The organism is Aquibium sp. ELW1220 (genome assembly GCF_030398385.1).
GTDB lineage: Bacteria > Pseudomonadota > Alphaproteobacteria > Rhizobiales > Rhizobiaceae > Aquibium.
The window spans coordinates 1-57,671 of sequence record NZ_JAOAOQ010000032.1 but is presented as its reverse complement, the minus strand read 5'-3'; the positions used below and the strand labels follow the sequence as shown (position 1 = coordinate 57,671).

51 protein-coding genes, 1 tRNA gene and 2 pseudogenes (1 of these 54 running past the window's edge) are annotated in these 57,671 nt (G+C 66.8%); 29 read left to right on the top strand and 25 right to left on the bottom strand.

Annotated elements, in window-relative coordinates; all coding sequences use genetic code 11:
* Window positions 1-782: the 3' portion of a M20/M25/M40 family metallo-hydrolase gene (locus N1F91_RS23045; RefSeq protein ID WP_289995703.1), read on the top strand. It extends 622 nt beyond the left edge of the window; the window shows 782 of its 1,404 coding nt (coding positions 623-1,404); its start codon lies beyond the left edge, outside the window; the stop codon is at window positions 780-782.
* A complete protein-coding gene (locus N1F91_RS23040) occupies window positions 779-1,696 on the top strand; it encodes a nucleoside hydrolase (protein WP_289995701.1) in 918 nt (305 codons plus the stop codon). Before N1F91_RS23045 ends, N1F91_RS23040 begins: the two co-directional genes overlap by 4 nt.
* Here the strand turns inward: N1F91_RS23040 and N1F91_RS23035 are convergent.
* On the bottom strand, window positions 1,667-2,878 hold the full coding sequence (locus N1F91_RS23035) for an amidohydrolase (protein WP_289995699.1): 1,212 nt from the start codon (window positions 2,876-2,878) through the stop codon (window positions 1,667-1,669). The genes N1F91_RS23040 and N1F91_RS23035 overlap by 30 nt on opposite strands.
* A gap of 78 nt (window positions 2,879-2,956) precedes the next feature.
* Between N1F91_RS23035 and N1F91_RS23030 the strand changes: the two genes are divergently transcribed.
* Window positions 2,957-3,655, top strand: coding sequence for a phosphoribosyltransferase (locus tag N1F91_RS23030; RefSeq protein WP_289995697.1), 699 nt, complete (start codon window positions 2,957-2,959; stop codon window positions 3,653-3,655).
* A 96-nt stretch (window positions 3,656-3,751) separates the two neighbouring features.
* Here the strand turns inward: N1F91_RS23030 and N1F91_RS23025 are convergent, their stop codons facing one another.
* The 5 genes from N1F91_RS23025 to N1F91_RS23005 form a co-directional block, all read right to left on the bottom strand.
* The gene (locus tag N1F91_RS23025) at window positions 3,752-4,027 is read right to left on the bottom strand and encodes an HU family DNA-binding protein (RefSeq protein WP_289995695.1); all 276 of its coding nucleotides are present in this window, start codon (window positions 4,025-4,027) and stop codon (window positions 3,752-3,754) included.
* A gap of 196 nt (window positions 4,028-4,223) precedes the next feature.
* Window positions 4,224-6,638: an endopeptidase La gene (gene lon / locus N1F91_RS23020; RefSeq protein WP_289995693.1), complete on the bottom strand. Its 2,415-nt coding sequence runs from the start codon at window positions 6,636-6,638 to the stop codon at window positions 4,224-4,226.
* Window positions 6,639-6,917: 279 nt separating this feature from the next.
* A complete protein-coding gene (gene clpX, locus N1F91_RS23015; RefSeq protein WP_289995691.1) occupies window positions 6,918-8,195 on the bottom strand; it encodes an ATP-dependent Clp protease ATP-binding subunit ClpX in 1,278 nt (425 codons plus the stop codon).
* 303 nt (window positions 8,196-8,498) lie between these two features.
* Window positions 8,499-9,131, bottom strand: a complete 633-nt coding sequence (locus N1F91_RS23010) for an ATP-dependent Clp protease proteolytic subunit (RefSeq protein ID WP_289995687.1) — start codon at window positions 9,129-9,131, stop codon at window positions 8,499-8,501.
* Window positions 9,132-9,270: 139 nt separating this feature from the next.
* Window positions 9,271-10,374, bottom strand: coding sequence for an FAD-dependent oxidoreductase (locus tag N1F91_RS23005; RefSeq protein WP_289995685.1), 1,104 nt, complete (start codon window positions 10,372-10,374; stop codon window positions 9,271-9,273).
* Between the two features lie 120 nt (window positions 10,375-10,494).
* Here N1F91_RS23005 and blaOXA point away from each other — a divergent pair, with 120 nt between their 5' ends.
* Complete coding sequence (gene blaOXA, locus N1F91_RS23000) at window positions 10,495-11,319, top strand: class D beta-lactamase (RefSeq protein ID WP_289995684.1); 825 nt, start codon at window positions 10,495-10,497, stop codon at window positions 11,317-11,319.
* 19 nt (window positions 11,320-11,338) lie between these two features.
* The gene (locus N1F91_RS22995; RefSeq protein WP_289995682.1) at window positions 11,339-12,580 is read left to right on the top strand and encodes a cytochrome P450; all 1,242 of its coding nucleotides are present in this window, start codon (window positions 11,339-11,341) and stop codon (window positions 12,578-12,580) included.
* 22 nt (window positions 12,581-12,602) lie between these two features.
* Here the strand turns inward: N1F91_RS22995 and N1F91_RS22990 are convergent.
* The 9 genes and pseudogenes from N1F91_RS22990 to N1F91_RS22950 all read right to left on the bottom strand — a co-directional run.
* Window positions 12,603-12,734, bottom strand: a pseudogene (locus N1F91_RS22990) (GNAT family N-acetyltransferase); the annotation flags it as partial.
* 25 nt (window positions 12,735-12,759) lie between these two features.
* Window positions 12,760-13,032 carry a DUF2442 domain-containing protein gene (locus tag N1F91_RS22985; protein ID WP_289995680.1) on the bottom strand — a complete coding sequence of 91 codons (273 nt, stop codon included), beginning with the start codon at window positions 13,030-13,032 and terminating at the stop codon, window positions 12,760-12,762.
* Window positions 13,013-13,249 carry a DUF4160 domain-containing protein gene (locus N1F91_RS22980; RefSeq protein WP_289995679.1) on the bottom strand — a complete coding sequence of 79 codons (237 nt, stop codon included), beginning with the start codon at window positions 13,247-13,249 and terminating at the stop codon, window positions 13,013-13,015. The genes N1F91_RS22985 and N1F91_RS22980 overlap by 20 nt, the downstream gene beginning before the upstream one ends.
* A gap of 24 nt (window positions 13,250-13,273) precedes the next feature.
* Window positions 13,274-13,618 carry a cupin domain-containing protein gene (locus N1F91_RS22975; protein WP_289995676.1) on the bottom strand — a complete coding sequence of 115 codons (345 nt, stop codon included), beginning with the start codon at window positions 13,616-13,618 and terminating at the stop codon, window positions 13,274-13,276.
* Between the two features lie 4 nt (window positions 13,619-13,622).
* A complete protein-coding gene (locus N1F91_RS22970; protein ID WP_289995675.1) occupies window positions 13,623-14,906 on the bottom strand; it encodes an O-acetylhomoserine aminocarboxypropyltransferase in 1,284 nt (427 codons plus the stop codon).
* 157 nt (window positions 14,907-15,063) lie between these two features.
* On the bottom strand, window positions 15,064-15,585 hold the full coding sequence (locus N1F91_RS22965; RefSeq protein WP_289995674.1) for a CoA-binding protein: 522 nt from the start codon (window positions 15,583-15,585) through the stop codon (window positions 15,064-15,066).
* A 27-nt stretch (window positions 15,586-15,612) separates the two neighbouring features.
* Window positions 15,613-16,431, bottom strand: coding sequence for a hypothetical protein (locus tag N1F91_RS22960; protein WP_289995673.1), 819 nt, complete (start codon window positions 16,429-16,431; stop codon window positions 15,613-15,615).
* Between the two features lie 102 nt (window positions 16,432-16,533).
* The gene (locus tag N1F91_RS22955; RefSeq protein WP_289995672.1) at window positions 16,534-16,959 is read right to left on the bottom strand and encodes a VOC family protein; all 426 of its coding nucleotides are present in this window, start codon (window positions 16,957-16,959) and stop codon (window positions 16,534-16,536) included.
* The gene (locus N1F91_RS22950) at window positions 16,959-17,780 is read right to left on the bottom strand and encodes an enoyl-CoA hydratase (protein ID WP_289995671.1); all 822 of its coding nucleotides are present in this window, start codon (window positions 17,778-17,780) and stop codon (window positions 16,959-16,961) included. The genes N1F91_RS22955 and N1F91_RS22950 overlap by 1 nt, the downstream gene beginning before the upstream one ends.
* A gap of 120 nt (window positions 17,781-17,900) precedes the next feature.
* On the opposite strand from N1F91_RS22950, the gene N1F91_RS22945 reads away from it, so the two are divergent.
* Both N1F91_RS22945 and N1F91_RS22940 read left to right on the top strand, forming a co-directional pair.
* Complete coding sequence (locus tag N1F91_RS22945; RefSeq protein ID WP_289995670.1) at window positions 17,901-18,767, top strand: crotonase/enoyl-CoA hydratase family protein; 867 nt, start codon at window positions 17,901-17,903, stop codon at window positions 18,765-18,767.
* 8 nt (window positions 18,768-18,775) lie between these two features.
* Window positions 18,776-19,231, top strand: a complete 456-nt coding sequence (locus N1F91_RS22940; RefSeq protein WP_289995669.1) for a PaaI family thioesterase — start codon at window positions 18,776-18,778, stop codon at window positions 19,229-19,231.
* A 50-nt stretch (window positions 19,232-19,281) separates the two neighbouring features.
* On the opposite strand, the gene N1F91_RS22935 is transcribed toward N1F91_RS22940, so the two are convergent.
* Complete coding sequence (locus tag N1F91_RS22935; RefSeq protein WP_289995668.1) at window positions 19,282-19,626, bottom strand: hypothetical protein; 345 nt, start codon at window positions 19,624-19,626, stop codon at window positions 19,282-19,284.
* A gap of 554 nt (window positions 19,627-20,180) precedes the next feature.
* On the opposite strand from N1F91_RS22935, the gene rplM reads away from it, so the two are divergent.
* The 6 genes from rplM to N1F91_RS22905 all read left to right on the top strand — a co-directional run bounded on the left by rplM (window position 20,181) and on the right by N1F91_RS22905 (window position 24,661).
* On the top strand, window positions 20,181-20,654 hold the full coding sequence (gene rplM / locus N1F91_RS22930; RefSeq protein ID WP_289995667.1) for a 50S ribosomal protein L13: 474 nt from the start codon (window positions 20,181-20,183) through the stop codon (window positions 20,652-20,654).
* Window positions 20,647-21,129, top strand: coding sequence for a 30S ribosomal protein S9 (rpsI, locus tag N1F91_RS22925; RefSeq protein WP_289995666.1), 483 nt, complete (start codon window positions 20,647-20,649; stop codon window positions 21,127-21,129). Before rplM ends, rpsI begins: the two co-directional genes overlap by 8 nt.
* A gap of 259 nt (window positions 21,130-21,388) precedes the next feature.
* The gene (locus tag N1F91_RS22920; protein WP_289995665.1) at window positions 21,389-22,171 is read left to right on the top strand and encodes a hypothetical protein; all 783 of its coding nucleotides are present in this window, start codon (window positions 21,389-21,391) and stop codon (window positions 22,169-22,171) included.
* Between the two features lie 122 nt (window positions 22,172-22,293).
* Complete coding sequence (gene speB / locus N1F91_RS22915) at window positions 22,294-23,247, top strand: agmatinase (RefSeq protein ID WP_289995664.1); 954 nt, start codon at window positions 22,294-22,296, stop codon at window positions 23,245-23,247.
* Between the two features lie 145 nt (window positions 23,248-23,392).
* Window positions 23,393-24,328 (top strand): N-acetyl-gamma-glutamyl-phosphate reductase, encoded by a 936-nt coding sequence (argC, locus tag N1F91_RS22910; RefSeq protein WP_289995663.1) that lies wholly within the window; start codon window positions 23,393-23,395, stop codon window positions 24,326-24,328.
* A complete protein-coding gene (locus N1F91_RS22905; RefSeq protein ID WP_289995662.1) occupies window positions 24,329-24,661 on the top strand; it encodes a hypothetical protein in 333 nt (110 codons plus the stop codon).
* 3 nt (window positions 24,662-24,664) lie between these two features.
* Here N1F91_RS22905 and N1F91_RS22900 read toward each other — a convergent pair whose 3' ends face one another.
* A complete protein-coding gene (locus N1F91_RS22900; RefSeq protein WP_289995660.1) occupies window positions 24,665-25,756 on the bottom strand; it encodes a COX15/CtaA family protein in 1,092 nt (363 codons plus the stop codon).
* A gap of 160 nt (window positions 25,757-25,916) precedes the next feature.
* Between N1F91_RS22900 and N1F91_RS22895 the strand changes: the two genes are divergently transcribed.
* A complete protein-coding gene (locus N1F91_RS22895; protein WP_289995659.1) occupies window positions 25,917-26,129 on the top strand; it encodes a DUF2842 domain-containing protein in 213 nt (70 codons plus the stop codon).
* A 17-nt stretch (window positions 26,130-26,146) separates the two neighbouring features.
* On the opposite strand, the gene N1F91_RS22890 is transcribed toward N1F91_RS22895, so the two are convergent.
* Entirely contained in the window at window positions 26,147-27,205 is a 1,059-nt protein-coding gene (locus N1F91_RS22890) for a polysaccharide deacetylase family protein (protein ID WP_289995658.1), read from the bottom strand.
* A gap of 83 nt (window positions 27,206-27,288) precedes the next feature.
* Between N1F91_RS22890 and N1F91_RS22885 the strand changes: the two genes are divergently transcribed.
* Both N1F91_RS22885 and N1F91_RS22880 read left to right on the top strand, forming a co-directional pair.
* A complete protein-coding gene (locus N1F91_RS22885) occupies window positions 27,289-28,521 on the top strand; it encodes a GNAT family N-acetyltransferase (protein WP_289995657.1) in 1,233 nt (410 codons plus the stop codon).
* A gap of 83 nt (window positions 28,522-28,604) precedes the next feature.
* A complete protein-coding gene (locus tag N1F91_RS22880; protein ID WP_289995656.1) occupies window positions 28,605-29,483 on the top strand; it encodes an amidohydrolase family protein in 879 nt (292 codons plus the stop codon).
* A 32-nt stretch (window positions 29,484-29,515) separates the two neighbouring features.
* Here N1F91_RS22880 and N1F91_RS22875 read toward each other — a convergent pair whose 3' ends face one another.
* Window positions 29,516-31,546 (bottom strand): acetoacetate--CoA ligase, encoded by a 2,031-nt coding sequence (locus N1F91_RS22875; RefSeq protein ID WP_289995655.1) that lies wholly within the window; start codon window positions 31,544-31,546, stop codon window positions 29,516-29,518.
* A 97-nt stretch (window positions 31,547-31,643) separates the two neighbouring features.
* Window positions 31,644-33,761 carry a Wzz/FepE/Etk N-terminal domain-containing protein gene (locus N1F91_RS22870; RefSeq protein WP_289995653.1) on the bottom strand — a complete coding sequence of 706 codons (2,118 nt, stop codon included), beginning with the start codon at window positions 33,759-33,761 and terminating at the stop codon, window positions 31,644-31,646.
* A 246-nt stretch (window positions 33,762-34,007) separates the two neighbouring features.
* Between N1F91_RS22870 and N1F91_RS22865 the strand changes: the two genes are divergently transcribed.
* The 13 genes from N1F91_RS22865 (at window position 34,008) to N1F91_RS22805 (ending at window position 54,195) form a co-directional block, all read left to right on the top strand.
* Entirely contained in the window at window positions 34,008-34,571 is a 564-nt protein-coding gene (locus N1F91_RS22865) for a polysaccharide biosynthesis/export family protein (protein WP_289995651.1), read from the top strand.
* A gap of 21 nt (window positions 34,572-34,592) precedes the next feature.
* Complete coding sequence (locus tag N1F91_RS22860; protein WP_289995650.1) at window positions 34,593-35,720, top strand: glycosyltransferase family 4 protein; 1,128 nt, start codon at window positions 34,593-34,595, stop codon at window positions 35,718-35,720.
* A gap of 133 nt (window positions 35,721-35,853) precedes the next feature.
* Complete coding sequence (locus N1F91_RS22855; RefSeq protein ID WP_289995649.1) at window positions 35,854-39,246, top strand: caspase family protein; 3,393 nt, start codon at window positions 35,854-35,856, stop codon at window positions 39,244-39,246.
* A gap of 96 nt (window positions 39,247-39,342) precedes the next feature.
* Window positions 39,343-40,878 (top strand): undecaprenyl-phosphate glucose phosphotransferase, encoded by a 1,536-nt coding sequence (locus N1F91_RS22850; RefSeq protein ID WP_289995648.1) that lies wholly within the window; start codon window positions 39,343-39,345, stop codon window positions 40,876-40,878.
* Between the two features lie 68 nt (window positions 40,879-40,946).
* The gene (locus tag N1F91_RS22845; protein ID WP_289995711.1) at window positions 40,947-42,164 is read left to right on the top strand and encodes an O-antigen ligase family protein; all 1,218 of its coding nucleotides are present in this window, start codon (window positions 40,947-40,949) and stop codon (window positions 42,162-42,164) included.
* 83 nt (window positions 42,165-42,247) lie between these two features.
* Window positions 42,248-43,024: an SDR family NAD(P)-dependent oxidoreductase gene (locus N1F91_RS22840; RefSeq protein WP_289995647.1), complete on the top strand. Its 777-nt coding sequence runs from the start codon at window positions 42,248-42,250 to the stop codon at window positions 43,022-43,024.
* A gap of 198 nt (window positions 43,025-43,222) precedes the next feature.
* Window positions 43,223-43,296, top strand: a tRNA-Pro gene (locus N1F91_RS22835).
* A gap of 251 nt (window positions 43,297-43,547) precedes the next feature.
* Complete coding sequence (gene aroQ / locus N1F91_RS22830; protein ID WP_289995646.1) at window positions 43,548-43,988, top strand: type II 3-dehydroquinate dehydratase; 441 nt, start codon at window positions 43,548-43,550, stop codon at window positions 43,986-43,988.
* Between the two features lie 257 nt (window positions 43,989-44,245).
* Complete coding sequence (locus tag N1F91_RS22825; protein ID WP_289995644.1) at window positions 44,246-45,085, top strand: Crp/Fnr family transcriptional regulator; 840 nt, start codon at window positions 44,246-44,248, stop codon at window positions 45,083-45,085.
* A gap of 234 nt (window positions 45,086-45,319) precedes the next feature.
* A complete protein-coding gene (locus tag N1F91_RS22820) occupies window positions 45,320-46,693 on the top strand; it encodes a tetratricopeptide repeat protein (RefSeq protein WP_289995642.1) in 1,374 nt (457 codons plus the stop codon).
* 2 nt (window positions 46,694-46,695) lie between these two features.
* Window positions 46,696-51,408, top strand: a complete 4,713-nt coding sequence (locus tag N1F91_RS22815) for a FecR domain-containing protein (protein WP_289995641.1) — start codon at window positions 46,696-46,698, stop codon at window positions 51,406-51,408.
* 78 nt (window positions 51,409-51,486) lie between these two features.
* Window positions 51,487-53,712 carry an adenylate/guanylate cyclase domain-containing protein gene (locus tag N1F91_RS22810; RefSeq protein WP_289995640.1) on the top strand — a complete coding sequence of 742 codons (2,226 nt, stop codon included), beginning with the start codon at window positions 51,487-51,489 and terminating at the stop codon, window positions 53,710-53,712.
* Window positions 53,713-53,829: 117 nt separating this feature from the next.
* Entirely contained in the window at window positions 53,830-54,195 is a 366-nt protein-coding gene (locus N1F91_RS22805) for an antibiotic biosynthesis monooxygenase (protein ID WP_289995639.1), read from the top strand.
* 42 nt (window positions 54,196-54,237) lie between these two features.
* On the opposite strand, the gene N1F91_RS22800 is transcribed toward N1F91_RS22805, so the two are convergent.
* The 5 genes and pseudogenes from N1F91_RS22800 to N1F91_RS22780 form a co-directional block, all read right to left on the bottom strand.
* Window positions 54,238-54,777, bottom strand: coding sequence for a MerR family transcriptional regulator (locus tag N1F91_RS22800; RefSeq protein WP_289995638.1), 540 nt, complete (start codon window positions 54,775-54,777; stop codon window positions 54,238-54,240).
* Window positions 54,778-54,891: 114 nt separating this feature from the next.
* The gene (locus N1F91_RS22795) at window positions 54,892-55,209 is read right to left on the bottom strand and encodes an integration host factor subunit alpha (RefSeq protein WP_289995636.1); all 318 of its coding nucleotides are present in this window, start codon (window positions 55,207-55,209) and stop codon (window positions 54,892-54,894) included.
* Between the two features lie 108 nt (window positions 55,210-55,317).
* Window positions 55,318-56,289 carry a beta-ketoacyl-ACP synthase III gene (locus N1F91_RS22790; RefSeq protein ID WP_289995634.1) on the bottom strand — a complete coding sequence of 324 codons (972 nt, stop codon included), beginning with the start codon at window positions 56,287-56,289 and terminating at the stop codon, window positions 55,318-55,320.
* A 9-nt stretch (window positions 56,290-56,298) separates the two neighbouring features.
* Window positions 56,299-57,366: a phosphate acyltransferase PlsX gene (gene plsX / locus N1F91_RS22785; protein ID WP_289995633.1), complete on the bottom strand. Its 1,068-nt coding sequence runs from the start codon at window positions 57,364-57,366 to the stop codon at window positions 56,299-56,301.
* Window positions 57,367-57,469: 103 nt separating this feature from the next.
* Window positions 57,470-57,671 (bottom strand): annotated as a pseudogene (locus N1F91_RS22780) (ISAs1 family transposase); the annotation flags it as partial.

Sequence of the window (57,671 nt, the reverse complement as noted above, 5' to 3'; positions counted from 1 at the left end):
GGATCGTGCAGGAGGAACTGACGATCCGCTGCGCCGACCGCGACCTGCATTCGGGCATGTTCGGCAATGCCGCGCGCAATCCGCTGCAACTCCTCTCCGACATCGTCGCCAGCCTGAGGACGGCCGACGGCGGCATCGCGATCGAGGGCTTCTACGACGGCGTGCAGGAACTGCCGGCCGAGATCGCCGAGCGCTGGCAGCGCCTGCCCTTCGACGAGGCGGCATTCCTGAAGAATGTCGGGCTCGACATCCCGGCCGGCGAGAAGGACCGGTCGGTGCTGGAGCAGGTCTGGGCGCGGCCGTCCTGCGAGATCAACGGGATGTGGGGCGGCTACACCGGCGAGGGCTTCAAGACCGTCATCCCGGCCGAGGCCAGCGCCAAGATCTCCTTCCGTCTCGTCGCGGGCCAGGACCCGGAAGCGATTTCAGCTGCCTTCCGCCGCCATGTCGAAGCGCGGCTGCCGGCCGATTGCAGCGTGACCTTCAAGCGCCACGGGGCGAGCGCGGCGACCGTCATGCCGATCGACAGCGACTATCTCCAGCGCTCGCTGAAGGCGCTTTCGGACGAGTGGGATTGCGAGGCGGCTGTGGCCGGCACCGGCGGCTCGATTCCGATCGCTACCGTGTTCAAGGACCGGCTCGGCATGGATTCGATCTTCGTCGGCTTCGCCAAGTTCGACAACCGCATTCACAGCCCGAACGAGAAGTACGACCTGTCGAGCTTCCACAAGGGCATCCGTTCCTGGGTGCGCATCCTCGCCGCACTGGCGGAGGCGAAGTGAGTTCGCGCGCGACCATCATCGATACCGACCCGGGGATCGACGACGCCGTCGCGATCCTCGCCGCCCTCGCCTCGCCTGAATTCGACGTCCTCGGCATCACGACGGTGGCCGGCAACATCGGCATCGCCACCACCACGCGAAATGCCGGGCGGATCCTGGCGCTCGTCGGGCGCGGCGACGTGCCGGTGATCCCGGGGGCTGCCGGACCGCTGTCGCGCAAGGGATTCGACGTCGCCGACATTCATGGCTACGACGGGCTGGGCGGCGTCGGCTTTCCCGAACCGGCGACCCCGCCCCGGTCGGCACACGCGGCCAACTGGCTCGCCGACACGTTGAAGGCGCGGCCGGCCGGCAGCGTCGATATCCTTGCACTCGGGCCGCTGACCAACATCGCGCAGCTTCTGGTCGACGAGCCGGAGTCAGCGCACCGCGTCGGCCGGATCATCGCCATGGGCGGTGCGATCCGCGAGCCCGGCAATATCGGGCCGCGATCCGAGTTCAACATGGCTGCCGACCCGGAAGCCGCCGAGGCCGTGCTTGCCGCCGGCCTGCCGCTGACGCTGATCCCGCTCGACGTGACGCGCAAGGTCCGCGCCGACCGGGCCTATGTGGAGGGGCTGCGCGGTGCGGGGACGGCAGCGTCGCGCGCGTCGGCCGATCTGATCGCCGCCTATTTCCAGACCACCACGGGCGGGGAGAGCCGTCCGCTGCACGACCCGTGCGTGATGCTCATGGCACTCGCGCCGCGGCTCTTCGGCTGCGAGGACATGGCACTTTCGGTCGACTGCGGGGAGACCCGCGACGCCGGCAGCCTCGAACCGGCGAGCGACGCGCGTCGTCCGTTCTCGGTCGCCTTGACGGTCGATGGCGGCGGCGCGCTGTCGCTACTGGCCGCTCGGCTCACCCAGCGCTGATCCCTGCGGCGCGTCGCCGGCGAGTTCCTGCTCGACGAGGGCGGTCCAGAACCGGACCCCCGTCGGAATGGCGGCGTCGTTGAAGTCGTAGCGGCTGTTGTGATGCAGCGCGCCGTCCTCGGCCGGACCGTTGCCGAGCCAGACGTAGCAGCCGGGAACCCGGCCGGAGAAGACCGCGAAATCATCGCCGGCGGTCGATGGCGGGAAGTTCGTGCGCACGGTGGCGGCAGCTGCCCGCGCGGCGGCGAGCGCGCGGCGGGTCGCGTCGGCATCGTTGATCACCGGCGGGATCTGCCGCAGGTAGCGGTAGTCGCAGGCGATGCCGTACATGGCGGCAGTGCCTTGCGCCAGCCGGCCGATCTCGGCTTCGACCTGTTCCCTGACCTGCGCCGAATAGGCACGGGCGGTACCGCCGATCATCACCTCGTCGGGGATGACGTTGAGGGCTGCGAAGTCGCCGGCCTGGAGCGCACAGGCGCTGACGACGGCGGGCTGGAGCGGATCGACCCGTCGCGCCACGACCGTGTGAAGGGCGGTGAGGAACTGGCCCGCAGCGGTGACGGCATCGCGGCCGAGATGCGGCTTGGCGCCGTGGGTGCCTTCGCCGCGAAACGTGACGTGCCAGCGATCGGAGGAGGCAAGCTGCGGACCTTCGACGACGGCGATCTCGTCGACCGCCAACCCGGGCATGTTGTGAAGCCCGTAGACGGCATCGACGGGAAAGCGCTCGAAGAAGCCGTCCGCCACCATCGCCTGCGCGCCGCCACGCCCTTCCTCGGCCGGCTGGAAGATGAAGTGGACCGTTCCCGAAAAGCTGCGCGAGCCGGCGAGCGCGCGCGCGGCGGCGAGCAGCATCACCGTGTGCCCGTCGTGGCCGCAGGCATGCATGCGGCCTTCCGCCGTGGACCGATGGGGTCGGTCGGCGGCCGTCTCGCGCATGGCGAGCGCATCCATGTCGGCGCGCAACGCGATGCGGCGGTGGCCGTTGCCGGCCTGCAGCGTGCCGACCAGTCCGGTGCCGCCGAGGCCCGCCGTCACGGCAATGCCGGCCTCCTCGAGACGTTCGCGCACGATGCGGCCGGTGCGCTCCTCCTCGAAGCCGAGTTCCGGATGGGCGTGCAGGTCGTGGCGCAGACGGACGAGGAAATCGGGGTCGTCGATGTGGTCATCCGCCCGCGCCATCAATACACTCCGCCTGCCGGTCCGCGCCGGTCCCATCCGATTGTTGTTCCACGATGATTTCTAGCAGAAAGGCTACTCGTGTCACTGGCGCCGCATGAGTTCTGGCAGGATATCCACCCGCCCGAGACGTTTCCGGAGGATCCGGTCTCCGGCTTTCGCGACCTTTTTCCGGCCCGACTGCCCGATGGGCGCCAGATCGCGCTGCCGATCCGGGTGCTGCCCGGCGACGGGTCGCGCGCCGTGGCCTCGCTGATCGTCAACCAGGCGAGTTTTGCGGTGGAGGATGCGCTTGCCGATGCTATGACGCAGGCATTGCGCCCGCTCGGCGCCGACATGGTGATCGGCGTTCCGACGCTCGGCCTGCCGCTTGCCAATGCGGTGGCGCGCCGGCTCGGCCATCCGCGCATGGTGGCCCTCGGGACGTCGCGGAAATTCTGGTACGACGAGGGCCTGTCCGAGCCGATGTCGTCGATCACCAGCCCGGAGCAGGTGAAGCGCCTCTATCTCGACCCGCGGATGCTGCCGCTGCTGCGGGATCGGCGCGTCGCGGTGGTCGATGACGTGGTCAGTTCCGGCGCATCGATGCGGGCGGTGCTGTCGCTGCTGTCGAAGGCCGGGATCGAGCCGGTTGCACTCGGGTTCGCCATGCTGCAGACGCAGCGCTGGCAGGCCGTTCTTCAGGCATTGGACCCCGCCCTGCCGGGCAAGGTGCACGGGGCCCTCCGCACACCGCTACTGGCGCGGCGTGACGATGGCAGCTGGGCGCCTGCCGCCTGAGGGACGCCAACGAAACGTCCTCAGGAACGCGTATCGGTGGCCGCACAAGAGAAAAGCCGGGACATGCCCGGCCTTTCGCAGGAAATCGACGTCAACTCAGGAGTTGACGGCGTCCTTGAGCCCCTTGCCGGCCGAGAACTTCGGCACGTTGCGCGCGGGGATCTGGACCGGCTCGCCGGTCTGGGGGTTGCGGCCCGTCGAGGCCTCACGCTTGCTCACCTCGAAATTGCCGAAGCCCACGAGACGAACGTCGCCGCCGCTCTTGAGCTCGTTGGTGATGACCGAAAATACGGCTTCGACCGCCGACTGCGCGTCGGACTTCGACAGCTTGGCTGACTCCGCCACGGCCGATACGAGTTCGTTCTTGTTCATGAAAACCTCATTTTATTCTCTTGACCGCATTGTCTGCGACTCGACGGCCGCGGCGGGACTGTATTGAGATCGCGTGCAGCAACCAAGTCCGAAAAACCCGAAAACCGCGGAACTGCGCGGTTTTTTGGTGGTTCTAGACGAAGAAAGGCCGAACTCGCGTCCGGCCTTCCGCTTTTTGATGCCTGGCTGATGCCGATCAGTGCGCCAGCGTGGCAGCACCGGCCTCGTCGACGGCCGCCTTCTTGGCGGGCTCCACCGGCTCGACCCACTCGATCGCCTCAGGCATGCGCTGCAGGGCGTGCTGCAGCACCTCGCCCACCCGGGCGACCGGGATGATCTCCATGCCGCTCTTCACGTTGTCGGGGATGTCGGCCAGATCCTTGGCGTTCTCCTCGGGGATCAGCACCTTCTTGATGCCGCCGCGCAGTGCGGCGAGCAGCTTCTCCTTGAGGCCGCCGATCGGCAGGACGCGTCCGCGCAGCGTGATCTCGCCGGTCATCGCCACGTCGGCCTTGACCGGAATGCCGGTCAGCACCGAGACGATAGCGGTGACCATGGCGACGCCCGCCGACGGACCGTCCTTCGGCGTCGCGCCTTCCGGCACGTGCACGTGGATGTCGCGCTTGTCGAACAGCGGCGGCTCGATGCCGAAGTCGATCGCCCTCGACCGGACATAGGACGCCGCGGCCGAGATGGACTCCTTCATCACGTCCTTCAGGTTGCCGGTGACCGTCATCTTGCCCTTGCCTGGCATCATGACGCCTTCGATCGTCAGCAGTTCGCCGCCGACCTCGGTCCAGGCGAGACCCGTGACGACGCCCACCTGATCCTCGCCCTCGACCTGGCCGTAGCGATAGCGCGGCACGCCGAGATAGTCCGAAAGATTGTCCTGGGTGATGTTCACCGCAGGCTTCTTGGTCCTCAGGATCTCGGTCACGGCCTTGCGTGCGAGCTTCATCAGCTCGCGCTCGAGGCTGCGCACGCCCGCTTCGCGGGTGTAGGTCTGGATCATCGCCCGGATCGCCTCGTCGGTGACCGAGAACTCCTTGGCCTGCAGGGCGTGGTCGCGCACCGCCTTGGGGAGCAGGTGCCGCTTGGCGATCTCGACCTTCTCGTCCTCGGTGTAGCCGGCGATACGGATGATCTCCATGCGGTCCATGAGGGCCGGCGGGATGTTCAGCGTATTGGCCGTGGTCACGAACATGACGCTCGACAGGTCGTACTCGACCTCGAGGTAGTGATCCATGAAGGTCGCGTTCTGTTCCGGATCGAGCACCTCGAGCAGGGCCGATGACGGATCGCCGCGGAAGTCCATGCCCATCTTGTCGATCTCGTCGAGCAGGAAGAGCGGGTTGGACTTCTTCGCCTTCTTCATCGACTGGATGACCTTGCCGGGCATCGAGCCGATGTAGGTGCGGCGGTGACCGCGGATTTCGGCCTCGTCACGCACGCCGCCGAGCGCCATGCGCACGAACTCGCGGCCGGTCGCCTTGGCGATCGACTTGCCGAGCGAGGTCTTGCCGACGCCGGGAGGACCGACGAGGCACAGGATCGGCCCCTTCAGCTTCTTCTGGCGGCTCTGGACGGCCAGGTACTCGACGATGCGGTCCTTGACCTTGTCGAGGCCGAAATGATCGGTGTCGAGCACGTTCTGGGCAAAATCCAGGTCCTGCTTGACCTTGGAGTTCTTGCCCCACGGGATCGACAGCAGCCAGTCGAGATAGTTGCGCACCACCGTGGACTCGGCCGACATCGGCGACATCGAGCGCAGCTTCTTCAGCTCCGCATTCGCCTTCTCGCGCGCTTCCTTGGTGAGCTTGGTCTTCTTGATGCGCTCCTCGATCTCGGCGGCCTCGTCGCGGCCGTCCTCGCCCTCGCCGAGCTCCTTCTGGATCGCCTTCATCTGCTCGTTGAGGTAATACTCGCGCTGCGTCTTCTCCATCTGGCGCTTGACGCGCGAGCGGATGCGCTTTTCGACCTGCAGCACCGAGATCTCGGCTTCCATGAAGCCCATGGCCTTCTCGAGCCGCTCCTTGACGGAGAGGGTGGCCAGCATCTCCTGCTTCTCGGGGATCTTGATGGCGAGATGCGAGGCAATGGTGTCGGCGAGCTTGGAGTAGTCGTCGATCTGGCCGACGGCACCCACGACCTCGGGAGATATCTTCTTGTTCAGCTTGACGTAGTTCTCGAAGTCGGAAACCACCGAGCGGGCCAGCGCCTCGACTTCGACTTCCTCTTCGTCGGGCTCCGGCAGGATGACGGCGCGCACTTCATGGAAGTCCGTGCGGTCGGTGAAGGAGGCGATGCGCGCGCGCGCGGTGCCCTCCACCAGCACCTTCACGGTGCCGTCGGGAAGCTTGAGCAGCTGCAGAACATTGGCCAGCGTGCCGACCTCAAAGATCGCATCCGGCTCCGGATCGTCGTCGGAGGCGTTCTTCTGGGTGGCGAGCAGGATCTGCTTGTCGGCACCCATGACCTCTTCGAGCGCCTTGATCGACTTCTCGCGGCCGACGAAGAGCGGCACGATCATGTGCGGGAACACGACGATATCGCGCAGGGGGAGGACTGCGTAGACGGTTGCCGCGCCAGTGGATCGAGTGGTGTTGGACATCGATTTGCCTTTCACTTCGCGGCCACCATGAGCCAACCGCGAATCTCATATTAGCGGCTGCAGGCCGATCCGCCTATGCCCGCAAGGGAGTGGGAGGAAAGTAGCACGGAGAGGCCTGCCGCCTGATGAATCGTTAGGTGGAACTCCCGAACCAAAAGATCAAGGGCTGCGAAACGACCGCAGGAGGAACCTTCCGGCGAGCCGCATTCCTGCCCGGAGAAAACGGAAAAGGCGCCGAAACGACGGCGCCCTTTCCCGATTTTGCGGAGGAGCAAGCCCTTACGCAGAGGCGTTGGCCTTTTCCTTCTTGGGCTCGGCATAGATGTAGAGCGGGCGCGCCTTGCCGGTGACCACGTCGTCGGAGATCACCACTTCCTGGACGCCCTCCAGCGCCGGCAGCTCGAACATGGTGTCGAGAAGGATCGCTTCCATGATGGACCGCAGGCCGCGCGCGCCGGTCTTGCGCTCGATGGCGCGCTTGGCGATGGCCGACAGCGCCGTCTCGTGGAAGGTCAGCTCGACGTTCTCCATCTCGAACATGCGCTGGTACTGCTTGACGAGCGCGTTCTTCGGCTCGGTCAGGATCTGGATCAGCGCCGGCTCGTCGAGATCCTCGAGCGTCGCCAGCACGGGCAGGCGGCCGACGAATTCCGGGATCAACCCGAACTTCAAGAGGTCCTCGGGCTCGACCAGGCGGAAAACTTCGCCGGTGCGGCGGTCCTCCGGCGAGGCGACGTTGGCGGCAAAGCCGATGGACGTCTTGCGGCCGCGGTCGGAGATGATCCGGTCGAGACCGGCGAAGGCGCCGCCGCAGATGAACAGGATGTTGGTCGTGTCCACCTGCAGGAACTCCTGCTGCGGGTGCTTGCGGCCGCCCTGGGGCGGCACGGAGGCCGTCGTGCCTTCCATGATCTTGAGCAGCGCCTGCTGGACGCCCTCGCCCGAGACGTCGCGGGTGATCGAAGGGTTGTCCGACTTGCGGCTGATCTTGTCGATCTCGTCGATGTAGACGATGCCGCGCTGCGCCCGCTCGACATTGTAGTCGGCCGACTGCAGCAGCTTGAGGATGATGTTCTCGACATCCTCGCCGACATAGCCGGCTTCGGTGAGCGTCGTCGCATCCGCCATGGTGAAGGGCACGTCGATGATGCGGGCCAGCGTCTGGGCGAGCAGCGTCTTGCCGCAGCCGGTCGGGCCGATCAGCAGGATGTTCGACTTCGCCAGTTCGACGTCGTTGCTCTTCGAGGCGTGAGCCAGGCGCTTGTAGTGATTGTGGACGGCGACCGACAGGACGCGCTTGGCGTAGGGCTGACCGATCACGTAATCGTCCAGGACCTTCAGGATCTCCTGCGGCGTGGGAACCCCCTCGCGGGACTTCACCATCGAGGTCTTGTTCTCCTCGCGGATGATGTCCATGCAGAGTTCGACGCACTCGTCGCAGATGAAGACGGTCGGCCCGGCAATCAGCTTGCGCACCTCATGCTGGCTCTTGCCGCAGAAAGAGCAGTAGAGCGTGTTCTTGGAGTCGCCGCCGCCGCTGTTTCCGATTTTGCTCATGCCCTTCAGTCCTTTCAGTCCCTGCCGGCCGGTCGCCAGACCTTTCGGGGTGCGGCATCGGTCCCGGGAGATCGATGCGCCGCGCCCTGCTCCCGATGAACGGGCCGAGCGCCCACGAACGAAACACAAAACACGAGGTGCGGCAACGATTCGCCCAGGTCGGTCGACGCTAGTCCCCCGAAACTCAACATAGGCTTAACGTAGGATGCCGGCCGCCCCGTGGGAACACCCCTTTGTGACAGAAATGCCGCAAAATGCTTCAAAAATGCGGCATTGCCATCAAAGGGCTGTGGAAAGCCTTCCTCACGCCGCGGAAGGACCCTCGAGGGCCTCGCGGGTCGAGATGACCTTGTCGATCAGCCCGAAGGCCTGCGCCTCGTCGGACGTCATGAAATGGTCGCGATCAAGCGTGCGCTCGATCGTCTCGTAATCCTGCCCGGTGTGCTGGACATAGACCTCGTTGAGGCGGCGCTTCAGCTTGATGATGTCCTGCGCATGGCGTTCGATGTCGGATGCCTGGCCCGAGAAGCCGCCGGACGGCTGGTGCACCATGATGCGCGCGTTCGGCGTGGCGAAGCGCATGTCCTTGTGACCCGCGCAAAGGAGCAGCGAACCCATCGAGGCGGCCTGGCCGATGCACAGCGTCGCCACCGCCGGCTTGATGAACTGCATGGTGTCGTAGATCGCCATGCCGCTCGTCACGATGCCACCCGGCGAATTGATGTAGAGCGAGATCTCCTTCTTCGGGTTCTCGGCCTCGAGGAAGAGAAGCTGGGCGCAGACCAGCGTCGCCATGCCGTCCTCGATCGGACCCGTGATGAAGATGATGCGCTCCTTGAGGAGGCGCGAGAAGATGTCGTAGGCGCGCTCGCCGCGGTTCGTCTGTTCGACGACCATGGGGACGAGGTTCATCGCGGTTTCGACGGGATTTCGCATGGGACGTTTCCTTCGTGGAATCGATTCGGGCGCATGAAACCGCAGAATCGGCAAGGGACAGGTTGGTGCTAGATAAGGTGGGGAATCGGGGCAGCGCAAGGGTCCCGCGATGGTCGGGGACCGAAAGCGTGGAAATGGTTTACGCCGCCTCGGCGCGAAGCCACGAAACGAGGCCCGGCAGGTCCGGGGTCTCGACATGCGCCGCCACCCGGCGCCCGACGGCCGCGCCGAACTTGTAGCCGTGTCCGGAACAGGCCGAGACGACGAGGCAACGGCCCCGTTCGGTGGCAAAGAACCGTTCGTCTGCGGTGAAGGTGTAGGCGCAGGTCACGACGGCCTCGACGCGGTACTCCCCGATCCGCACCATCGGCGGCGCGAACAGATCGCGGATCGCCTCGCCCTCGCCCGCCACCGGCAGGCGGTGCGCGTCCGCGTCGGCGGAGGCGAACTTGTGCAGGCCGGACCCGAATTTCAGCCCGCCCTGCCCGGACGGCGGGATGATGTAGCCATCGGTCCGGCCGCCGACGTCGAGGATCACCGGCGCATCCTCCCAGGCCGCCTTCAGGTCGGCCGGCGGATCGAGGTAGACCACGGCCGTACGATAGGTGGCGAGATCCGAGGCGAGGTCTGGAAACAGCTCGGTGACCCACGCGCCTGCGGTGACGACGACACGGTCCGCCGACAGCCTGCGCCCGTCGGCCAGCATGACCGAGCCGGTCTCCGCCTCCACCGCCGCCACGCGGGTATCTTCAAGCACGGTCGCGCCCTTGGCCCTCAGCCATGCCACGAGCCCTTCGGCGATGCGCCGGCAATGCAGCGCGCCGCCTTCGGGCGAGACATAGGCGTAGCGCATGGACGCCGCGTCGAGGAACGGCCAGCGCCGCGCCGCGTCGTCCGGAGCCAGCAGTTCGAACGGAAATCCCCCCGCCTTCAGCCCTTCGAGATAGTCCTCGGCCTCGTCGCCCGGTTCGCGCGAGACGCACAGGAAGCCGCGGGCGTCGAGATGGCTCTCGCCGAGGTCGGCCCAGACGTCGTCCCAAGCCGCGTAGGCCTCGGTGATCGCCCGGCCGTAGCCGGTGGCGGAGGGGTAGGCGCGGCGGATGATGCGGTGATGGTCGCCCGAGGCCGCCTGAGGGTTGGGGATCGGCCCCTGCTCCACCAGGGTCACGGCATGGCCGCGCTTGACGAGCGACCAGGCGGCGGAAAGACCGGCGATGCCCGCGCCGACGATGATGACGTCCATTGTCCGTTCTCCAATCCGTGCCCGGAGGCGGGGGCCGAGCCGGCCGAGGTGCGACCGCGACTTCCATTCCGATCCGCGTTGTGGTCCACCGGAGCCGAAGAGATCAAGGAGAAGATCGGGATGAGACGTGTCGCCGCCGCAGCCTTGACGCTCGCGATGACGCTTCTTTCGCAGCCTTCGGCGGCGAGGACAATATGCACGGTGATCGCCCGGCCTGACACCGGGGCGGCGCTGCTCGCGGAAGGGACCTGCGACGTCCGCGCGACGCCTGCCTCCACCTTCAAGGTCGCGCTCGCCGTGATGGCCTACGATGCCGGCATCCTGACCGACGCTCATTCGCCCGCCTGGCCTTACAGGGCGGGCTATGTCGACTGGAGCGGCGCGGCATGGCGGCAGCCGACCGATCCGGCGGGATGGATGAAGCACTCGGTCGTCTGGTACTCGCAGCAGATCGCGATCCGCCTCGGCGCGGAAGGACTGGCGCGCTACGGGCGGGCATTCTCCTATGGCAATGCCGATTTCTCCGGCGATCCGGGGCAGGACAACGGCCTCGAGCGCAGCTGGATCGCGTCTTCGCTCCAGATTTCACCGGACGAACAGGTCGCCTTCCTCGCGCGCCTCGTCAGCCGGACGCTCCCGGTGTCGGCGCAGGCCATGGACAAGGCGGCCTCGCTTCTCGAGCAGCGGGCGCTTCCGGATGGATGGATGCTGCACGGCAAGACCGGAGGGGCTTATCCCCGTCGTGCGGACGGCTCCTTCGACCGGACGCGCGGCTGGGGGTGGTTCGTCGGCTGGGCCGAACGCGACGGACGCCGCGTCGTCTTCGCGCGGCTGGACCAGGACGAGAGCGCGGGGAAGGGTTCGCCGGGCCCGCGCACCCGCGACGCCTTCATCGCCGACTGGTCCCGTCTTGCCGGATCGATCGGCGCACCGGCCAATGACTGAGGAGTTCGAAGGCAAAGCCATGACCAGACAAGCCGCATTTTCGCTCGATCCTGAGACCAGGCACCTGCATCTTTCGCCGCACGATCCGGTCTTCGTGCAGGATCCCTATACGGCTTACGCGTCCCTGCACGCGAAGGCGCCGACCTTCTTCTGGGAAGAATACGGCTTCTGGTGCTTTGCCGGATATGACGACGTCAACCGCCTGCTGCGTGACCGGCGTTTCGGCCGCGAGAAGCCCGAGGGCGCGCCCGAGGACGGCTATGCCGGCCCGCGCGATCATCTTGTCGATTATGATGCGTTCGCCACGCATTCGATGCTCGAACTCGAGCCGCCCGCGCACACGCGGCTGCGCACGCTGGTCAACCGTGCCTTCGTCTCGCGCCAGGTCGAGCGCCTACGGCCGATGATCGAGCGCCTGTCGCACGCCCTGATCGATCGCATCGAGGCGAATGGAGAGGCCGATCTCCTTCCCGCGTTCGCGACGCCGGTGCCGATCACGGTGATCGCCGAGATGCTCGGCGTTCCGACCAGCATGAACGACCAGTTGCTGAAATGGTCGCACGACATGGTCGCCATGCACATGTTCGGCCGGACCCGCGAGGTCGAAGTGCGCGCCAACGAGGCGGCGCGCGAATTCGCCGGCTTCCTCGAAGGCTATGTCGAGGAACGCCGAAAATCCCCCGGAGACGATCTGCTCAGCGTGCTGATCGCGGCGCGCGACGGCGGCGACAGGCTGTCGGACGCGGAGCTGACGGCGTCGGCCATCCAGCTCCTGAACGCGGGCCACGAAGCGACCGTTCACCAGACCGGCAACGCCATTCGCGCGATCCTGCACCAGGGCGGCGATCCGCGTCGGTTCTTCGGCGACCAGCGCACCGTTGCAGCCACCGTCGAGGAATGCCTGCGCCACGACGCGCCCCTGCACATGTTCCGCCGCTATGCCTACCAGGCTGTCGAGATCGAACCGGGCGTCGTGGTGAAGCCCGGGGAGCAGATCGGACTGCTGCTCGGCGCGGCCAACCGCGATCCGAAGGCCTTCTCGGAGCCCCACAGCTTCGACCCCGCGCGCACCGATCAGAAGAACGTGTCACTGGGGGCCGGCATTCACTTCTGCATCGGCGCGCCGCTGGCGCGGCTGGAGATGGAGATCGCGCTCAAGGTCCTGTTCGAGCGGCTGCCGAAGCTGGCCTTGGCCGAAGAGCCCGTCTACCGGGAGACCTACCATTTTCACGGGCTGGAGCGGCTGGCGGCTCGCTGGTGACAGCGGAGCGCGGCACGTCCGTTCAGTTCGGGCTGTACTCAGCGACGACGGTTTCGATCGGCAGGAACAGCGTCCGGCTGTCTTCGGGGTACTCGATGAATTCTGCACAGCGAAGATAGAAGCGCCTGGCGGCATCGTCCTTCGCATGGACCAACGGAAGCATGCTTGCCCGAAGGTAATCAAGCAGCGCGTGTCTTCGAACGCCCGGACATGCGCCCCCGCAGCAGCCCGGCGACGGAGATGTCCTCGTCGACGTCAGGCCAGTGCATGCCTTCACCCGTTCCAATCAGGCGCCAGTTGGCGCGTTGGGACGGCGTGGCATCGCGCAGGCGGGGAAACCAATCGAGCGGAACGGAGATCTCGCGGCCGTCGTCGAGGCTGACTTTCAGACTCATGTCCGACACGCTGACATCGACAGCCTTCGCGGTGTCGTCAGTCGCCAAAATGTTCATCCCAAGCCTCCAGAAAGCGCTCACGATACTCTATCACCACCAGGCGCAATGCTCCAAGTTCGTGCGTTCGAAAACGTCTTGCGGAGGCGAGCTCGACCGGGTCGAGCCAGAACTTCGCGAGCTTGTCACCATGCTCGACGTGGATATGCGGCGGCTCGTCATCTTTTCGGCTGAAGAAAAAGAACCGATAGCCGCCATCGCGCAAAATGGTAGGCACGTCTACCTCCCCGCCTAGCCGATCCTACACTCGGATCACATACTCCTTGCGAGTCGTTTCAACCACTTCCCACGTCCCCCTGAACCCCGGCCTGAGCACGAAGCTGTCGCCGGCCTTGACCGTGCGGGCCGCGCCGCCGTCCTCGGCGATCACCGAGACGCCGGAGAGGATGTGGCAGAATTCCCACTCGTCGTAGACGATGCGCCACTTGCCCGGCGTCGCCTCCCAGATGCCGGCATAGAGGCCGCCGTCGGCCTCCTCGGCGTTCCAGGTGGTGAAGCGCGGGGCTCCCGCGATCAGCCGGTCGGGCGCCGGAGCGCCCTCTTCCGGCTGCACGCCTTCGATGTCGATGGCCGCAAACAGCGCCACCGGCTCAGGCCTTCGCCAGCGCCTGCTCCAGGTCGGCGATGATGTCCTGCGCATCCTCGATGCCGACCGACAGGCGGATGGTGTCCGGGCCGGCGCCGGCCGCGACCTTCTGCTCGTCGGTCAGCTGGCGGTGGGTGGTGGAGGCCGGGTGGATGATCAGCGAGCGCACGTCGCCGATGTTGGCCAGATGCGAGAAGAGTTCGACGCCCTCGACCACCTTGACGCCCGCCTCGTAGCCGCCGGTCAGACCGAAGGTGAACACGGCGCCGGCGCCATTCGGCGAATACTTCTTCATCATCGCGTGGTTCGGATCGTCGGCGAGGCCGGGATAGGAGACCCACGCGACCTTCGGGTGCTGCTTCAGCCAGGTCGCCACCTTCAGCGCATTCTCGCAGTGGCGCTGCATCCTGAGCGACAGGGTCTCGATGCCCTGCAGGATCATGAAGGCGTTGAAGGGCGAGATCGACGGGCCGAAATCGCGCAGCCCGAGCACGCGGCAGGCAATGGCGAAGGCGAAGTTGCCGAAGGTCTCGTGCAGGACGAGGCCGGCATATTCGGGCCGCGGCTGCGACAGCATCGGATAGTTGCCGCTCTTCGACCAGTCGAAGGTGCCGCCGTCGACGATGGCGCCGCCCATGGAGTTGCCGTGGCCGCCGAGGAACTTGGTCAGCGAATGGATCACGACGTCCGCACCATGCTCGATCGGGCGCAGCAGGTAGGGCGAGGCCATGGTGTTGTCGACGATCAGCGGCAGGCCGTGCTTGCGCGCCACGTCGCCGATCTTCTCGATGTCGACGAAGGTGCCGCCGGGATTGGCCAGGCTCTCGACGAAGATCGCGCGGGTGTCGCCGTCGATCTGCGCCTCGAACGAGGCCGGGTCACCGGCGTCGGCCCAGCGCACGCGCCAGTCGAAGTTCTTGAAGGCATGGCCGAACTGGTTGATCGAGCCGCCATAGAGCTTGTTCGCCGCCACGAAGTTGGCGCCCGGCTGCATGAGCGTGTGGAAGACGAGGAGCTGGGCGGCATGGCCCGACGCCGTGGCGAGGGCCGCGGTGCCGCCTTCCAGCGCGGCGACGCGCTCCTCGAGTACGGCCGTCGTCGGGTTCATGATGCGGGTATAGATGTTGCCGAAGGCCTTCAGCCCGAACAGCGAGGCGGCGTGGTCGGCGTCGTCGAAGACGAAGGACGTGGTCTGGTAGATCGGCGTGGCGCGGGCGCCGGTCGCGGGGTCGGGCTGGGCGCCCGCGTGGATGGCGAGCGTGTCGAAACCGGGCGTGCGCTGTGTCATGTCGTGTCCTCCCAGGCTGCGGATGGCAGCGGATTGTCGTTGCGGGGGTTTTCGCAAAGGGCGTTCGCGAAATCAAAGGGGAATCGTGCAAACTGCGTGCGAGCAGCGAAAAACCGTTGCGCGCAGCGACGGCGGCGGGGCGAAATCGTCCGTTTCTTCAGCGCTTGCGGATGCCGAAGCTCTGGAAGCCGGCGCGCATGACCGGTTTCTTCGACGAAATCATGCGGCTGTTGACGCCGTTCCAGCCGATCTCGCCCGACATGCGGCCGTATTCGATCTTCGGGCAGCGGTTCATGACCACCTTGACGCCCGCTTCCTCCGCCTTCTGCGCCGCCACGTCGTTGCGCACGCCGAGCTGCAGCCAGATCACCTTGGGCAGCGGGTCGAGCGCCAGCGCTTCGTCGACGACGCCGGGCGCCGCGTCCGAGGCGCGGAACACGTCGACCATGTCGATCGGCTCCGGCACGTCGGCCAGCCGCGCGAAGACGGGCCGGCCGAGGATCTCCTTGCCGGCCTGGCCGGGATTGATCGGGTAGACGGTGTAGCCCTTGTCGATCAGGTATTTCGTCACGAAGAACGAGGGCCGCACGTCGTTGGCCGAGGCGCCGACCACCGCGATGGTGCGCGTCTCGTGCAGGATCCCGGAGATATAGGCGTCGTCATAGGCATCGTGGTTCATGCGCTTCCTGTGCCGGAATCGCGATGCTCAATCAAGCCTGAGCGCAATCGCGGTCACCGTCCATGCGCCGTCGCGCCTTTCGAAGCAGAGGTGGGAGTTGAGGTAGTGCGCGAAGTGGCTCGCGTCGGGACCATAGAAGACGCGGAAGCAGATCACGCCCCCTTGCGGCGCAATGATCCCCAGCGAGCCGCCGGAGCGCTTCTGCTCGGGCGACACCGGAACCATCTGGTAGCGCTTCGGCCAGTCGCCCGTCGGCCGGCCCCCGTCGCCGTCGGGTCCGACGACGCTCGCGATGCGCCAGTGCTCGCGGTCGATGAAGCGCAGCTTGCCGTCGAGCGCGATCCAGTCGGGCCACGAGATGCGGCCATAGCTCGCGGTGCAGATGCGGCCGTCGAGCCATGGGGTGCGGCCCACCGTCGGCTCCGTGACGAGCTTCTCCAGCACATGCAGACCATAGCGGCTGTGAACGCTCGGGTCGGCACTGTCGCTGGCGCGCGACATGCGTCCCGCCATCTCCAGAACCCTGCGGGCGGGATGGAGGCCCAGCGACACGAACTCCTCGCGATAGCTCCTGCCCTTCTGCCCTACGAAGAATTCGACGTCGTCTGCGAGGAATGGAACGACGGCCTCGGGATCGAGCGCCTTCCCCCATCGATAGCCCGCAGCCTCCGCCAATGCGCGGCGGAATTCGCTCAGGTCCGCGTCGGCGGAAAAGCTGTCGTCGGTATCGAGGACGATCTCGGGATAAAGCGGCGGGTCGAGGCTTTCGTGGTGCACCGTCTGCGCGGCGGCGCCTCCCGCCCCTGCCAACCAACCCGCAAGGGCCAGCGTCGCCAGTCTCGCCATCGTCGCGGTCCACCCATCGTTGCCCGTTGCGATGATAGCGACGAGATCGGCGCCGCCTTGGCGACAAGCGGGCGGATCCGGGGCGTTTCGGCGACCGCCGGATTATTCGGGCAGCCTGATCGTCCCATCCTCGGCGATCGGGAAGGCCGGATTGTGCGCGACCTCCCAGAGGTGGCCCTCCGTGTCGGCGAAATAGCCCGTCCGCCCGCCCCAGAAGGCGCGGCCCGCCGGCCGGACGATCGTTCCGCCGGCTTCGACAGCCTGCTGCAGCACGGCGTCGACCTCTGCCTCCGAGCGGGTGTTGTAGGCGAGCGCGATGCCCGAAAAGCCCGAAGCCAATGAATCCACCCCGGCGTCCTTCGCCAGTTCCCGGCGCGGAAACAGCGACAGGACGATCCCGCCCATCTGGAAGAAGGCCACGCCATCCGTGATGCCGGCGTGGCGCGTCAGCCCCATGGCCTCGTAGAAACGGGCCGCGCGGTCGAGATCGTCGACGCCCAGCGTGACGATCGAGAGGCGCGGCTCCATCACTCCCCCGTCCACTCCGGCTTGCGCTTCTCCACGAAGGCCTTGATGCCTTCCTCGGCGTCGCGCGCCATCATGTTCTCGACCATCACCTGCACGGCGTAGTCGTAGGCATCCGACAGGCCCATCTCGGCCTGCGCATAGAAGGCCTCCTTGCCGATCTTCAGCGTCAGGGGCGATTTGGAAACAATGGTTTCGGCGTATTTGCGCACGATCTGATTCAGGTACTCCGGCGGCACGACGCGGTTGACGAGGCCGAATTCGCGAGCGGTCGTCGCGTCGATCATCTCGCCGGTCAGCAGCATCTCCATGGCATGCTTGCGCGAGACGTTGCGCGACAGCGCCACCATCGGGGTCGAGCAGAACAGGCCGATGTTGACGCCGGGCGTGGCAAACATCGCCTCGGTGGTCGAGACGGCCAGATCGCAGCTGGCCACCAGCTGGCAGCCGGCGGCGGTGGCGGTGCCTGCCACCTCGGCGATGACGGGCTTGGGCAGCCGCACGATCGACTGCATGACGCCGGCGCAGAGCCGCATCGTCTTCTCGTAGAAGGCCCGGCCGCGATCGGCGTCGGCCCGGTGCGCGGTCAGCTCCTTCAGGTCGTGGCCGGCGCAGAACACCTTGCCGGTCGCGGCCAGCACCACCACGCGGACGGCGTCGTCGTCGCGCGCGCGGTCGAGCGCGGCCTGCAGCGCCTCCATCGTCGCGATCGACAGGGCATTGGCCGGCGGGTTGGCGAGCGTCAGCGTCAGGATCCCGCCCGACAGGCTGGCATGAACCGGCCCCTCGACCTCGGAACGTTTCAGTGCCACCACCTCGGCCATCGCATTTTCCTCGACGCGTCTTCCCTGGACCAAGAGAACTATCACGGCGCCGGTTGAAGGAAAGCCCGGAAATGGGACAGATTGGTTGACGTTTACGGAAACGGAACACGGGAGGAATTCGTGCCAAGGGTCCTGTACGAGAAAGACGGGCGGATCGCCCGGATCACCCTCAACCGCCCCGACGTGCTGAACGCCATCGACGACGACCTGCCGGTCGAGCTCGCCGACTGCGTCGCGCGGGCAAACGCCGACGCCGGCGTCCATGTCATCATCCTGTCGGGCGCCGGCCGCGCCTTCTGCGCCGGCTACGACCTTGCCTATTATGCCGAGCAGGACAGCGGCGCCGGCAACGCCATGACGCAGGACATGCCTTGGGACCCGATGCAGGACTATGCCTTCATGATGCGCAACACGGATCTCTTCATGTCGCTGTGGCGCAGCAATCGGCCGGTGATCGCCAAGGTGCACGGTTTCGCGGTGGCGGGCGGCTCGGACATCGCGCTGTGTTCCGACATGATCGTCATGGCCGACGACGCCGAAATCGGCTACATGCCGATCCGCGTCTGGGGCTGCCCGACGACGGCCATGTGGGTCTACAGGCTGGGGCCGGAACGCGCCAAGCGCATGCTGTTCACCGGAGACAAGGTGAAGGGCAAGGAAGCCGAAGCGATGGGGCTCGTCCTGAAATCGGTTCCGGCCGCAGACCTTGACGCCGAAGTCGAGCGGCTGGCCGAACGCATGGCCGGCGTTCCGGTCAACCAGCTGATGATGCAGAAGCTCGTCGTCAATCAGGCGATCGAAGCGATGGGCTTGAAACAGACGCAGATGTTCGCGACCCTGTTCGACGGCATCACGCGGCATTCGCCGGAGGGGCTGAACTTCAAGCATCGCGCCGAGGCGATGGGCTGGAAGCACGCGGTGCGCGAGCGCGACCTCGGCACCTTCGACTGGACGCAGAACCGGCCAATCAACGCGCCGAAGGGATGAGGACGGCGATGGACGCAAGGAATAAGAGCAGCGCACCGACGCCGATGCTGACGACCGAGGAGGTCAACCGGCTGATGCTGTCGGTCTACCCGCAGCTCAATGGCGAATATGCCGACTATGTCGCAACCGACGTCTTCCCGGGCGGGTGCACGGTCCGGCTGAACGCCAACGAGCGGCATGTCCGCCCAGGCGGCACGGTATCGGGACCGTGCCTGTTCACTCTGGCCGACATCGGCGGCTATGTCTGCGTGCTCTCGCATGCCGGCCCGGACGCGCTGTCGGTGACGACGAACCTCAACATCAACTTCGTGCGCAAGGCCGAGCCTGGCCCGATCGACGGCCATTGCCGCATCATCAAGCTCGGACGCAGCCTGATGGTCTTCGACATCGACATCGTCGCCGGCCCGGACCGCCTGACGGTCGCCCACGCGACGGGCACCTATTCGATCCCGCCGAAACGCTGAAAGGGCCCCGCGCATGGCGCGGAGCCCGTTCCTGCCGGCATTGCTGCCGGTCAGTTGGCGGCCTTGAAGCCCATCGAGGAAGAGCACTCGACGATCTGGGTGCTGTTGCCCTGATAGGCGGAGTCCCAGAAGACCTTCACCTGCTTGGGACAGCTGCGGTAGCTCTTGTTGACGAGGTCGAAGGCGCCGTTCGGGCCGCTGGCACTGATCTTGACCGACTTCACGCCCTTGGCGCTGGAGATCGTGCAGACCACGTTGTTGGGGATGGAGCAATTGATGGACGCGCCGCCCTTCGAGGCCGGCATGGCGACGAACTTGCCGGCGAAGCTGGCCGAGCCGGCGGCCAGGACGAGAGCGGCGGTGGAGGCGGCGATGAGGGTGTTGCGGATGGTCATGGTCGTTTCCTTTCAGGTTTCGGGTTTCAGGTCTGGTTGGTTGCTTGCCCCAATGCCAACCGTTCTACTGCCACCGATCTGAACCCGAACTGATCAACGCATTCATTTTTCGTTCATCGAAGTATTTTTTTCGGTATTGTGAAATAGTTCACGCCCCGCTGCATCATTCTTGAAAGTGATGTTTTTCACATTCTTCGGCAATACGCGTATAAATGGCTGGCATACGCGCCCCGATATCGAGCGATACTGCGTGGATTGGCAAGGCTTTCACACCTATTCATGTCGCCCCGCATCGCGCCAGCGCCTGCGCGAAAAAGGGGAATGTGCGGTAAAATAATACCGTAACTCTATCCATATGTTTTCATTGATCTTTTGGCGACGGCTGAACCTCGATCAGCTTGACGGACCGTCCGGCTTCGCCTATAGACCGCCCCGAAGCGGCAGCCCATGGCCTCCGTCTTCCTGTTGGCCGGCAGATCGGCCGCCCAACGCAAGCAACAAGAAACGCCTTACCGCCCTTCACGGGACGGAAGGTTCGACAGGAAAGTACCACCATGAAAACCTTTTCGCAGAAGCCTGCGGAGGTGACGAAGAAGTGGGTGCTGATCGACGCCGAAGGTCTCGTCGTCGGCCGCCTCGCCTCCGTCGTCGCCAACCGCCTGCGCGGCAAGCACAAGCCCACCTTCACGCCCCACGTCGACGATGGCGACAACGTCATCATCATCAATGCCGACAAGGTCGTGCTGACCGGCAAGAAGTTCACCGACAAGGTGTATTACTGGCACACCGGCCACCCCGGTGGCGTCAAGGAGCGCACGGCGCGCGACCTGCTGGAAGGCCGTTTCCCCGAGCGCGTGCTCGAGAAGGCCATTGAGCGCATGATCCCGCGCGGCCCGCTCGGCCGTCGCCAGATGAAGAACCTGCGCGTCTATGCGGGCGCCGTCCATCCGCACGAAGCTCAGACCCCCGAGACGCTCGACGTCGCCGCGATGAGCAAGAAGAACGTAAGGACCCCGGTCTATGGCTGATCTGAATTCCCTCGCCGAGCTCGGCACCGCGACTGGCGTCACCAACGCCCAGCCGGCCGCCCCGGTCCATGTCCAGAAGCTGGACGCCCAGGGCCGCGCCTATGCGACCGGCAAGCGCAAGGACGCCATCGCCCGTGTCTGGATCCGTCCGGGCACCGGCAAGGTCGTCATCAACGACAAGGAGTACCGCGCCTACTTCGCGCGGCCCGTGCTCCAGATGATCCTGCGCCAGCCGATCGTCGCGGCCAACCGCGAAGGCCAGTACGACATCGTCGCCACCGTCATCGGCGGCGGGCTGTCGGGCCAGGCCGGCGCGGTGCGTCACGGCATCTCCAAGGCACTGACCTACTACGAGCCGGCGCTGCGCGGCGTGCTCAAGAAGGGCGGCTTCCTGACCCGCGACTCGCGTACCGTCGAGCGCAAGAAGTACGGCAAGGCCAAGGCCCGTCGTTCGTTCCAGTTCTCGAAGCGCTGATCGCCAGCGTCTTCCGACGAAGGCACGGAAAGAGCCCGCCCTGCGCGGGCTCTTTCTGTTTCTGCGGTCGACTGGAGATAGAGCCCGCGACTTGGCCTGTCGCCCGATGCCGGACGTCCACCTCGGGCGGTCCTCATGCGAGCCGTGACCGGAGGATGCAGCGGTCGTCGGGGGACGAACAGACGCTCGCCGGGCTTTCGCCGGTTCCATTTCGGGCTTACAAGCATCCGACGTCCGTCAGCCAGGGGGAGGCAGACCGGTGGAGCGGCCTCCCGATGCCTCATTCGGTGACAGCGACCCGGTTCGCGCCATCCTTCCGGCCGCCTTTCGGCACCGGCTGTGCCCCGACCTCGTGCGCATCGGCTCCGACGGTGATGGCGGCTACGTGGTGTCGCAGGGGGACGTTCGGCGGTCCGACCTGCTCCTGTCCCTCGGGCTCGGCGACGACTGGTCGTTCGAACGCGCCTTTCACGGTCTCTCGCCGGTCCCCATCCGCGCCTATGACGGGTCGGTGAACCGCAAGCTCTTCTATCGCGCGGCCTGGCAGGCCCTGAAACGGCGCCGCCTCGAGGAAACCTTCGAACATCTGCGCAACTACCGGCACTTCAAGCGCTTCTTCGTCTCCGATCGGGTCCACGTCCGCAAGTTCGTCGGCAGCCCGCTCTACCTTTCCCTGGACGACATCATCCGCGGCATCGCGGCGAGGAACATCTTCGTGAAGATGGACATCGAAGGCAGCGAGTACCGCTGTCTGGACGCCCTGGTCGAGAACCAGCACCTCTTGACCGGCGTCGTGATCGAGTTCCATGACGTCGACCTGCATCTCGACCGCATCGTCAGCTTCATGGAGCAGTTCCGGCTGCGCCTCGTTCACGTGCATGCGAACAATTGCGCGCCGGTCACCACGGCCGGAATCCCGCTCGCGCTCGAGCTGAGCTTCAGCGCGAGGCCCGCCCCGCGCGAACCATGGTGCGACTATCCGAGCCCGCTGGACCGCAGGAACGCCGCCGATCAGCCCGACATCGTCATCGGCTATCGCTGACTTCGCACGGCGCTCCCCCGGACGACGCCTCGCGGCTCGGCCGTTCCGACATGCGCCCCCGCCGGTGCCTTGAGCCGCCTGCCTCGTTGGGTTAGGTACGCGGGCAGCAACGGAGTGCGCAGATGCCCGCATCCACCATCGACTACGCCTTCACCGCCAAAGGGCTCACCGGCAGCGCCGGCGATCCGACTTATGCCGGCGCGCTCTCCTTCATGCGCCGCCGCTACACGAAAAACGTCAAGGGCGCGGATGCCGTGGTCTGGGGTATCCCCTTCGATGCGGCGGTGACCAACCGGCCGGGCGCGCGCTTCGGTCCGCAGGCGATCCGCCGCGCTGCCGCGATCTTCGACAATGATCCGCAATACCCCTTCCATCGCGACATCACCGGCGAGCTCGCCGTGGTCGACTATGGCGACTGCCTGCTCGACACCGGCGACCATGCCAGGACGCCGGGCCGCATCGAGCGCGAGGCCGCGAAGCTGATCAAGGGCGGCGCCTTCCTCGTCTCGCTCGGCGGCGACCATTTCGTCACCTGGCCGCTGCTCAAGGCGCATGCGGCGAAATATGGCCCGCTGGCGCTGGTGCAGTTCGACGCGCACCAGGACACCTGGTTCGACGACGGCAAGCGCATCGACCACGGCTCCTTCGTCGGACGTGCGGTGCGCGACGGCGTCATCGATCCGGCGAAGTCGATCCAGATCGGCATCCGCACCCACGCGCCGGAAGATTGCGGCATCAGGATGCTCTACGGCTACGACCTGGAGGAGATGAAGGCGGCCGAGATCGCGGCGGCAATCCTCGAACGGACGGCGGGCGCGCCGACCTACGTCACCTTCGACATCGACTGCCTCGACCCGGCTTTCGCGCCGGGAACCGGGACCCCGGTGGCGGGCGGGCCTTCCTCGGCGAAGATCTTTTCGGTGCTGCGGCAGCTCGGCCAACTCGACATCGTGGGGGCGGATATCGTAGAAGTCTCGCCGCCCTACGACCATGCCGACATCACGGCGATCGCGGGTGCGACGGTGGCGCAGATGTATCTGGGCCTGCTCGCGGAAAAGAAGGCGCGCCTGCGATGAACCGACGACGATCCGCCCAGGCGGCACGCCCGGAGACCTTCGCGTCCTGATTCAGGGACTTCGCAGCCTTGATCAACGCCTTCCGGGACAGAGTCCGCGCACGACTCCAACCCATTGAATGCACCATCTTTCAGGCGAGACAGGCATGAAACCGAAAATCTTCATCGACGGCGAGCACGGCACGACCGGCCTGCAGATCCGCACCCGGCTCGGCAGCCGCGACGACCTCGACATCCTCTCCATTCCCGAGGCGGAGCGGCGCAACCGGTCCCTGCGCGAGGAGATGCTGAAGTCGGCCGACATCGCCATCCTGTGCCTGCCGGACGAGGCCTCGAAGGAAGCCGTGGCGCTGCTCGAAGGCACGAACTCGACCCGCATCATCGACACCTCGACGGCGCACCGCATCCATCCCGGCTGGGCCTACGGCTTCGCCGAGATGACCGCCGGCCAGCGCGAGAAAATCGCCACTGCACGGTGCGTCGCCAATCCCGGCTGCTATCCCACCGGCGCCATCGGCCTCATCCGCCCGCTGGTCGAGGCAGGCACCCTGCCTGCCGACTATCCCGTCAGCGTCAACGCGGTCTCCGGTTACACCGGCGGCGGCAAGCAGATGATCGCGCAGATGGAGGATGCGGCCAATCCCGACCACATCGCCGCACCGCACTTCCTCTACGGGCTGACGCTCGCGCACAAGCACGTGCCGGAGATGCAGGCGCACGGGCTGCTTGCGCGCCGCCCGATATTTTCGCCCAGCGTCGGACGGTTCGCGCAGGGCATGATCGTCCAGCTGCCGCTGCACCTGTCCGACCTCAACGGCGCCCCGTCGCTGGCCGACCTGCACGCCGCGCTGGCCGCCCACTATGCCGGGCAGTCGGTCGTGGACGTGGTGCCGCTGGCCGACAGCGCCGCCATGGCACGCATCGACCCGACGGCGCTCAACGACACCGACGGCATGCGCCTCTACGTCTTCGGCACCGAAGGCAAGGGCCAGGCGAACCTCGTCGCCGTTCTCGACAATCTCGGCAAGGGCGCATCGGGTGCCGCGGTCCAGAACATGGACCTGATGCTCCGCGCGGCCTGAGTGCGATCCTACCGCGACCTGCCGGCGCTTCGTGACGCGCTGGAGACGGCCTGGTCGGCCGAAACGTCGACCAGGTGGACGAAGGACGTCCCGGCGCTCGGCCAGTGCAGCGTCACCGCGCTGGTGGTGAACGACGTCTTCGGTGGCGACATCCTGAAGACGCGTACGCCGCAGGGCGTGCACTTCTACAACCGGGTCGGCGCGCGCCGCTTCGACCTCACGGCCAGCCAGTTCGACGAGCCGGTTTCCTACGACGACCTTCCCGCCTCCCGCGCGGAGGCGATGGCCGACACGAGCCCTGCCCAGTATCAGGCCCTCAGGTCGAGGCTCTGAGCTTCAGCTGCGAACGAGGACGCCGGTCTCGGCCGGATAGCTGCCGCGCGTGCCGCGCCAGTGGGCCGCCGCGAACCCCAGCACCACCAGCGCGAAGGCCTGGTGGAGCAGCGCCCAGCCGATCTGGACCTGGAAGAGCAGCGTGGCTATGCCGATCGCGGCCTGCACGAGCACGAGGTGGAAGAAGACCAGCGCGCGGCGGGCATGGGTGGTGCCCGGCTCATCCCGGCGCGCCTGGATCATGTGCCACAGTGCGGCGGCGAAGAGCACGTAGCCGCCCGTCCGGTGCACGAACTGCACGGTCTTGGGGTTCTCGAAGAAGTTGATCCACCAGGGCTGCTGGATCAGGAGATCGCCGGGCACGATCGCGCCGTCCATGAGCGGCCAGGTGTTGTAGGCGAGCCCCGCATCGAGGCCGGCGACGAGGCCGCCGAGATAGATCTGCACCAGGACGAGGAGCATCAGCACCAGCGCGAACGTTCGCGTCCCATCCTTCGACGGAGCGGCCGTATGCGGCGCCAGCCCCCGCGCCACGACCATGGTGGCCGCGAAGATGATGCATGCGATCGTCAGGTGGGTGGCCAGGCGGTACTGGCTAACGTCGGTGCGGTCGACGAGGCCGGACGCGACCATCCACCAGCCGACGGCGCCCTGCAGGCCGCCGAGCGCGAGCAGGCCGACGAGCTTCGGCTTCAGGTGCCCCTCCAGCCGGCCGGTGAGCCAGAAGAAGGCGAGCGGCAGGGCGAAGACGACGCCGACGCCGCGCGCCAGCAGGCGGTGGCTCCATTCCCACCAGTAGATGGTCTTGAAGTCGTCCAGGCTCATGCCCTTGTTGATGAGCTGGTATTCCGGAATCTGGCGGTACTTCTCGAGCTCGGCCTGCCAGGCGGCTTCGGTCAGCGGCGGCAGCACGCCCAGCACGGGCTTCCACTCGGTGATCGACAGGCCGGATTCCGTCAGCCGCGTCGCGCCTCCCACCACCACCAGGGCGAACAGGACGAGGAGCACGACGTAGAGCCAGCCGCGGACGAGGGCGCGGTTGTGCGCCTGCCGTTCGATGGCGTCGTGCAGCGCGGTTTCGGCGATCGCGGTCATGGGTCCGTCCGGAGGTTCATGCGGCGGCTTGTCGTGGCCGATAGGTGGGGCGCTGGCAAGGCTTGTCTGCGCGGCACGCGGTCGCGCCGGGCACGTTGCGCGCATTCGGCATTGCCTTTGCCTGCGGGCTGCGTACATGCAGGGCCGAAAGGAAGCGTCCATGCCCCTGCGCCTGAAGAAGCTGATCGGCACCATCCTCCTCGTCACGCTCGTGGTGGTCTATGCCGTCGTAGCGACCATCGTGGCCGTGGCGCAGCTGGCCGAATCCTCGTGGGTCGTCCACCTCGCCTACTTCTTCTTCACCGGCCTGCTGTGGGTGCTTCCGGCGATGGCGCTGATCAAGTGGATGGCGGGGCCGAAGCCGCAGGGCTGACGCATCGGCTGACACGGTCAGACGGTGACGACACGCTGGCCGCGATTGGCGATCGGTATGGTGATCCCCGACAGCATCGTGCCGATATGGGCGACGAGCTGGTAGCGGCCGTTGACGGAAATCCGCGGCAACGCCTGCAGGTGGGCCGCGTGCTCGGCCTGGAGCAGGCCGTGGCGGGTGGTCACGGCCGACGCGTAGCCGGCCTCGCGGGCAAGTTCGACCTCCCGCCGGCCGACGGCCGATTCGTAGCCGTAGGGATAGGCCATGTGGCGCGGGGTCAGCCCGAGTTCCATCTCGATGATGGCGCGGGCGTCGAGGAGTTCGCGCATCACCTTCTCCTGCGTCAGCCGGCGCAGATTGTAGTGATGGACGCTGTGCGCGCCGATGGTGACCAGCGGGTGGGCCGCGATGCGGCGCAGTTCGTCCCAGTTCATCAGCGCGGCATGGCCGGCAACCATGGGATCAATGCCGCAGGATCGCGCCAGGCTGCGGACGACCTGCACCTGGTCCTCTTCGGCCACACGTTCCGTCAGGTAGTTGTGGATCTCGGTGTTCGCGCGGAACCTCGCGGTCGGCGTGTCGCATTCGAACACCGCGGGGCCTTCGGGCATGGACAGATAGAGGACGTCGCGGGTCGAGACGATCTCCTCCAGCAGATCCCACCAGAGCAGCACCTTGCCCTCCGTCAGCGCGGGCGCGACGTGGATGGTGATCGGGGCCCCGTGGCGCTCCAGCACGGGCAAGGCCTCGGTCAGGTTGTCGCGGTAGCCGTCATCGGCCGTGATCGCGACGAAGCGCTCGCGCGAGGAGCGGCTCTTCAGCCGGTCGACCGCCTCGTCCATGGAGACGAAGACGAAGCCCATCCGGCGCACCTCGGTCAGCACGGCGTCGAGGAAGGACGGCGTCACCGTCAGGTGCCGGTTGACGCCTATGCCGCACGGGGTGTCGTCATTGATCCGGTGCAGCATCAGGATGGCGCCGATGCCGCCGAGCAGGCGGCCGGCGAGCGGGGCGAGCAGGCTCAGCCGGGCGCCGTGCAGCACCAGCTTCCTGAGCAGTTCGCCCCTGTCGATCATTCTTTCACCATTTCCCGATAGGCTGCACCATCGGCCGGCGCGACACCACGCTGACGGTAGCAGTACCCTCGAAGGTTAAAGGTATGGTTGATACGGTCGTCCACAACCCTCCGCAGGGCCGGCCGGCGGATGCAGCCGTCCATCGGACGGGGGATGCGTCGACGGCGCGGGCGCGCGGGGCCTCGTGCCTCCAGGGGCCGGACGCCATCGCCTTCTACCGCGCCCATTGCAGCGACGCGCTCCATGCCCCGCCGCAGAGCCCGGACTGGGTCGAGGCTTGGGCAAGGCATTGCAATCCCGACATCCTGTGCCTGACCCTTCCGACCGACGACCGCACGCGGCTGGCGCTCTGCCTGGAGGTCGTCCGCGGCGGTGCGGTCCGCACGGCCCGCATCGTCGGCGGCTCGCATGCCAACGGCAGTTTTCCGGCCCTTTCCGGCGGCACGGCCGGCGACTTGGGGCACAGCGACGTGGCGGCACTCTCGGCGGCCGTGCGTGCCGTGCGGCGCGACGTCGACATCCTGATGCTGGAGCGTCTGGCGGAGCGGTTCGAAGGCGTCGCCAACCCCTTGTTGCCCGTCGGCTCGTGGCAGAGCCCCGATCCCGCCCTGGCAATCGACCTTGCGCCCGGGTTCGACGGCGTGCTCGCGCGGGCCAGCGGCAAGCGCAAGCGCAAGAAGCACCGGTCGCAGATCCGCAAGTTCGAGGCCGCGGGCGGTTTTCGCCGGTTTGCGGCAGGCAGCCCCGCCGAGGTCGACCGGCTGCTCGACGCGTTCTTCCGCATGAAGTCCGCACGCTTCGCCGCCATGGGCATCGACGACGCCTTCGCCGACGATGGCGTGCGCGCCTTCTTTGGCGAGCTCTTCGGCCGCGCCGCAGGGTCGCCGGCACCCGACTTCATCTTGCAGGCGCTCGAGGTCGGCGGCGTCGTCAGGGCGATGACCGGAAGCAGCCTCACACGAAGTTCGATCGTCTGCGACTTCGTCGCCTTCGCCGAGGACGAGTTGGTCTCGGCCAGTCCCGGCGATTTCCTTTTCTTCGAGAACATCCGGGAAGCCTGCGACAACGGGCTGTCGACGTTCGATTTCAGTGTCGGCGACGAACGCTACAAGCGCCAGTGGTGCGACGTCGAGACCCGGCAGTTCGACGTGGCCGTTCCGCTGACGGCGAAGGGGCGGCTGGCCATCGCCTTGCGGCGCGGGCTCGTCGGCGCCAAGCGTTTCGTCAAGTCGAACCCGCGGCTGTGGAACACCGTCAAGGCCCTGCGCCGGCGCGACCGGCCGGGCGCCGCGAAGGCAGCCGACGCCGACGACTGATTGCAGTCGGCCGGACGGGATTTGGTGTTTACAACCGAGCCGCGTTTGGGGAATGTGCCGCCGAGTAAAAAGGCAGGGAACGCATGAAACTCGACGAATTGCTGGCAATCGACATCCATACCCATGCCGAGGAGCCCTGCTGCGGCCCGCGCGACGACGGATATGACGAATTCCAGGCCGGAATGGCCGCCTATTTCCGCAATCCGGCCGGGGCGAAGGGCATGCTGCCCACCGTGCAGGAAACCGCCGACTACTACCGCGAGCGCAAGATCGGCTGCGTGATCTTCCCTGTCGACGCCGAGCGCGAGACGGGCTTCCGCCGCTACAAGAACGAGGAGGTGGCCGAGATCGCCGCCGCCAACAGCGACATCATGATCCCCTTCGCCTCCATCGACCCGGCCAAGGGCAAGGCCGGCGCGCGCGAGGCCAGGCGGCTGGTGCGGGACTTCGGCATCAAGGGGTTCAAGTTCCACCCCACGATGCAGGGCTTCTATCCCAACGACCGCAGCGCCTACGTGCTCTACGAGGCGATCGCCGAGGAAGGCGCCATCACGCTGTTCCACACCGGCCAGACCGGCGTCGGTTCCGGCATGCGCGGCGGAATGGGCATGCGGCTGAAATATTCGAACCCGATGTATCTCGACGACGTCGCGGTGGATTTCCCGGACATGCCGATCATCCTGGCGCATCCCTCCTTCCCCTGGCAGGAGGAGGCGCTTTCGGTGGCGACCCACAAGCCCAATGTGTACATCGACCTGTCGGGCTGGTCGCCGAAATACTTCCCGCCGATCCTCGTGCGCTACGTCAATTCGATCCTGAAGCACAAGATGCTGTTCGGCTCGGACTGGCCTGCGATCACGCCGGACCGCTGGCTGTCGGATTTCGAGACCATCGGCATCAAGGACGAGGTCAAGCCGCTCGTCCTGAAGCAGAACGCGGCCAAGCTGCTCAAGCTTGCCTGAGGGCGCGGGCGAAAGCCCGCCCCCTCCCGTCTTCAGCGACCGGCGAGGTTGCGGTAGAGCCCCTCGCCCTTCGCGCCGCGCCTGCGGGCGAAGTCGACGAACCAGTCCATGCTCGCCGGATTGCGCATCGCATCCGCACTGAAGGCCTTCTCGGCGGGCCAGCCCATCAGCAGCTTGCGCACCGGCACCTCCATCTTCTTCCCCGACAGCGTGTAGGGAATGGCCGGCACGGCCAGCACCTCGTCGGGCACGTGGCGCGGGCTGCGCTCGGTGCGCAGCCGGGTGCGGATCTGCTGCAGCAACGCGTCGTCGAGCTCCGCCCCGTCGCGCAGTTCCACGAAGAGCGGCATGTAGAAGCCGCCGCCGGGCTCCTCGATGCAGACGATGAGGCTGTCGGCCAGCGCTTCCATGTGATCGATGGTCCGGTAGATTTCCGCCGAACCGATGCGGACGCCGAAGCGGTTGAGCGTCGAATCCGACCGTCCATGGACGAAACAGCCACCGCGGGCGTTGATCTCCATGAAGTCGCCATGCCGCCAGACGCCCGGCCATGTGTCGAAATAGGCTTCGCGATAGCGCGCGAGATCGTCGTCGCCCCAGAAGAAGATCGGCATCGAGGGCATCGGCTTGACGATCGCCATCTCGCCGACCTCCCCCACCAGTTCGCGCCCCGCGTCGTCGAAGACGCGCACGTCGACGCCCAGGCACCGCGTCTGGATCTCGCCCGCGTGGACGGGCAGCAGCGGCGTCCCGCCGACGATGCCGCTGCAGAACTCGGTCCCGCCCGACTGCGAGGTGATCCAGAGGTCTTCCTTCACCGCTTCACGCAGCCAGGCGAATGTCTCGGGCGTCGAGGGCGAGCCGGCGAGGAAGACGTTCTCGAAGGTGGACACGTCGCAGATATCCTTCGGCACCACGCCCTGGCGGCGCATCGTGTCGACATAGGTCGGGCTTGCGCCGAACGACGTGGCGCCCACCTCTGCCGCCAGACGCCACAGGAGGTCCGGCCCCGGATGCGACGGCGCACCGTCGTACAGCAGCACCCTCCCTCCCATCAGCGGGCCCCAGAGCAGCGAGTTCCACATCACCCAGCCCGTGGTCGAGTAGAAGAACATGCAGGAATGCGGCTTGAGATTCAGATGGAAGGCCGCCGTCTTGTAGTGTTCGACGATGATGCCGGCATGGCCGTGCACGATGGCCTTCGGCAGGCCGGTGGTGCCCGACGAAAACAGAACCCAGAGCGGATGATCCGGTCCGACCCGCTCGTAGCGGAAGCTCTCGGGCGGGACCGCCGGGCCGGACAGCGCGTCCTCCCAGGCGACGATGTCGACGCCGGCCAGTGCCGGCCGCGCGCCGCTGCCGGCATAGTCGAGCCAGACGACCGTCTCCAGCCCAGGGAGCGCGCCGACGATCTGCTCGATCTCGGTGATGCGGGGGAAGTCGCGGCCGGCGAAGCGGTAGCCGTCGGCGGCAAACATCAGCTTCGGCTCGATCTGCGCGAACCGGTCGACGACCGTCTTGACGCCGAATTCGGGCGCGGCGGACGACCAGATCCCGCCGATCGCGGTGACAGCAAGCATGGCCACGATCGTCTCGGGGACGTTGGGCATGTAGGAGACGACGCGGTCGCCGGGGCCGATGCCGCGCGCGCGCAGCCAGGTCGCCAGAACGCGCACCCGCGAGCCGAGTTCGCCCCAGCTCATGTCGGCCAGCGGCCGCACTTCCGAAACATGGTGGAAGACCGTCCTGTCCGGATGATCCGCCTCGCGGCGCAGGATGTGTTCGGCATAGTTGACGCGGCTGCCGGTGAACCAGCGTGCGCCCGGCATGGCGCGGCTTTCCAGCACGCTGTCATAGCCATCGTCGGAGATGATCGCGAAATAGTCCCAGACCGCTGCCCAGAAGCCTTCGATGTCGTCGACGGACCAGGCCCGCAGTGCTTCGTGATCGGACAGATGGAGGCCGCGCTCGGCCTGCAGCCAGCGCATGAAGTCGGCCGTGTTCGAGGCGTCCTTGAAGTCGGCACTGCCCTCCCAGAGGAAGTCACCATCGGCGATCGTCATCGAGCCTCCCATCAAGCGATGTATACACGGCATCGCTTCTAGCGGGTGGCACCGGGCTCGTCACCTCCGGAGGCTTGTGCCAGCCTCCGTTTCCGTCTCAGGCAGCGGACCGTTCGTCGGGCGTGGGCGACCGCGGCGGCACGTAGCCGACCGGCGTGACCAGGAAGGCCTTGTCGTAGCCGACCGATTTCAGGTTCTGCTCGGTCGAGGCGATCGCCGCATCCTCCTCCTCGATCACGCTGATGATCACCTCCGTCGCGCCGGAAGCGAGGCGCTTCAGGCTCCCCGGTTCGGCGGGGCCGCACTCCACGATGACGATGTCATAGGCGGTCGTGAGCGAGTCCATGATGATCGGCAGGCGATCCACCGCCCGCATCGCGCGGGCCGGGTCGGCCGTGCCGACCGGAATCACGTGGCAGTCCGAATAGAGGTCCGGATGGATGATGTCGGTGAACTGCGCTTCCGAGCAGAGCAGGTTGGTGATGCCCTTGTGGCTGGTTCCGTCCAGCATCGGCCGCGAAGCCGCGCCGGTGGAGGTGAGGTCGAGGAGCAGCGTGCGCAGGCCGGAATCGGCCACTTCGCGCGCCACCATGATGGCGGTTGCGGCGCCCTCGTCGCCTTCCGGCGAGACGAAGATGGCCCGCGAGGCGCCGCGCGAGATCAGCCGCTCGGCCGCGGCCTCGACGGTGATCTGGCCCTTCGTGAAGACCGGCGCCCTGTCCTCGTCCGCGTCGTCGGGAAACGCCGCAAACGTCGCATCCGCGCGGCCCGGAGCGTAGGCCGGCATCGGCACGTCGCGCACCGGCTCCGCCGTCGCGGCCGGCCGCAGGGCGCGGCCGCTGAACAGTTCGCGCAGCAGCGTCACGAGCGCCATGACCAGAAGCGATGCGACGAAGGCGGCGGCGGTGATCGGGACGACCTTGGGGAAATACGGCTCGGACGGCACGCCGGCGCGCGAGAAGGTGCGCGCATCGGCGGGCAGATAGTTGCGGTCCTTGCGCGAGGCCGCCTCGCGATAACGCGTCAGATAGGTCTCGAGCAGATCGCGCTGCGCGGCGGCTTCCCGCTCGAGCGCGCGCAGTTCGACTTCCTGCTCTCCGACGCGGGCCGATTCCGCCTTGAAGCGGTTGAGTTCGGCGGTCAGTTCCACTTCGCGCAGCCGCGCCGCATCGGCCTCGGTGTCTAGACCTTCCAGCACCTTGCGGGCTTCGTTGCGGATCTGGCCGTCGAGGTCGGCGAGTTGCGACCGCAGCGCCCGGATACGCGGATGATTGTCGAGCAGCGTCGCCGACAGGTCGGCGATGTCCGCCTTGAGCTGCACCTGCGTCTCGCGCAGCCGCTGGATCAGCGGCGAAGCCAGAACGCCCGGCAGCGCGTCGATCGAAGCGCCACCCGCCAACGCCCGGCGCACGGCCGAAGCGGTCGCCTCGGAGGCGGCGCGGCTGGCCTTGACCCGCGAGAGTTCGCTCGACAGTTCGGAGAGCTGCTGCGTTGCAAGCGCGGCATTGTTGTTGCCGAGCATCAGGTCGGAGTTCGAACGGAAGTCCGCCACCCTGCCCTCGGCCGCCTTCACCTTCGCGCTCAGATCGGCGATCTCGGGCTCCAGCCAGTCGGTCGCGTCGGCGTTGGACTGCTGCTTGGCGCTGCGTTGAAGCGCGATATAGGCGTCGGCGATGGAGTTCGGAACGCGCGCGGCAAGCGCCGGATCCTCGGAGGAGAACTGCACCACGATGACGCGGGAATTCTCAACCCGATAGACGGTGAGCTTCTCGCGGAAGGCCTTGATCACACGATCCTCGGGCGGCAGTTCCACCGGATCGGACTTCAGCCCGAGCAGGATCAGCATCCGCCCGGCGAAGGAAACCTGTCCCGATGCCTCGAACTCCGGGATCGCCGCCAGGTTGAGATCGCGCGCCACCTGCTTGAGCAGGTCCGCCGAGCCGATGACCTCCACCTGGCTGGCCACGCCCTGGTCGTCCAGAATGGTGGAATCGTCATTGCCGGCGTCGGGGCGCGTGAAGACGGACTCGCGCGTCTCGATCAGGATGCGCGTCTCGGCCTGGTAGTGCTTGGTCGAAAGGGTTGCAAAGGCGAAGGCCGCCGCCGTCACGCAGGCCGCGACGAGCGCGATCCGCTTCCAGTCGCGTGCCAGGCTCGAAACCAGGGCGCCCATGTCTATGTCGAGATCCGCTCGGGAGGCGTCGACGACGGCCATCTGTGGTCACTCCACTCACTTGTGACCCCAGATGGTAAACACCTATGGTAACTGCGCGGTTAAGACGGCAGTAACCGAAAATTCAGACGTATTCACAACCGGTTAATTCAGGCACCAAGACACGACGTCAAAAAGGCACAGCCATTCGCGCCGCCCTTTTACCGGGCATTAACCCTAACGAGTGGATAACGGTACGGTCTTCGATCGTCGGGCCTCCGGCGGTCCGTCAAAGGGTGCGTGTCTCCGATGAAAAGCCCGTTCGCCGTTTCGACCGCCGCTTTCGCCGTGCTTCTCCTGGCCGGTTGTGCCAGCTATCGGCCGGTCGCGCCGGCATTTCACGCGGCGATCAACGAGCCCTACGTGCTGGATGCGGGCGACCGGATCCGCGTCACGGTCTTCGAGCAGGACGGGCTGTCGAACGTCTACGGCGTCGACCAGGCCGGCTACATTTCCTTCCCGCTCGTCGGCGCGGTCGGCGCGCGGGGCCGCACGGCGCAGCAGATCGAAGCCGATCTCGCGCAGAAATTGCGCGGCGGCTATCTGCGCGACCCGGACGTCTCCGTCGAGATCGACCGTTACCGCCCGATTTTCGTCATGGGCGAGGTCGGCGCGGCGGGCCAGTATTCCTACGTGCCCGGCATGACCGTGCACAAGGCGATCGCCGCGGCGGGCGGCTATTCGCCGAGGGCCTACCAGGCCAACGTCGACATCACCCGCGACATCAACGGCAAGGTCATGACCGGCCGCGTGCTGAGGTCCGACCCCATCCTCCCCGGCGACACGGTCTATGTCCGCGAGCGCCTGTTTTGAGCCTGGAAGACCTGACCCGACGTGAGCCAGAGCCTCCGCATCGTCCACTGCTTCCGGTCGCCTGTCGGCGGGATCTTCCGCCACGTGCGCGACCTGGCCGACGCGCAGGCGGCAGCCGGACACAAGGTGGGCATCGTCTGCGATTCCTCGACCGGCGGCGAATACGAGGCGCGGCTCTTCCGGGCGATGGAATCGAAGCTCGAACTCGGCGTGCGGCGCACGCCCATGCAACGCCACGTCGGACTGGGCGACATCGCCGCGGCCTGGCGGACATTCAGACTGATCAAGGAATTGCAGCCGGACATCCTGCACGGCCATAGCGCCAAGGGTGGCGTCTATTCGCGCGTGTTCGGCTCACTCTTGCGGGTATCCAGGTCTCGCGTCGCCCGCCTCTATTCGCCCCACGGGGGCAGCCTGCACTACAATCCATCGACCATGACGGGCCGCGCCACGTTCATGCTCGAAGGCATGCTGGAGCGGGTGTCGGATCATATCCTGTTCGTGTCGGAGTACGAGCAGGACACCTATCGCCGCAAGGTGGGGGAGCCGAAAGTCGGCCACCGCGTAGTCTACAACGGCGTGACGCCGGCGGAGTTCGAGCCGGTTTTGCCTGCCGCCGATGCGAGCGACTTCCTCTACATCGGCATGATGCGGGACCTGAAGGGGCCCGATATCTTCATCGATGCGCTCGGGCTGGCCGAAAAGGCGCTTGGCCGCCCGCTGACGGCGACGATGGTGGGATCGGGCGACGACAGGGACCGCTACGTCGCGATGGTGGCCGAGCGCGGCATGTCGGAGCGCGTCACCTTCCTCGATCCGATGCCGGCCAGGCAGGCCTTCGCGCTCGCCCGCACGGTGGTGGTGCCTTCGCGCGCGGAAGCCCTGCCCTACATCGTGCTCGAGGCGCTGGCGGCGGGACGGCCGATGATCGCGAGCGCGGTCGGCGGCATCCCGGAGATTTTCGCGGATGCGCCGACGGCGCTGGTGACGCCGCAGCCGGACGCCATCGCGGGCAAGATGGTGCTGGCGGCCTCAGATCCGGCAGCCTGGGCCGCCGCCATGCCGCGCCCGGCCGACATCGCCGCGCGCTTCTCGGTCTCCCGCATGGCGCAGGAGATCGAGACCGTCTACCGCAGCGTCATCCTCTGACCGCATTCCGCGACGAGCCTGCGCTCCGACGGACCGACCCTCTTGTTCCGGGCGGTGCGATGGAAGACCCTTCGGGCCGAAGTCGGGGAGCGGTGCAGCGGTGGTTTCGAGCACGCGACGAACGGGACTGTCATTGAGGATCCTGCCCCTCGCCCTGGCATTTTTCCTGTCGCTTCTTGCCGGTGCAACCCCGTCGCGCGCCGCGGCTCAGGACGACGAGGCCGACGCGGCAGAATGCGCGGATCGGCTCGTCCGGGAGACCCGGCTCGTCGTCGACGAGGGGATGCACGCGGGTCGCGGCGCCCGAAGCGGCCAGCCCCTCCCCCTCCGGTGGAGCGGCGGTGGCGCGGGCGAAGGCTGCGGCGGCGGCGCCTGGCTCATCCTCGCCACGCCCGAGCGCGTGCGCTTTTCCGGCGAAGGCTTCTTCGCCGTCGCGCCCGGCGAACGCGCGCCGGCCGACATCGCCTTCGCGTCCGACCGGATGCGCGCGATCGTCCCGCTCCACCTCGATGGCAACGCCAACGGGACACTGGCCGTCGAGCCGTACCTCATCGGCGATCTCCGGTTCGACTGGGCCATTGCCTATGCACCGGCGGGAACGGTGCTGGCGTCCGACGCCGTGGTGCGCCTGCGTGATCCGATCGTGACGACGGTGGCCCCCGGCGTCCCGCGGGTGATCATCCAGGATCCCTATTCGACCGATGCGCCGGCCGATGTCGTGGTCAGCAATTCCGGCGCCTTCCGGCTCGAGATCTTCGACGGTTACTACCGGGTGCTCGACGAGACGACGGGTGCGCTGATCTGGGCTGCCGAGGGACTGGAACCGCGTTTCTCGCCCTCGTCACGCTTCCTGCACGCCTTCGGCAAGGAAAAGCACGAGACCGCCGAGATGGAGGATTCCGACTATGCGGACCTTCGCAGCGTCCTCACCGTCATCGACCTCTACGCCGAGAAGGCGGTTCTCGAGCTGGGAGCGGACGGATCGGCCTATCGCGGCCGCTTCATCCAGGGGCTCGAGTGGTCGCCCGGGGACGCGTTCCTCGCGGTCGCCTACGAGGCCTGGAACGCCGTCGGCTTGCAGCAGATGCTGATCGACAGGCCCTATCACTACGGCCAGTACGGCTGTGGAAACTGCTCGCTCTACGACAGCGGTTCCGTCTCCGTCTCGCCGGAGGCAGCAACCGCCACCATCGGCGGAGTGGCCGGGCGGACACGGCTCAGTCTCGCCTTCCCGGAGACGATCGGCCGGCCGGCCGGCGATCCGGAAACGAGCGGCCTCGACACCGTCCTGCCGCAGGCCGGTCTCCTGCGCGCCTTCAGCCACGAAAGGCTGAGCGCCTGGCCGAAGCGTCGGGGCGGATCGGAGAGATCGGCCATCGACCTCAAAGGCATCGGCCGTGCCAGCTACCGGAGCGACGGCGCCTCCGCGGTCGCGGTGCATGGCCGGCCGGCCGAAAGCCGGTCCGAGCGCCCCGCCGGCGACTGGACGATGCTGGACAATCTCCATCACCGCGGCGCCCGATCGCTGGCGGCAAGTTCGGGCATCGCTTTCGGATCGCGCATGGCCCGGCGGATGGCCGATCTCGGGATCGAGTACATATCCCCGCCGCCGCTCTTTCACGATCATCTCGAGACGCTCATTCCCGACGAGAGGCCGCTCCGCAACCTTCCGGCGGGATGGGGCGACGCCGCGTTCTTCGAAACCGGAAGCCTGGCGCGTGCGCGCGGGCTCGCGACTTCGGCGATGGCGGAGCGGATCGACGCGCTCACCCTGCCGGTCGCCGCGGTCGGGAACGAGGTCCTCCTCGGCTACCTGCAGGACATCCAGGTGTGGACGCTGAAGCGTCGCGGCGAGGTGGTGCAGTTCATCCAGTATCTCCAGATCCATGGCTCGCGCGGCGTGCCGGACGGGCTGATCGCAGCCGTGCGGGCAGACGAGGCCGGCGGGAGCCGTTCGATCCTCGCGCTGCAGGCCGACTACCTGCCGGACGACCTCGACGAACTCGGCCTCGGCGAGACCGCAAGAGCGGAACTCGAAGCCAGGGCGGCGTCCATCGACGTCGCGCCGGGCTTCGGCATCCGCCTGTTCCGTCTCTCCGAAGATCTGGTGGCCTTCCTCGATCCGCAGCGCCGACTGGTCGTCGTCGACGTCTCGAACGACTTTGCGCAGACCGTCCTGGCGGACATCGAAGGCGCTGACGATGTGGACACCATCGGCATGACGCCCGACGGCCGGCATCTCGTGCAGCTGAACGGCGACGGGCGGTTCTTCGTCCTGGGCCTCGAGACCGGAAGGGCCGTGCTGTCCGGCCTCTATCTGGACGACGAGGCGGTGATCTACGACGAGGCGTTTCGCTACGTCTCGACGGACGAAGGCGCGCGCTATGTCAGCTTGAAATTCCCCGGCGACCGCAACCTCTATTCGCTGGATCAGCTGAGCGCCGGCCTGCGTCGCGACGACCTGGTCCAGGACAGGCTCGCGCGCCGCACGCAGCCCGCGGCCGCTCCCGTGGTGCCTGTGCCTCCGCGCCTGCTGGTCACGGCCGCGGGCTCTTCCGATGGCGACACCGACCGCGTGCACGTCCGCGCGGCGGCGGAGAGCGGGCTGGCGGCGATCACCATCCACCGCGACGGCGTGCCGATCCGGTCCGTGCCCGTCTCGGGCGCGCGGGCGGAGATCACGCTCGACATCCCGGTTCTGCCGGAGACCCGCTGGGTCGCGATAAGGGCGGAAGATCGCAACGGCCTCGTCAGTCGCACATGGACGATGCCGCGCGCCGCTCCGGCGCCGGCCAGTGGAACCGCGACGCTCCACGTTCTGGCGGTCGGAACCGACCGCTACGACGATCCGCGCCTGCCCGACCTCGCCTTTGCGGCAGCCGACGCCAGGAACCTCTCGCAGGGGTTGGCTGCGGCGCCGTCGCGCTACTACGGCGCCGTGGAGACGCGTCTCATCGAGAACGCGCCCGATCTGCGCGAGCGGCTGCCGGCCGAACTGGAACGCATCCGTCTCGCCGCCAGGCCGGGGGACACCGTGCTGGTTCACGTCGCCGGGCATGGCCTTCTCGACGAGCACGGCCGGTTCTTCCTGGCAGGGGGCGGGACGCGCAGCGCCGACATTGCCGGGACCGCGCTGGCCTGGAGCGACGTGGTGAGCCTGCTGGCACGGTTCGAAGCGCGCGTCGTCGTGCTCCTCGATGCCTGCCATTCGGGCGCTGCGGACGCGGCGACGAACGATGATGCAGTCGACGTGCTGTTCGAGACTTCGAAACTCCCCTTCGCCGTCCTCTCCGCCTCGAAGGGAAGGCAACCGAGCCTCGAAAGCAGGCAGTTCGGGGGCGGCATCTTCACGGCCACGGTGCTTCGCGCGCTGACGAGCCCGGACACCGACACCGACGGCAACGGGACGGTGGAACTGTCCGAACTCTTCGCGACGGCGAAACACGACGTCGTCGACGCGACCGGCGGCAGGCAGACACCGTGGCTGTCGCGATCGCGTTTCGTGGGCGAAGTGCCGCTGTTCTGAGCCACCGCCGCGCCGGATCGGTCCAATGCCACATCCGATCGCAAGGGAATGTTAGCCCATCCGCGCTATCGTTGGAGCCTCAACAGGCCCAGCGACATGAACCAGATCGATCCGTCATCGCGCTTCACGCCGGATGCCGTTCGCCGCTTCGAGGCTGGCGGCGCCCCGCGCGGCGAACCGGCCGAACTCGGCGCCTTCGCGAAGCGCGTCGCGGCCCAATACCGCACGGACACCATGTCGCCGGTGATGGTCAGCGGCAAGCTGCGCATCCTCGAATTCCTGCTCCTGGCGCTCTCCGGCGCGTTCTCCCACTTCATCCACTACGACCGGATCGGGATGGACTGGAGCTATGTCTGGACCGGCTTCGGCGGCGCTCTGCTTGCCGTCATCCTGCTCGAGATCAGCGACGCCTACCAGATGACGACGCTGCGCAATCCTTTCGCGCATGCCCGTCGGATCGCGCTGGTCTGGTCGGGGGTCTTCGCTCTGATGGCGCTGGCAGCCTTCTTCATGAAGACCTCGCAGGACTTCTCGCGCCTCTGGTTCGGCAGCTGGTACCTGACCGGCCTGGCAACCCTTTTCGGTCTGCGCCTGGTGATGTCGCGCCTCATCCGGCGGTGGGCGCGCAACGGCGTGATGGAACGCCGCGCAGTGATCGTCGGCGGCGGCAAGGGCGCAGAAACGCTGATCCGCTCGCTCGAACAGCAGCCGGACAACGACATCCGCATCTGCGGCATCTTCGACGACCGCAGCGACACCCGTTCGCCGCCGATCGTCGCCGGTTACCCCAAGCTCGGCAACATCTCCGAACTGATCGAGTTCGCCCGAATCGCGCGCATCGACATGCTGATCGTCTCGCTGCCGCTGACCGCCGAATCGCGCGTCCTGTCGCTCCTGAAAAAACTCTGGGTCCTGCCGGTCGACATCCGCCTGTCGGCTCATTCGAGCGAACTGCGGTTCCGGCCCCGCGCCTATTCCTTCGTCGGATCGGTGCCGCTGCTCGACATCTTCGACAAGCCGATCAACGACTGGGATTCGGTCGCCAAGCGCGCCTTCGACATCGTCTTCTCGCTGCTCGGCATCCTCGCCTTTTCGCCGGTCATGATCGCCACGGCCATCGCCATCAAGCTCGACTCGAAGGGGCCCGTGCTGTTCAAGCAGAAGCGGCACGGCTTCAACAACGACGTGATCGAAGTCTACAAGTTCCGCTCGATGTATGCCGACCAGTCGGATCCGACCGCCAGGCGCGCCGTCACCAAGGGCGATCCGCGGGTGACGCGCGTCGGCCGCATCATCCGCAAGACGTCGATCGACGAACTGCCGCAGTTCTTCAACGCACTCCTGGGCAGCCTCTCGCTGGTCGGGCCGCGGCCGCACGCCATCGCCGCGCAGTCGCACAACCTGCTCTACACCGAGGTGGTCGACGGCTACTTCGCCCGCCACAAGGTCAAGCCGGGCGTGACCGGCTGGGCGCAGATCAACGGCTGGCGCGGCGAGATGGACACCGACGAGAAGATCCGCAAGCGCACCGAGTTCGACCTGCACTACATCGAGAACTGGTCGCTCTGGTTCGACCTCAAGATCCTGTTCCTGACGCCGATCCGCCTGCTCAACACGGAAAACGCCTATTGACCGCGAGCGTCGCCCTTCCGCACGACGTCCCGTCGCGCGCGGCCGTCAACGCCCGGCTCACCGCCCTCATGTCGACCGGGGCGGTGACGCTGGGCGTGTTCCTGTCCGGCTTCGTCATCCGCGAACCTGCTCCCTACGAGCTCTACATGGTGGCGCTGATCGCCGTGTGGGCGCTGTTCGGGCTGCGCATCTCGCGGGCCGTGACGCCGCTCGCCGTGCTCCTGGTCGTCTTCAACATCGGCGGCATGATCGCGGCGACCCAGATGGCGGTGCTGGGCGACGCCCCGCTCTACATCGCCGTCTCGCTGTTCCTCGCCTTCACCGCGATCTTCTACGCGGCCGTGCTCGACGGCAGGCCGGAGCTCTTCCGCCTCATCTTCCACGCCTGGGTGGCAGCGGCGATCTTCACTTCCGTGCTCGGCATCCTGGGCTATTTCCACGCCTTTCCCGGGGCCGAGATGTTCACCAAGTTCGAACGTGCCGCCGGCGCCTTCCAGGACCCGAACGTCTTCGGCCCCTTCATCACGCTGCCCGGCATCTACCTGCTCTACCGGATGATCACCGGCCCGGTGGCGCGGATGCCCCTGCTCGCGCTGCCGCTCGGCATCATCGCGTTTGGCGTGTTCCTGTCCTTTTCGCGCGGTGCCTGGGGCCTCTTCGCCTTCTCGGCGCTGCTGCTTGCGCTGCTGCTCTTCATCCGCAGCCGGAGCGGGCTGTTTCGCCTGCGCATCCTCCTGATGGGCGGCGCGGCCTTCGGCCTGCTGATGCTCGGGCTGCTGATCGCCCTGCAGATCCCCGCGATCGCCGACATCTTCTCCACGCGCGCGCAGCTGGTCCAGGAGTATGACGGGGCGCGGCTCGGACGTTTCGCCCGCCACGCCATCGGCTTCGTGCTCGCCATGGAAAAGCCGCTCGGCATCGGCCCGCTGGTCTTCGGCAAGCTCTATGGCGAGGACACGCACAACATCTGGCTGAAGGCGCTGATGGATTACGGCTGGCTGGGCTTCGCCTGCTGGCTCACCATGGTCGTCTGGACGCTGGCCGCCGGGTTCCGCATCCTGTTTCGCGACCGCCCCTGGCAGCCCTATCTGCTGTGCGCCTGGGTCGTCTTCCTCGGGCACGTGCTGCTCGGCACCGTGATCGACACCGATCACTGGCGGCACTTCTATCTCCTGCTCGGCCTCGTCTGGGGCGGGATCGCGCTCGAACAGCGGCACCAGTGGTCGACGATCCGGCACCCCCGCCCCGCAGCATCGGCACCATCGGCAGCGGCGGCAATCCGCTGAAGCCATTCCGGGCAACGATGCGTCCCAGCCCCTTGCGCTGACCGTCCGGCAAGGGCACTCCTGTCGCGACAAGGGAGAGCGACATGGATCTGGGACTGAAGGACAAGGTGGTGATCGTCACCGGCGGCTCGCGGGGGATAGGCTTCGCCTGCGCCGAGGCATTTCTGGCCGAAGGGGCGCGCGTCGGCATCGTCTCGCGCAGCGAGGCCAGCCTTTCGGCCGCCAGGGCGCGGCTTCCGGGCGTCGCCGCCGCGAGTGCCGACCTCATCGATGCCGACGCGGCACTGCGCGCCGTCGAGGCGCTCGAACGCGAGCTCGGCCCCGTCGACGTTCTCGTCAACAGCGCGGGCGCTGCGCGGCGCACCCCGCCCGACGAGCTTTCGCCCGCCGCCTACCGGGCGGCCATGGACGCCAAGTTCTTCAGCTACGTCAACGTGAGCGATCCGGTCGTCAAGTCGATGGCCGGACGCGGCACCGGCGTGATCGTCAATGTCGTCGGCAATGGCGGCAAGGTGGCGTCGCCGACGCACATTCCCGGCGGTGCGGCAAATTCCGCGCTCATGCTGATGACGGCAGGCCTTGCCAATGCCTATGCGTCGCGCGGCGTGCGGGTGGTCGCGGTCAATCCCGGCACCACCGAGACCGAGCGCATGGTCCAGGGGATGGAAGCGGACGCGCGGCTTGCCGGAACGAGCATCGAGGAGGCCCGCCAGCGCGGTCTCGCGCGCATCCCGATCGGGCGCTTCGCGACTTCGGGCGAGATCGCCGCCATGGTCGTCTTTCTTGCTTCGGCACGCGCCAGCTACGTCACCGGCGTCTCGATCAGCATGGACGGAGCGTCGAACCCTATCGTCGTCTGACGGGAGCCGGATGGGCCTTGCCTGGCGACGCTGGTTTAGACCGGCGATGGCCAGATTTCCCCTTGCGCCCGTTCGCATCAGGCGATAGGGCTTCCGGCGGTTCGGGGCCGAGCGCTCCCTGCCGTTCCAGAGGTCCTTGGCCGGGAATGGCAGAGTTCGATCCCGGCCAGAGGCGCATAGCGAGGGACTTCTTTCCTTCGGGCAGTAGCGCAGCCCGGTAGCGCACTTGACTGGGGGTCAAGGGGTCGTCGGTTCGAATCCGGCCTGCCCGACGGAAAGAAGTCCCGCCTTTTTCAGATGATCGGGAATCCCGCGGCGCCTGGCCGAAGAACGTCGTTCGGCCTCCGTAGCGGTGCCTGACCGGGCCTGCGCCGCCGTTCAGGCTCCGCCTTGACGCACCCCTGAAAATCGCAGACGTATCGCGGCCGCCCACCGCACTGCCCTTACCCGGCAACGGCGCGCGGCGCTCGCAAGGTCGCAACAATCTGCCTGCCGAAAACCGGTCGGCGCGGGGGAGCCTGCAATGCAGACGGTGTTCATCCTCAACGGACCCAACCTCAACCTGCTCGGAAAGCGGCAGCCCGAGATCTATGGCCGCGAGACGCTGGCCGACGTCGAAGCCGCCTGCCGGGAACTGGCGGACAACTTCGGACTGGGCCTGCGCTTCATGCAGTCCAATGCCGAGCACCAGATCATCGACTGGATCCACGAGGCGCGCGAGGCGGCCGCGGGCATCATCATCAATCCCGGGGCATTCACCCACACGTCGATTGCCATCCTCGATGCGCTGAACGCCTTCGAAGGCCCCGTGCTGGAGGTCCACATCTCCAACGTCCACAAGCGCGAAAGCTTCCGCCACCATTCCTATGTCTCGCTGCGGGCGGACGGGGTGATGGCCGGTTTCGGGGTGGAGGGCTATGCCCTCGCGACCCGGCGGATGGCGACGCTGCTGCGGAGCGGCTGACCGGGCCGATCCGGTCCGCATCCTCGACCTGAAAACGCGCCGCCGCGACATGCGCGACGGCGCGACCGCCGCAGTCGGATGTTGGGCCAAGTGTGCGGCGGCTGTCCAGGAACCCGCAATCGCCGCCTTGGGTTCCGTCGACGCCATCGGCCACGCGTCAATCTGCGGCATCCCTCGCCGCCGGTGCAGGGAACCGGTCGGCATTCCGTTCGTTCCCCCGCAAGCAGGGCCGGCCTGCGACACACGGGGAAATCGTTTTGGCGAACTACGAGGGCGACAAGACCAGGCCAAGGGCAGGCGACGGTTCGCGCATCCTTTTGATGGATCCGCCGCCGCGCGGCACCTATTCCGCAACGGCCACCGACACCCAGCGCTTCGATCCGCAATCGCTGATCGCCTCCCTCGAACGGCGCGATGCGTTGTCGGACGAGGAACGGCAGGCGTTGCGTGACCTGCCCTGGCGCCTCAAGCGGTATGGCGATGGCGAGGAGATCGTCGCGGAGGCCTCCCGGCCGACCGATAGCTGCCTTCTGGTCGACGGACTGGCCGCACGCAGCCGCCAGCTCGCCAACGGCAACCGGCAGCTGACCGCTCTCCACGTCCCCGGCGACTTCGTCGACCTGCACGGCTTCTTCCTCAAGATCATGGACCATGCGGTCATCGCGCTGATGCCGGTGACAGTGGCGATGGTACCGCACCGCGACGTGCAGCGGCTGGCGACGCAGATGCCGCATCTCGGCCGCATGCTCTTCATGATGGTCGCCATCGACGCAGCGATCCAGCGCAACTGGATCGCCTGCATGGGCCGCATGGAGCCGATCCGGCATCTGGCCTACCTGGTGTGCGAGGTCTACAAGCGGCTCGAGGTCGTCGGGCGTGTCGAGAACGGTTCCTTCGAGTTCCCGCTGACGCAGGCGGAGATCGCCGATCTCGTCGGCCTCTCGATCGTCCACACCAACCGGACGCTCCAGGAGCTGCGCGCGACGGGCCTCGTCACGTGGAAGGGAAATCGCATCGTGATCTGCGACTGGGACGGCCTGGCCCGGCTCGCCGATTTCGACCCGACCTATCTGAACCTTTTCCACCACCCGCGCTGAACCGACCACCGGACCGCAAGCACGGTTCCCTGACAAGTCTAACGAGGGATCTGCACCGACAATCCTTGCTCCCGCGAGAGTTGCCTCAGAAATGAGCTGAACGCTGTCGCCGAAACGCAACAGGTGTGCCGGAGGCCGACAGAAGAGCGGCTCCCTCAATCTCCGATGCGTTGACACCGCCGCTTGTTTGACCCAACGTCAGCAATGTGAATTGCGGGTCGCCGGAGGATATTGGTGCAACTCAGGATGCGAGCTCTCGTCGCGGCCGGCGCGGTCCTGTGCGCCGGCTCCGCATTCGCGCAGACGGATCCCAAGGTGGCGCCGAAGACGGTCGCACCGCCGCAGGTGAGCGCCGACGTCGCGACCCTGCAGGCGCAGCGTACCGCCCTGTTCCAGCGCATGCTTGACAAGCCGGACGACCTCGACGCGGCATTCAAATATGCAGCCCTTTCCGCCCAGGTCGGCGACCTCGAGGCGGCGATCGCCACGCTCGAACGCATGCTGATCTTCGCGCCCGGCCTGCCGCGCCTGCAGCTCGAACTCGGCGTGCTCTACTACCGCCTCGGCGCCTTCGAGACCGCGCGAACCTACTTCAAGTCGGCAATCTCCGGTCCGCAGGTGCCCGACGAGGTCCGCCTCAAGGTGGAGGAGTATCTTTCCGGCATCGCCACGGCCGAAATGGATACACGCTTCTCGGGCCAGATCCGCGCCGGCGTGCGCTACCAGACGAACGCGAACCGCGCGCCGGGCCTCGGCACCGTGCTGACGTCGGGCGGCCTGACCATCGATCCCGGCTCGGTCGGCGCGGCGGACACGAACGCCTATGCCGCCGGTCTGTTCCACTACAGCCACGACCTGCCCAGCCAGGGTGATTCGCTCGAGGTGGACCTCGTCACCTATGCCTCAAAGCAGTTCGAGCGTGACGAGCTCGATACGGTACTTGCGGAAGTGACCTTCGGACCCGCTCTCGACATGGGCCGCGTCGGCATCGACAACGCCGTTCTCGGCATCTACGGCATCGCTGCGGGCGTGTTCGTCAACGACCACTTCTATTCGGCGGCCGGCGGCGTGGGAACGCGCTTCGTCATCCGCCCCTCGGCCCGCATGTCCAGCCTCACCGCCTTCGAGTACCGTTACCGGGACTATCAGGAATCGAGCGCTGCGCCGACGGCGAACAACCGGGACGGCAACGAGTACCGCCTCTACACGAGCAACAGCTACATCGTCATGCCGACCTTCATGCTGAACGGCGGCGCCTACGTGCAGCGCACCGAATCGGAGTTCGGCTACCTCGCCTATATCGAGGCGGGCATTTCGGGCGGCTTCAGCTACGCCTTCGCCTCGCCGCTGGGCGGCCAGTACGGGCCGTGGACGCTGTCGCCGACGGCGGGCTTCATCTACCGGGAATACGACGATGCCGATCCCGTCATCGACCCCACCGAGGCCGAGATCGACCACGAGGTCTATGTCGGCGCGAGCCTCCTGGTGCCGGTGGCCCAGAGCTGGTCGCTGCTCGCCGACACCGAGTACCGCGACGTCAGTTCGAACTACGCGATCCGGGACTACGACAATCTCTCCGTCTCGCTCAGCGTCGTGAAAAGGTTCTGATCATGATCGCGCCCTTCTCCAGCTCCCTCCTCCTGCGCAGCCTCGCTGCCGGCGTTGCCGCTGCAGCGCTCGTGTCGGCACAGGCTCCCGCCTTCGCCAAGGTGGGCGTGGCCGCCGCGGTCAACACCGACGCCAAGGGGCGGCCGCCGGGTGCGGCGCCGCGCGTGATTTCGCTCGGCCAGAACGTCATCTTCAACGAGGAGATCTCCACCGACGGGCGCGGCCTGGTGCAGATCCTGCTGCTCGACGGCACCACCTTCACGGTCGGTCCGAACAGCCAGCTCACCATCGACGAGTTCGTCTACAATCCGGCGACAGGCGACGCGAAGGTGGTCGCCACGGTCGCCAAGGGGGCGTTCCGCTTCATCGGCGGCCAGACCAGCCGCCGGCCGGACGGCGCGACGATCAACACGCCCGTCGGCACGATCGGCATCCGCGGCGCCATGGTCGAAGGCCGGGTGGAATCGTCCGACAAGGCCCTGTTCTCGATGATCTTCGGCGACGAGGTACAGTTCCGCGGCCGCGACGGCCGGCGCTCGCGCATCTACGAGCCGGGCTATACGCTGGTGGTCCAGGGCGGCAGCGGCGGCGGCCTCGACACCAACGTCCGGCGGCGCACGGAAGGCGACGCCTCGACGTTCCAGTCCGACCTGTCCGGGACCGACGGGCAGACGGGCGGCTCCGACGACCAGCCCGACGACGGCACCGTCGAGAACAGCCCGCTCCCGCAGAACAACTCGAACCTGCCCAACAACGCACCGCTCCCCACGCCGCGCTCCGTCGCCGTGAAGGCGACGGACGTGGAAGAGGTGGAGACCAATGTCGGCGACATCGACACGCGCGGCGAGGTCATCACGCCCGCGACGAGTTCCGGCACGGTCTATTACGGCGGACCCGGCGCCGTTTCGGGCTTCAGCTTCCGGAGCCTGGGCGCGCCCCAGATCTTCACCCAGGAAGAGGTGACCCTGACCAGGACGGGCGGGCGTCTGGTTTCGGACGAAGCCGCGATCGACATTCCCGACTACACAGGGACACAGGGCGATGCCGGCCTGGAGACCTTCTCGGTCGACGACGGGTTCTTCGGTGTCGATCCCCTCACCGGTTACGCCTATGCCGGCCGCGGCGATTTCGCCGCCTATCTGCTCGAGTACGGGACGGAGACGGTCTATCCGTTCTACATGATCCACGGCACGGGAACGGAACTCACCGAAGCGCCCGAAAACGTCTCGCTCAACGACATCCGCCAGTACACCCTGACCGTGGACCCGAGCAGCGGCGGCGCGCCCTTCTTCGCCCCCACCTCCTACGGTCCGCTGACGAATCCGAGTTCGACCAATTTCTACATCGTCGAGCCGGCCGATTCGACCACGGGCGAGTTCGAGACCTTCATGAGCTGGATCTCGATCGAGGGCGAAGGGCTGAACCAGAAGAGCGCCGCCTTCGTCACCGCCTCGGCGGCCAGCGAGGACGAGGCGGGTACCGACATTCTCGACGGCACCCGGCGCGGCAGCTATCGTTCGTCCTCCTATGACGGTGCCGTCAACATGCGCGGCTACATGACCACGCTCGCCGGCCCGGACGGCTCGCATTTCTTCGGCGACAACGCCGATCACTTCGTCATCGGGTCGTCGCTCGACCCGAACGATTCCTTCGTCGATTCCTCCGTCGATCCCTATGACGAAGATGGCGTCTTCGTTGCGCACCACGTCGCCGCGCTGGTCGAGGAGACGCCGCAGGAAGAGGTCGCACGGACGACGCGGACGGTCAGCGGCTTCATGGCGGGCGTGGCCGAGTCCGACCTCGGCAGTGCCTACGCTCTCGCCGGCGAGGCCGGCCCGAACTTCTTCATGCAGATCAATGCCGAGAACCATTCGGTGGCAGCGGTGGGCATCGCCAGCGACGTCAACGACGGCGATTATTTCGGCGTGGACAAGTACCTGCTCACCTTCGGCGCCGCGCCAGAGGGCGTCGACGGCGTTCCGCTCGGCGGCTTCAGCCCGCTCGTGACCACCGGCGAGGGCGCAACGGGCGGCAGCACCTTCGTCAACGACGATGTCTACGGTGCAGTCCAGAACAATTCGCCCGAGAACACCCGCATCCTGACGGACGGCTATCTCGGCGAGGGCGAGAGCTTTGTTCCCGGCGTGGAGATCGACCACACCGACGAGACCAATGCGGGAAGCTATCTGGTGTCGGGCCGGGCCGTGCCGATCGCGGGCTACTCTCATTGCGCCGATTGCGATTTCGCCGACTGGGGCTGGTGGGGAACGCGGGTACGCGTGACCGACCCGGAAGAAGAGGGATTCGGGACGCGGACGGACTACGTCCACATGGGCACCTGGGTGGCGGGCGACATCACCGCCGAGATCGACATGCCGGTCAACGTGCGCGCGACCTACGAAGGCACCCTGCTCGGCACGGTGGTGGAATACCAGGGCGAAGGGCAGCCCGCGCAGTACATCGCGACCGGCACGTTCGGCATGAGCTACAACTTCAACGACCGTGCCGGCGCGTTCTGGATCGACGATTTTGCGGGCGTTTCGGTGTCCGGCAATGCCTACGGGGCGGAAGGGGGCGACCAGGCTTTGTTCCACGCCGAGGGTTCGGGCGAATATTACGACCCCTATTTTTACGTCAGCGGCGCCTTCGTCAACGATGGCGACAACATCGCGGGTGGCGTGATCGGCGACTTCACGATCGGCGATCCCAACGACAACTTCTACGGGGTCGGCACGATCGTCGGGAAGCAGACCGAGCGCGTCGAGATCGTGACGGCTCGGGTGCTCACGGCGCCCGACATCTTCGTCCCGCTCGGCACGGAGCCTCCCGTCGACAATGCGGGCGAGCGCGGTCTCGTCGGCACGACCGAAACATCCGACCGGACGGTCGTGTTCGACAAGATCGGCGGCTCGCTCCTCAGCGAATCGGAAGTAGCGGCGTTGCCCGACGTGACGGGCACGCAGGGCGACACCGGCCTGGAAGCCATCGCCGTGTCGGGATACGCACTGGAGCAGGATGTCTCCGGCACGGCATATGCCGGCGCGGGCGACTTCGCGGCCTATCTGCTCGGCTTCGACGGCGACCCCACGGATCCCTACTACCTGATCGCCGGCACGCCGACGTCGCAGGCCGTTATCTCCAGCCTGAACACCGGCACCAACGTCCGCGAATACACGCTGACGCAGGATCCGATCCAGGGCATCGACGCGCCGTTCTTCTTCGACGACCGGTTTGGGCCCATCGCTCCGGAGAGCCTGAGTTCGACCAACCTCTACATCGTGGAATCCAATACCGCCGCGAATTACGGGGTCGAGGACGTCAACTACGACGCCAAGGTGTTCCAGTCCTGGGTCTCCATCGAAGGCGACGGCGTCGCGCAGAAGAGCGCAGCCCAGATCTACGTCACGTCCATCGGAATCGATTCCGACGGCAACGCCGAGCTCGCAGGCGGCCGCCGCGGCAGCTTCCGGTACAACGCCTATTCGGGACCGGCCAACACGCGCGGCTCGATCGCGGCCATCGAGGGGGCGTCTGGCAACGCGTTCTTCAGCGAGAACGCCAACAACTTCGTCCTCGGCGCCGACGTCGACACGGCCGACTCCTACAACGACTCGCTGCTCGGCCCCGGCTTCTCGGGCGATCCGTCGGAAGGCTACATCGGCACCGGCTATCCCTTCTCGACGCATCACGTGGCCGATCTGGTCGACACGACCCCGCAGGCCGAACTCGGCCGCACCTCGCGCACCGTCAGCGGCTACATGTCCGGTCTGGTCGAATCGAACATCGAGGGGATCGACTATCCCTTCGCCGTCTGGACGGGAACCGAGCCGCTGTTCACGCTGACCCTGAACGCGGAAACCAACGACGTCTCGGCATCGGCCACGCTGGTCGACAAGGTCTTGGCACCGGATATCTACGGCTATTCGCTCGAGGAGGTGTTCAATCCGAACGAGTCGATCGCGGGCTACGAACTCGGTTTCGGACCGATCGGGGAGTCGGGCGGCGCAAGCGCCTTCGTAGACGACAACCTGTTTGCCGCCAGCCGCAACGGCGACAACGAGAACACCCGTGTCAACTTCGAGAACGAGGACAGCGTCGCCAACAACGCGGGTGACAACCCCGGCAGCTATCTTGTCTCCGGCCGCGCCAATCCGATCGAGGGCTATGCCCATTGTACCCAGTGCAGCTTCCTCGACTGGGGCTGGTGGGGCACGCGGACGGTCGTGGAAGATCCCAACGAGGAGGGCACCCGCAGGGACTTCGTCCACATGGGCACCTGGGTCGCGGGTGACGTGACCAGCAACGTCGATATGCCGACGGATATTTCCGCGACCTATGAGGGCACCGCGCTCGCCAACATCGCGCGCTCCGACGGGGAGGGCGGCGTGGCGAAGTACATCGCGGCCGGCACGATGGACATGAGTTTCGACTTCAACTCCCGTCTCGGCGAGGTGAACATCGACATCGACGGTCTGGAGCTCTTCTCGGAGGTGAACGGCAACGTCATCGGGCTAGGACAGTCGCATTTCGCGGGCGGGATGGGCGCAGTCGATACCAACATCTCCGGCGGGCTGAGCGGTGCCTTCGTCAACAACGGCAACATCAAGGCCGGCGGCGTCATCGGCAACTTCACGTTCGAGGGCGAGAACAGGCTCGGCACCGGCACCATTGCCGGCATCCAGACCGGCACGTCTCCGTCGCTGCCATCGCAATGAGGTCTCGACCGGCCTGTTGTGCACAACCTGCCGACCCTGTATCCGGTGGCGAAGCGCTGACTGCTTCCAGGCGCTGAGATGACCAACTTCGCGAAGAACCTCGGCGCCGCCCTGCGGCGCTACCGCCGGACGTCGATCTGGGCAGCGGGCGTCCTGTCGGCTGCCTTCGTCATTCTCGCCGCCTTCTCGCCGCTCAGCCCGGTCGACAGGCTCAACGCGATGGTGTTCGACGGCTACCAGGCGGTGAAGCCGCGGCAGCCGGCGGGAAGCCCGATCACCGTCATCGACATCGACGACACCAGCATCGGCGAGCTCGGGCAGTGGCCCTGGCCGCGCACGGTGCTCGCCCGCATCATCGCCAACATGACCGACATGGGCGCGGCGTCGATCGGGCTCGACATGCTGCTTGCCGAACCCGACCGCACCTCGCCGGTGCTGGCGCTGCAGGAGCTCCGCCGGCAGGGTTTCCAGGTGATCGAGCCGCCGCAGGGCGCGGTGCTCGACAACGACGCCTATCTCGCCGACGTGCTTGCCCGCTCGCCGGTCATTGCCGGGCTGGCGCTCGCGGAGACGACGCGCACGCCGCCGCCCGATCCCAAGGCCGGTTTCGGATTCGGCGGCATCAGCCCGGTGGAGTATCTGCCGAGCTACGAGGGCAGCGTGCGCAACCTGCCCGTCCTCGACGCGGCCGCGCCCGGCATCGGCCTGATCAACTTCCCCCCTGCCCGCGACGGCGTCGTGCGGCAGATCCCGCTGATTGCCCGCTATGGCGAGAAGCTCTATCCGGCGCTGTCGATGGAATCGCTGCGCATCGCGCAGGGCGCGTCCACCTTCGTGATCCGCAGCACCGGCGCCCATGGCGAGCACGACACCGGTCTGCCCGGCATGGTGGCGGTGAAGAACGGCCACTACGAGGTGCCGACGAGTCCGGATGCGACCATGTGGGTCTATTTCTCGGGCCAGGCCGTCGCCAACATCGTTCCCGCGGCCGAGCTGGCGCGCGACGAACTCGATCCCGCGCTGGCGGACGTGATCGCGGGCCACATCGTCCTGATCGGCACCTCGGCGATCGGCCTGCGCGACCTCGTCTCCACCCCCCTCGCCTCGGGCGTTCCCGGCGTGCTGGTCCATGCCGAGATCATCGACCAGATCCTCGGCGGCACCTTTCTCAGCCGGCCCGACTGGGCCGTCGGCGCCGAGGTGGCTCTGGCCATCGTGCTGACGATCCTGGTGCTGGCCTTCCTGCCCGCGCTGCCGGCGCTCGCCAACGCACTGGTGGCAGCGGCCGCCATCGCCATCGCGCTCGTCACCGGCTGGCTCGCCTTCGCCTGGTACAACATGCTGCTGTCGCCGATCCTGCCGGCGCAGGCCAGCCTGCTCGCCTACGGCATCGCGTCCGGCGTGCGCCTTCTGGTCAGCGAAAGCGAGCGGCGCTACATCCGCTCGGCCTTCAGCCATTATCTCGCGCCGTCGATGGTCGAGAAACTGATGGACAATCCGCAGAGCCTGGTTCTCGGCGGCGAGAATAAGGAGCTGACACTGCTCTTTGCCGACATCCGCGGCTTCACCACGCTGTCCGAAAAGCTCGGCGCCAACGAGCTCACGGAATTCCTCAACAACTACCTCACCCCCATGACCGACGTGCTGATGGAGCGCGGCGCGACCATCGACAAGTACATGGGCGACGGCATCATGGCGTTCTGGAACGCCCCCCTCGACGTTGCCGACCATCGGCGCAGGGCCTGCGAAAGCGTGCTCGCCATGCAGGCCGCGCTCGTCGGCTTCAACCGCGAATTCGGGACGGACATCGCCGTCGGCGTCGGGCTCAACTCGGGCATCTGCTGCGTGGGCAATCTCGGCTCGCGCCAGCGTTTCGACTATTCGGCGATCGGCGACCCGGTGAACGTCGCCGCGCGCATCGAGGGAATGACGAAGCAGTATGGCCTGTCGAACCTGATTTCGGGCAGCACGGCCGAGGGCATGGACGATTTCGCCCTGCTGGAGGTGGACCGGGTAAAACTCGTCGGCCGCGCCGAGCCGACGCCGGTCTACACCCTGCTTGGCCAGGGCGACGTAAAGGAGAGCGAACCCTTCCGTGCGCTGAAGGCACGCCACGACCGTTTCCTCGAGCAGTATCGTTCACTCGATTTCGACGCCGCCGAACAGGCGCTCGACGATTTCGACGCCGACGCGCCGGTCGAACTCGCGAAGCTCTACAAGATCATGCGTGGTCGCCTGGCCGTGCTGCGGGCCGATCCGCCGCCCGCCGGCTGGGACGGGACCTACACCGCGCGCGAAAAATAAGCCTCGCGTCTGGTCCCGAGCGTCGTGGAGGGGGAACCTCGCGATCCTCCCTGCGTTGGCAAACATGTGATCCGCAGGCTACGATCGACGCGGATCGAGCGTGTCGTGGAGGGGTTCGTGGACGAGCAGGCCATCATCGTCGAATACGAGATCGTGGAGGGGCACGTCGATGCCTTCCGCGGGCTGATCATGGATCACGCGCGCCGCACGCTCGCCGAGGAGCAGGGCTGCCTGCGCTTCGAGGTGCTGGAACCGGTCGACCGCGACGGCCGGCCGATCCCGAACCGCATGATGGTGAGCGAGATCTACGCCAGCCCGCTTGCCGTCGAGCAGCACGGACAGAATCCTCGGCTCGAACGGGTACGCGCCGCCATGGCCCCGCTGGTCAAGTCCCGCCGCCTCGTGATGGCGCGCGTGCTCGACCACAGGGCTGCGGAGGAAGGGATCCGTCCCGAGAACCTGACGGCTGCCAACGACGACTGAGCGCTATCGCGCGCTTTCCGAGCGGACAGCGGCGCGGCGGGCCTACCGGACCTGGTCGAGCAGCCGCTTGCACTCGAGCAGGTCGAACAGCGCCTCCTGGAGAAGAGCCCGGTTGTCGCGGGTGAGCTTGCCCGCGTCCGGCGGCACCGCTCCGTCCTCCTCCGCCTTGCCGAGACCGAAGAAGCGCCGGTTGGGGCGAACCTTGGGTTCGCCGAGCAGCATTTCGTCCTCCTGGCCGCGCGGCTGCGGCGCGGCCGGTGCCGGCGAGGCCTGCTGCTTGCGCTGGGCAATGACCTCGGCTGCGGCGAGATCGCCGGCCCCGATCGCCGCGACGAACTGGTTCCCGTTGTCGCGCAGGAGTTTCTGGACGCCCTTGATCGTGTAGCCCTGATCGTAGAGCATGCTCTTGATGCCCTTGATCAGGTCGACGTCCTGCGGACGGTAGTAGCGCCGCCCGCCACCGCGCTTCAACGGCTTGATCTGGGTGAAGCGGGTCTCCCAGAACCGCAGCACGTGCTGCGGCAGGTCAAGATCCTCGGCCACCTCGCTGATGGTGCGGAAAGCGTCCGGGCTCTTTTCCATGTGATGGCTCTCTCAGCGAATCGTCGCGCCCATTTCACCCGGTTGCGTCCAGCCATTCAAGGACGAAGCCGCCAGATCGCAGGGAAGGCACGAAGAACACCGGGCAGGCCGGAGTCAGCCCTTGGCCTTGGCCTTCCGGTGCGCGTCCAGGATGCGGTTCTTCAGGACGTTGGACGCCTTGAACGTCATCACCTTGCGCGGAAGGATGGGCACTTCCTGACCGGTCTTCGGGTTGCGGCCGATGCGCTCGTTCTTCTCGCGCACATGGAATGTGGCGAAGGACGAGAGCTTCACGGTCTCGCCCGCCACGATGGCCGTGCAGATCTCGTCGAGCACCATTTCGACCAGCTGCGCGGATTCCGTGCGCGACAGGCCGACTTTCCGATAGACGGACTCGGCAAGATCGGCGCGCGTCAGAGTCTTTCCCCCCATCGGACGGTCCATTCTCATCAAGAAAATATTGTAGTTATTCAATGGGCATAGGTTAGGAAATCGAATCGGGAAGGTCAAGCCAGCGAAGGTCTGGCTTGCGCAATGATTCTACCATCGAACGAGGACCGCTCCCCACGTGAAGCCGCCGCCCATGGCTTCCAGAAGCACCAGGTCGCCGCGCTTGATGCGGCCGTCCGCGACCGCCACCGAAAGGGCCAGCGGAACCGATGCGGCCGAGGTGTTGCCGTGCAGGTCCACCGTCACGACCACCTTCTCCTCGGGAATGCCGAGCTTCCTGGCGGAGGCGTCGATGATGCGCTTGTTGGCCTGGTGGGGCACGAACCAGTCGAGATCGTCGGCCGTGATCCCGCCGGCCGCAAAGGTCGCCTCGATCACGTCGGTGATCATGCCGACCGCGTGCTTGAAGACCTCGCGGCCTTCCATGCGCAGATGCCCCACCGTCTGCGTGGTGGAAGGACCGCCATCGACATAGAGCTTCTGCTTGTGCGTGCCGTCGGAGCGCAGGCTGGCCGCGAGAATGCCGCGGTCCGCGAGCGTGCCCTCCCCGTCCGCCGCCTCGAGCACGATTGCTCCCGCACCGTCGCCGAACAGCACGCAGGTCGACCGGTCGGACCAGTCGAGAAGGCGCGAGAAGGTCTCCGAGCCGATCACGAGCACGCGCTTGGCAAGCCCGCCACGGATATAGAGGTCCGCCGTCGTCACCGCGTAGACGAAGCCGCTGCACACCGCCTGGAGATCGAAGGCGAAGCCATGCCGCATGCCCAGGCGCTCCTGGATCTCCACGGAGGTCGCCGGGAAGGTGTGGTTGGGCGTCGACGTCGCGAGCACGATCAGGTCGATGTCCTGGGCGGTGAGCCCGGCCGCGTCCAGCGCGGCGCGCGCGGCGGCCTCGCCGAGCGATGCCGTCGTCTCGTCGTCGGCGGCGATGTGGCGCTGCGTGATGCCCGTCCGCTGGACGATCCAGGCATCCGACGTCTCCACCATGCCTTCGAAATCGGCATTGCGCATGATGCGCCGTGGCAAGGCGGAGCCAACGCCGCGGACTACAGAACGAATCATTTCCTGCCCCTATAGTTCGGTCGGCTCGCCATCGGGTCGCTGACCGGGGCGCCCCGTGGGCATCGCGGCGTGGAAGGCGTCGATGTCGGCGCGGATCTTGTCGATCAGATTGTTGCGGGCCATGTCGTAGCCGAGTTCCACGGCTGCTGCAAAGCCCTCGTCGTCGGTTCCGCCATGGCTCTTCACGACGATTCCGTTGAGGCCAAGGAACACGCCGCCATTGATTTTTCGAACGTCCATCTTCTCGCGCAGACGCTGGAAGGCGCTGCGAGCGAAGAGATAGCCGATCTTGGCCATCAGCGTCCGGGTCATGGCGGCGCGCAGATATTCGCCGATCTGCCGCGCAGTTCCCTCGGCGGTCTTCAGGGCGATGTTGCCTGCAAAACCCTCCGTCACGACCACGTCCACCGTGCCGCGCCCGATGTCGTCACCCTCCACGAAACCGTGGTAGCGCATGGATGTCAGGTCGGCCTCACGCAGCAGACGGCCCGCTTCGCGGACGTCCTCCTGGCCCTTCACCTCCTCCACGCCGACGTTCAGCAGGCCGACGGTCGGCCGCTCGACCTGGAACAGGGCCCGCGCCATGGCGCTGCCGAGAATGGCGAAGTCGATCAGCTGGTGGGCGTCGGCGCCGATCGTCGCGCCGACGTCGAGCACGATGCTCTCGCTCCTGGCGGTTGGCCAGATCGCCGCGATCGCAGGCCTCTCGATCGCCGCCATCGTCCGCAGGCAGAACTTGGACATCGCCATCAGCGCGCCGGTGTTGCCGGCCGACACGCAGACGTCGGCATCGCCCGACTTGACGGCCTCGATCGCCTTCCACATCGACGACTTCCACCGGCCATGGCGAAGCGCCTGGCTCGGCTTGTCGTCCATCCGCACCGACACCTCGCAATGCGTGAAGGTCGAGATTCCTGCAAGGCGCGGATATTTGAGGAGAACCGGAGAGACCGCCTCTTCGCGCCCGAAGATGAGAAAACGCACGTCGGACCGGCGCTGCGCGACATTGTCCAGGCCGTGAAGGATAACCTCCGGACCGTGGTCACCGCCCATCGCATCAATGGAGATTCTGATCACACTTGTCTCGTCGTTGGTTGCCGGCCGTCGGCGCCTCGCCAAAGCCCGGCGAAAATAGCCTTTTTCGGAGCGCGCACAACCGGAATCGGTTCCCGGGATAGGGCTATCGCATTTGGCCGATGATTGATCTGGCGAAGGCGTCGGACCACCCTGCTCGCTTTCGTTTTCGGCTGATGGCGAGTTCGGGTCTGGCGGTTCGCAGGAGGTTGAGCGTCAGTCGGCGTAGGATTGCGAGGTTCTCCGGGCCGTTGTCGGCGCGATTGCGGGCTGCGTCCTCGTCGAAGGTGACGTCGAGCACCCAATGC

Coding starts and splice junctions, on each gene's coding strand:
- N1F91_RS23035 (WP_289995699.1), bottom strand. CDS start 2,878: ATGGCGCGGGCGGATGACCACATCGACGACCCCGATTTCCTCGTCCGT.
- N1F91_RS23025 (WP_289995695.1), bottom strand. CDS start 4,027: ATGAACAAGAACGAACTCGTATCGGCCGTGGCGGAGTCAGCCAAGCTG.
- lon (WP_289995693.1), bottom strand. CDS start 6,638: ATGTCCAACACCACTCGATCCACTGGCGCGGCAACCGTCTACGCAGTC.
- clpX (WP_289995691.1), bottom strand. CDS start 8,195: ATGAGCAAAATCGGAAACAGCGGCGGCGGCGACTCCAAGAACACGCTC.
- N1F91_RS23010 (WP_289995687.1), bottom strand. CDS start 9,131: ATGCGAAATCCCGTCGAAACCGCGATGAACCTCGTCCCCATGGTCGTC.
- N1F91_RS23005 (WP_289995685.1), bottom strand. CDS start 10,374: ATGGACGTCATCATCGTCGGCGCGGGCATCGCCGGTCTTTCCGCCGCC.
- blaOXA (WP_289995684.1), top strand. CDS start 10,495: ATGAGACGTGTCGCCGCCGCAGCCTTGACGCTCGCGATGACGCTTCTT.
- N1F91_RS22995 (WP_289995682.1), top strand. CDS start 11,339: ATGACCAGACAAGCCGCATTTTCGCTCGATCCTGAGACCAGGCACCTG.
- N1F91_RS22985 (WP_289995680.1), bottom strand. CDS start 13,032: ATGAACATTTTGGCGACTGACGACACCGCGAAGGCTGTCGATGTCAGC.
- N1F91_RS22970 (WP_289995675.1), bottom strand. CDS start 14,906: ATGACACAGCGCACGCCCGGTTTCGACACGCTCGCCATCCACGCGGGC.
- N1F91_RS22965 (WP_289995674.1), bottom strand. CDS start 15,585: ATGAACCACGATGCCTATGACGACGCCTATATCTCCGGGATCCTGCAC.
- N1F91_RS22960 (WP_289995673.1), bottom strand. CDS start 16,431: ATGGCGAGACTGGCGACGCTGGCCCTTGCGGGTTGGTTGGCAGGGGCG.
- N1F91_RS22955 (WP_289995672.1), bottom strand. CDS start 16,959: ATGGAGCCGCGCCTCTCGATCGTCACGCTGGGCGTCGACGATCTCGAC.
- N1F91_RS22950 (WP_289995671.1), bottom strand. CDS start 17,780: ATGGCCGAGGTGGTGGCACTGAAACGTTCCGAGGTCGAGGGGCCGGTT.
- N1F91_RS22940 (WP_289995669.1), top strand. CDS start 18,776: ATGGACGCAAGGAATAAGAGCAGCGCACCGACGCCGATGCTGACGACC.
- N1F91_RS22935 (WP_289995668.1), bottom strand. CDS start 19,626: ATGACCATCCGCAACACCCTCATCGCCGCCTCCACCGCCGCTCTCGTC.
- rplM (WP_289995667.1), top strand. CDS start 20,181: ATGAAAACCTTTTCGCAGAAGCCTGCGGAGGTGACGAAGAAGTGGGTG.
- rpsI (WP_289995666.1), top strand. CDS start 20,647: ATGGCTGATCTGAATTCCCTCGCCGAGCTCGGCACCGCGACTGGCGTC.
- speB (WP_289995664.1), top strand. CDS start 22,294: ATGCCCGCATCCACCATCGACTACGCCTTCACCGCCAAAGGGCTCACC.
- argC (WP_289995663.1), top strand. CDS start 23,393: ATGAAACCGAAAATCTTCATCGACGGCGAGCACGGCACGACCGGCCTG.
- N1F91_RS22900 (WP_289995660.1), bottom strand. CDS start 25,756: ATGACCGCGATCGCCGAAACCGCGCTGCACGACGCCATCGAACGGCAG.
- N1F91_RS22895 (WP_289995659.1), top strand. CDS start 25,917: ATGCCCCTGCGCCTGAAGAAGCTGATCGGCACCATCCTCCTCGTCACG.
- N1F91_RS22890 (WP_289995658.1), bottom strand. CDS start 27,205: ATGATCGACAGGGGCGAACTGCTCAGGAAGCTGGTGCTGCACGGCGCC.
- N1F91_RS22885 (WP_289995657.1), top strand. CDS start 27,289: ATGGTTGATACGGTCGTCCACAACCCTCCGCAGGGCCGGCCGGCGGAT.
- N1F91_RS22880 (WP_289995656.1), top strand. CDS start 28,605: ATGAAACTCGACGAATTGCTGGCAATCGACATCCATACCCATGCCGAG.
- N1F91_RS22875 (WP_289995655.1), bottom strand. CDS start 31,546: ATGACGATCGCCGATGGTGACTTCCTCTGGGAGGGCAGTGCCGACTTC.
- N1F91_RS22870 (WP_289995653.1), bottom strand. CDS start 33,761: ATGGCCGTCGTCGACGCCTCCCGAGCGGATCTCGACATAGACATGGGC.
- N1F91_RS22865 (WP_289995651.1), top strand. CDS start 34,008: ATGAAAAGCCCGTTCGCCGTTTCGACCGCCGCTTTCGCCGTGCTTCTC.
- N1F91_RS22850 (WP_289995648.1), top strand. CDS start 39,343: ATGAACCAGATCGATCCGTCATCGCGCTTCACGCCGGATGCCGTTCGC.
- N1F91_RS22845 (WP_289995711.1), top strand. CDS start 40,947: ATGTCGACCGGGGCGGTGACGCTGGGCGTGTTCCTGTCCGGCTTCGTC.
- N1F91_RS22840 (WP_289995647.1), top strand. CDS start 42,248: ATGGATCTGGGACTGAAGGACAAGGTGGTGATCGTCACCGGCGGCTCG.
- aroQ (WP_289995646.1), top strand. CDS start 43,548: ATGCAGACGGTGTTCATCCTCAACGGACCCAACCTCAACCTGCTCGGA.
- N1F91_RS22815 (WP_289995641.1), top strand. CDS start 46,696: ATGATCGCGCCCTTCTCCAGCTCCCTCCTCCTGCGCAGCCTCGCTGCC.
- N1F91_RS22810 (WP_289995640.1), top strand. CDS start 51,487: ATGACCAACTTCGCGAAGAACCTCGGCGCCGCCCTGCGGCGCTACCGC.
- N1F91_RS22800 (WP_289995638.1), bottom strand. CDS start 54,777: ATGGAAAAGAGCCCGGACGCTTTCCGCACCATCAGCGAGGTGGCCGAG.
- N1F91_RS22795 (WP_289995636.1), bottom strand. CDS start 55,209: ATGGGGGGAAAGACTCTGACGCGCGCCGATCTTGCCGAGTCCGTCTAT.
- N1F91_RS22790 (WP_289995634.1), bottom strand. CDS start 56,289: ATGATTCGTTCTGTAGTCCGCGGCGTTGGCTCCGCCTTGCCACGGCGC.